Source organism: Cytobacillus sp. T106, assembly GCF_040492155.1.
Lineage (GTDB): Bacteria > Bacillota > Bacilli > Bacillales > Cytobacillaceae > Bacillus_AB > Bacillus_AB infantis.
The window spans coordinates 1-55,998 of sequence record NZ_JBEUMK010000005.1 but is presented as its reverse complement, the minus strand read 5'-3'; the positions used below and the strand labels follow the sequence as shown (position 1 = coordinate 55,998).

Genomic DNA, 55,998 nt, shown 5'->3' with positions numbered 1-55,998 from the left:
AGAACTGGAAGAGCAAAAAGCGGAAGGGTTTGTTTACTTTCATCCGCTTTATACAGAATTTAAGCATAAGCTCCATCCATCTCTTAAACCTGAGATGGTGATCCCGGCCTGCCTCAGGCAGAACCTGTTCATGGATCTTATGTCCGAACTCAAAAAGTATCTGTAGTCTAAACGATTTCTTTCTCTGCAGTCTCTTTTTTCTTCAGCTTGCCTTCTTCATCCACAAATTCGCCTTCTATATTGGCAAAGGACTTTTCAAATATCTCCATAAAGTCATCTCCATAAATATTGCGGACGATCGCCATGACTTCAACAAAATCCGGAAATTTCCCGTACAGATCCCTCAAAGGCATTGCACCTGAAAAGACGGCGTTGGTTTCAGGCTCATAACTCTCCATCAGTTCAAGTAAAACGCTTTCACCCTTTTCAGTCAGCTGAATATAGGTATTTCTTTTGTCAGTTTCTTTTTTTGAGAATTTAAGAAGGCCCCTTTCTTCGAGTTTTTTAGAGAAATTAAAGGCTGTTGACACATGCATAACACCGAACTTGGCCACATCAGAGATGGAGGCGCCGTTCAAATGGTACGCAATCCAGATGATATGGTGCTCGTTGATATTCAGGTCAAACGGCTTGATCCATTGCTGCCAGTCTTTCTCAATCGATTTCCATAAAGCCTTGCTGATTTGAGCTATCCGTTGGCTAAAAAGCATCGCTTCCTTCATTGAATAATGTTTTTCCGTCATCTATAAATCCACCTACTTTTTTATTCTCTATTATCATTATGCCAATAAAACAAAAATTAATAAAGGTATAAATATACAAAATTTTTAGAAAATCAGCCTAATAAATATTATATTAGGTGTTAAGGGGCATTACAGCAAGGGTTTATTATAAGAACTGCTAAAATAACAATTTTTATAATATATTACTTTTCTGCCTAAAATGAAAAAATCCTTCTTAAATTGAAGGATTTTTCTTCAAAAAAGAAGGATTTTTTATTATCTTTACTGAGACCCGGATTTTGAACTTCCGATTGAATTTTCCAGCTCTGTCAATGACTGCTCGATTGATTGAAGATCTCTTTGCAGTTCCAGCTTTTGCGGGCGGATTGCGTTCTGCCAGTCAGAAACTGAGTGCTTTATATCAGATACAAATTCACCCAGGTGTGATTTCCCCTGGATCGAAGCATAGGAAGCGGATCTTTTCAGTTCCATGAAATCTGTCTTGAGCTCCGCCAGCTGGCTGCCGACTGCTTCTTTATTGTCTTTGATCATCTTCCGGGTGTCCTTGCCTGAGGCTGGAGCAGACAGCAATGTGCTGATGCCGGCCGCCGTTCCTCCGATCAGGAATCCCAGCAATAAGGATTTGGCTTTCATCAATTATCACCTCTGAGTTTCTTTTTATATCAATTCTGCATTTTACAACATATTCCTCTATGGTCAGGCTATTATGTTACTTTTCCTTTATCACAACTTCTCATTGTTTAAACATGGCCGGGCATTTGTTCATAGGGATCTCTTATCCTGAATAAAGATAAAATAGCGGGTATTTCACCGGAAGGGGCGGTTGTATGAACGGAGCGGCATCACTGTTATTTGCCTTGTGCGGGGTTTTGTTCCTTGGGGCGGTGTATTATATGCTGGCTTCCAAAAAGCCTGGCGTATATCCTCCTAAATCGATTCAAAAGAAAAGGGCAGGGGCGCTTGCGGGGGCGGGAGCTGTTTTCTTTCTGCTGGCTTTTATTTTGACTGGATTTTCCTAATGAATAATGCTCGGAAAAGGTTTGAACACTTAACTGCATCCAATCTTAAGATTAAATTCTAAGGCTACTGGTTGGAACGTGCTGTTAATTTCCGTTCCAGGCACTTCGCTTTCCGCGGTCGGAGTTGAGCCTCCTCACCGCAAGCGGCTGCGGGGTCTCAACTCTTCCGCTATTTCCCGCAGGAGTCTACGTGCCCTGCACTCCAATTAACAGGGGTTTTAAAATTTTATTGTATCTGTAATATTCATGGTAGGTAATTAAATTGACTACGCGTGTGTAAACACATCAAAAAGAAAAAGGGAAACGGAAGATAAAACATCGTCCATAACCCTTTTTCTTTTCTCTATTTCAAGAGAGGTTTTATGTGTGGCTTGCTGTCAGTTTTGTTCTTTTGATGATGCTCATGGCAACCGGGTAAAGGATGATCATCGCAACTGTATTGACAGCCGCTGCAGGAAGGACCACAGCCACGAACAATGCGGCAAAGGTTCCCGGCAATCCTGCAATCAAAAGAGCGGAAGTCAGGAACACTGCTCCTGAAATAATGGTGCCGGCAGCAGTCAGGACCGCTGCTGAAACTACTGAACCATTAAACTTCTTGACTGCTAAAAACAAACCGAAAAATACAAAAGCAGTGATAGGCTTATCGATGATGTTTGGGATCTGTCCTGCAGGAAAAGTAGTCGTCAGGGCGGAAATCAGTCCTGTCGCAAGGCCCAGCAAAAGCACACTTTTCTTTTCAGGAAAAAGGATAATCCCGAGGAACATCATGGTGAGCATCATGTCAGGTTTCATTCCCAGGAAAAATCCCGGAACAACGGCATGAAGGACGGCACCCATTCCGATAAGCAATGATAAAGCAACTAAATTCTTTGTATTCAATTCTAACCTCTCCTCTTCTCAGCTATTCTCGCTCTTTCTCTTCCTGCAGTGCACTCTTGCCTGCAGCGAAAAGTTACTCGTATTATACCACACTATCAATTAAGATGAAACGGAATATGTTTCTGTTCAGTTATTATTTTTGAATTTTCTCATAAAATCAGCTAATTTCTCAGCATGCTCAAGCGGGACGGCGTTATAGATGGATGCCCGGCAGCCGCCGATTGATCTGTGGCCATTCAGTCCCACGAATCCCGCTTCTTTGGCTGCATGGAGAAATTGGCCTGCAGCTTCTTTAGTATGAAGGTTAAATGTGATATTCATTTGAGAGCGGCTGTCCTTTCTGCTGTGCCCCTGATAAAATCCTTCGCTGTCATCGATGCTGCTGTATATCAGCTCTGCTTTCTGTTTGTTCCTTTCAGCGATAGCGGCAAGCCCGCCTTCTTTTTCCACCCACTCGAGCACCAGCATCAGCATATAAATGGCAAGCGTCGGAGGTGTATTATAAAGAGATTGACTCTTGCTGTGGGTGAAATAGTCGAGCATGACGGGAAGGTCCCCGCGCGGTCCTGAAAGCAGGCTTTTTTTCAAAATCACTACAGTTACGCCTGATGGGCCTAAATTCTTTTGGGCCCCGGCATAGATGATATCGAATTTGCTTACATCTATTTCTCTGCTCATGATGTCGCTTGACATATCGGCAGCAAGAGGGACATTTGTTTCAGGAAAATCCTGCCACTGTGTACCGTAAATTGTGTTGTTGCTCGTAAGGTGGAGATATGCAGCGTCTTTCAGGTCAGCCTGGCCTGAAAGCTCTGGTATATAACGGTATGTATCTTCTTTGCTGGATGCAGCTGATGCTGTTTTGCCGATTTTGGCAGCTTCCTTCATGGCTTTTTCAGCCCATGAACCTGTCAGTGCGTAATAGCCTGTTTTGCCCTCTGCCAAAAGATTCATCGGCAGCATGGTAAATTGAAGGCTGGCCCCTCCCTGGAGAAAGAGGACCTCATAATCATCCGGCACACCAAGAAGCCGCCGAAGCAGAGTTTTCGCCCCTTCATGCACCTCCTCATATTCCCGGCTCCTGTGGCTGAGCTCCATCACACCCATTCCTGTTCCATTAAAATTAAGCCAGTTCCGCTGTGCCTCCTCCAGTACAGAAAGAGGGAGGGCGGCCGGACCGGCATTGAAATTCAATGCACGCTTCATCATCTTACCTCCCTATAGTGCTTTAAAGAATAAAAACTTTATTCCATCCTATCAGAAACAGAACGAAAGTAAACAAAAAAGTGGGAATGTTTTAAAAATGATAAAAAGGAATACTTTACAGTTGTTTTATCAGTCTGAATTTTGAGGCACATTTTGAATCAATAGGGTATCAGGTAAGGGGGCCCCCTTAAAAATGAGCAGCCTCGCCAGTGCCTCCTAAAACCGGCCCGGTCCAAAAAAAAATCCGCACTCAGCCAGTTTCAGCTTTAGTACGGATTTTTTTCCTGCTATTACAGATGGCTGCTGATGCCTCCAGCAATCTGCTTCAAATCCTCAGGAGAGTATTCATCCTGGTGGGTTTTCCAGACAGCGCCGAAACCGTCGCCTTTTCCATAGCGCGGGATGAGATGCAGATGAAAATGGAATACCGACTGTCCTGCTGCTTCGCCATTGTTATTCAATGTATTGAGCCCAATCGGGTCAAATTCTTCTTTGATGGCGCTGGCGATGGCAGGAACCGACTCATATAGCCGTGCCGCGATTTCGGGAGTCAGCTCGTAAAGATTTTCTTTATGTACTTTCGGGACGACAAGTGTATGGCCTTTTGTTACCTGACTGATGTCAAGGAAAGCATATACATGTTCATTTTCATAAACTTTCGCTGAGGGAATTTCCCCATTGATGATTTTGCAAAAAATACAATCCTGCATAATGGCACCTGCCCTTTCTTTTTCTCAATATTTTACCATACCAGGGGATGTGAGGAGAAATCATCCGCCAATTTTGCCGGCAAAGGAAAGATTAAAGGAGAATGAGGGAGGATGGCGAACTTACAAAGTACTGTATATATGGAAGGAGAATCAGGGTGGGTTCAAGAATCATGCATCTGCTGGCAGCTGATATGGCTGCTGAAAAATTAAAGATCAGGGATAAGGCTTCCTTTTTGCTCGGAGGGATTGCACCTGATGCTGTTTCGCCAAAGGAGCTTTCGCATTTTTACACAGGGGAGACTGAGGATTTTACTAGGTCGATTGATTATGAAGCTTTCCTTGAAAAGTACCGGCATACAAGCAATCATGCCTATATCCTTGGATATTATGCGCATCTGATTGCCGATGATTTGTGGCTTAAAGGCTTTTATCTGCCATGGCTGAGAAATAGAATGGATCAAGATGAACGGATCTTGAAGCTATACCATGCGGATTTCGGGCTCCTTAATGGGAAGCTGCTTGCTGCTTACGGGAGCAGCAGCCTTGCTGCGTTACTGAATGAGAATAGGGGAATGCCTGATTTGGAGGAAGTGCCGTCCCATGCCGTTAGTGATTTTGTCCCGCATTGCCTTGCTGATATGGAGTACGGTGAGGATGCACTGAATGCGCCGCTAAAGGTGTTCACTTTTGACCAGATTGCAGGTTATGTGGGAACAGCTGCTGAGCTTGCCTGCCTGAAAATCGAACAGGCTGCCGCCCGGCTTTGAGAAGCTGCTGATTTTTTTGCAGACCAGATGCAGGTTTGCGGGCCAAACATCACAAAGAAAGCAGGACCCGGTGCGGATCCTGCTCCTTCTGAAGGGGAAATCACTTCGCTGAAACGTTCTATTACAGGTTATTCTCTGCGACAAACACCTCATTTTTTAAAATGGTCAGTGCTTAGTGAGAGATCTGATCCTTGTTCAAGCGTACCATCCCCTTGTTTCTTTATAGGTTTCACAACTTATAAAGCCGGCTGATGGGTCTTTGATAAACACCTCATTCCAGAAGAATGTCATGTGTTCCAAGTATCTGGTTAATTGGCACTCCTGTGCAATGCAACCATCCCCTTATAGCAACGCTGGAAGCTTATATTGAATGAAATTGGTCTTTGACAGACACCTCATTTCAATTGATGAAAATCATCTTTCCCCTTCATAGATTAGAATGCCCATTGAAAGAGGGGATATGCATCCGGATTTAAATTTGTCTCTGCTTCAATCTTTTGCTGGCGCAGCCATTTTGTTAAACTAGAAGCATCACAATAGATGGAAGGGCGTTTTGGAATGTCTTTGTTGAATATTAGCAATATAACAGGAGGCTATACGAGGAATCCTGTTCTGAAGGATGTTTCCTTCACTGTGAATGCAAATGAAATCGTCGGCCTGATTGGATTGAATGGAGCAGGCAAAAGTACGACAATCAAGCATGTTATCGGGCTGATGGAGCCGCATTCCGGGGAAATCACAATCAATGGATCTCCTTTTCACAAGGATAAGGAGGCATACAGAAGAAAATTCGCGTTTGTCCCCGAAACCCCGATCCTTTATGATGAACTGACGCTTGAGGAGCATCTGAGAATGACAGCGATGGCTTATGGCCTCGAAGAGAAAGAATATCAGGAAAGAATGAAGGGCCTTCTGAAGGAATTCCGGATGGAGAAGCGGCTGAAATGGTTCCCGGCCCATTTTTCAAAGGGGATGAAGCAAAAGGTCATGATCATGTGTGCTTTCCTGGTGCAGCCATCACTTTACATAGTTGATGAACCATTTGTCGGGCTGGACCCGCTCGGCATCCAATCGCTTCTTGATCTTATGAAGAAGATGAAAGAGGAAGGGGCGGGCATATTGATGTCGACCCATATCCTGGCTACAGCGGAGCGGTATTGCGACCGTTTTGTCATTCTCCACGAGGGCAAGGTGAGGGCTGCAGGCACACTTTCTGAGCTGCAGCAGCAATTCTCCATGCCAGGCGCGACACTTGATGATCTATATATACAGCTGACAAAGGAAGAAGATTATGTTTGAAGAGGGAAAACTTTGGAAGAACAGATTCGGGGATGGGCTCAAAGAATTGAGCCGCTATCTCCGGTATATATTGAACGGGCATATTGTCATTGTGCTCGTATTTCTATTCGGGATGGCGGCCTTTTATTATCAGGAATGGCTTAAAGGCGTCCCGGAAGATTTTCCTGCGGCTGCGATCATGGCTGTCCTGCTGGGGGTATTGCTGACATACAGCCCTGTTTATACTTTCTTGACTGAAGCAGATAAAATCTTCCTGTTGCCTGTAGAAAACAGGCTGTCAGGCTATTTTCGCAGGTCGCTGGGTGTCAGCTGGGCCGTGCAGGCCTATCTTCTGCTGATGGGCCTCGGCATATTCATGCCAATGTACGCAGTCGTAAACGGGGGAAGCTTTGAGCCGTTTCTCTTCTTTCTGATAGGCTCACTCGCTGTTAAGCTGCTGAATCTTCTGATCCGCTGGCATGTCCAATATTATGTGGAAAAAAATACAAAGATGATCGATTCTGTTATCAGGTATTGCCTCAATGCAGCTTTTCTTTATCTTTTATTTTCAAATGCCGGCATCCTGTTCCTGCTCCCAGTACCGGCAGTCCTGCTGGTACTATGGCTGTATTTCAGGAAACAGACCGAACCAAAGGGCCTGAAATGGGAATATCTTATTGAACAGGAAGAAAGAAGGATGACATCCTTTTACCGCCTGGCCAATCTGTTTACAGATGTGCCGAAGCTTAAAGATAGAGTGAAGCGGCGCAAATGGCTGGACTGGCTGGCAAACAGGATCCCATATGGGCAGGATAAGCTGCATGCGCATTTATATATGAGGACCTTCATCCGCTCAGGTGATTATTTCGGCCTGTTCATCAGGCTGACAGTAATAGGGGGAGCGGCGCTTTATTTGATATCATTCGGGATGGGGCAGATCCTCCTTGTGCTGTTATTCCTTTATCTGACGGGGTTTCAGCTGCTGCCGCTCAGGAACCATCATGAGAACAAGCTCTGGATCCAGCTTTACCCTCTGAAGGAAGAGTGGCGGGAAAAAGCCTTTACTTCACTTCTCTCAGCTGTCCTTTATCTGCAGACCATCATTCTTTCCCTGGTTGTGCTGCTGAAGGGGGACGGGCTGGCCGCGCTTGCCAGTGCGGCAGCTGGTGCCGTGTTTTCGTGGGTATTTGCGAATATTTACAGCAGAAGGAAATTGAAGAACTGATTAGAAGCCTCCGTTATTTAAATGGAGGCTTTTTGCAGCGCCTGAAACCTTTCCGGAAGAAAAACGTAGTATTAAGCACAAACTAAAAGCTGAACGAGAGGAAAGGGTGCAGCCGAATGAATGAGTATGAACAGATGGTTTCACGGGAGCTGGAGGAGTGGAAGAGGAAGCTGCTGAAGCGTTCCGGAATGCTTAACCGTCTTTCAAAGAAGGCGCAGACAAAAATCAACAGCTATATCCCGGAGAAAGCACATGCCGTCATTACCGAGGGAATCAAGAATATGGTAAAAGCAACCTTGGCAGGCTCTAATCTGACTACCAGGAAAAGGCTCGATGCCGGGCTGCGCCTTGAGGAAATGGACGGAAAATTGGCTGAAAAGCTGGCTGCATACCGTAAGACTGCAACCATTGAAGGAGCCGGCACAGGCGCAGGCGGCATCCTATTAGGGCTTGCCGACTTCCCGCTGCTGCTTTCAATCAAAATGAAATTCCTTTTTGAAGCTTCAGCCATTTATGGCTATGATCCCGGAGAATATGAGGAGCGCCTTTTTATCCTGCATGTGTTTCAGCTTGCGTTTTCAAGTGATGAGAAAAGGCGGGAAACATTGGCTGTCATTGAGAATTGGGATGAGAAAGTGAAAGAGCTGAAGGATATGGAATGGCGCGGGTTCCAGCAGGAGTACCGTGATTATATAGACTTTGCCAAAATGCTGCAGCTGCTCCCGGGCATAGGGGCGGTTGCGGGGGCTTATGCGAATTATAATCTGCTTGACCAGCTGGGAGAGACAGCAAGGAATGCCTACAGGCTCCGGTTTCTAAAAAAATAAAGGAAAAAAAGCATCCTCCGAATCATCGGCGGATGCTTTTTGCTTATACGGTGACGTTTTCCTGAAACTCGACTTTGTGGTATTGCAGTGCCGCAGAACCTAGTGTCTTTGCAGCAATCAGCATTGCCTTTTCATCAATATCGAATCTTGGATGATGGTGCGGGTATGCAGCATCATCGCTGAGAGGCTTCGCTCCTGTGAAGAAGAATGTGCCTTTTACATGCTGAAGATAATAGGCAAAATCCTCGCCGCCCATTTCCGGTGCTGTTTCAACGACTTCCTTGACCTCAGGAATCGATCTCGCGCACTCGGCTAGGAAGTTGGTTTCTGCTTCATGGTTGATGACAGCCGGATAGCCGCGGTGATAAGTATAGCTGTATGTGCTGTCAGCAGTATAGCAGGTTCCTTTCACGACTCTTTCCAATTCTTCTTCAATATCGTTCCGCACCTGCTCGCTGAAGGTGCGCACTGTGCCTTCCAATTTAGCTTTATCGGCAATGACATTGAAGGCATTTTGGGCCGTGAATGATCCGACAGTAACAACGGCTGAGTCAATTGGATCGACCTTCCGGCTGACGATCTGCTGGAGGTTGACGACAAGCTGGGAGGCTGTCACAATGGCATCCTTCGTTTTATGAGGCTGCGCTCCGTGTCCGCCCTTTCCTTGTACAGTGATTTCAAAGCGGTCGGCTGCAGCCATGAAAGGACCGGTCCGGTACTGGATCTTTCCTGTCGGTTCGGAAGCCCATAAGTGGGTGCCGAAAATGGCGTCCACTCCTTCAAGGCAGCCATCCTTGATCATGGAAACAGCGCCGCCCGGTGCATATTCTTCCGCATGCTGGTGGATCAGGACATACGTCCCTTCCAATTCGGAGCGCAGCTCGTGAAGGACCTTTGCAAGCACAAGCAGTGTTGCAGTATGGCCATCATGGCCGCAGGCATGCATGACGCCCGGGACGAGCGATTTATAAGGAACATCTTTTTCATCCTGGATTGGAAGCGCGTCAAAATCGGCACGGAGGGCAATCGTCTTCCCTGGCTTCTCTCCGTAAACCTTGGCTACGACTCCATTCCCGCCGACATTTCCTTTTACTTCGATTCCCAGCTTTTCATAATATTCTTTTATGTATTTTGCTGTATTTTCTTCCTGAAAGGAAAGTTCAGGATGCTGATGGAGATAGCGGCGGATCGCTGCCATTTCTTCATAATAGTCTTCAAGTCTGCTGAATAATGAACTGATCATAATAACTCTCCTTTGTGTTTTAATTTTTACTGTTTCGAAAATTATAACATTATTTTTATAAATTGCAGGATAATAAGCCTTCAAATTTGAAAAACTTTAGAATAATATTCTAAGAGTGTATGAAAAAGAAGCTGGGGAGATGGTATGGGTTTGCAGTTAAAACAATCAAAAGCAGCGCTGGCAGCTGTTATAATGGCAGTGGCTGCAGCAGTGCTGATAGGCTATTCAGTATCAGGGGGAGAATCTTTATGGTTTGACAGAGCTGTCTCATCTGCTGTCACAGGGATTTTTTCGGCCTCTTCCTATCCGCTGTTTGAATTTTTCACCTGGTTTGGCGACAAGCAGGGCATCGGTTTGGCAGCGCTTATAGTTCTTGCTTGGCTGTGGTTCAAGAAGAGAGACTATCTGGGCATGGCAGTCCTTGTGTTTGCCGTTGCACTCGGGAACGAGGCCAGCAAGCGGCTGAAGGAGCTGTTCGGCAGAGAGAGGCCGGAGCTGGAGCATATCACTGAGGTGAATAGTCTCAGTTTCCCGAGCGGTCATGCGATGGTAGGGGGCATTTTATATATGCTGACAGCCTATTTTGTCATAAAGGAATTAAAGTCTGCGGGAGCCAGGATGATGGCGGCAGCTGCGTTTGCCCTATGGATCCTTTTGATCGGGATCAGCCGCATTGTCCTTCAGGTCCACTATCCGACCGATGTTGCGGGAGGGTATGCTTTTGCTTTTATTTGGGTTTACATATGGGTTATATTCTATGTATTTATGAACAGCATCTTTGGCAGGAAAGTGAATTAAGACAGGAGGAATAAGGATGATAGATTTAAGAAGCGATACAGTGACAAAGCCGACAGAAGAAATGAGGAAGGCTGCTTACGAAGCAGAAGTCGGGGATGATGTCTACGCGGAAGATCCCTCCATCATCAAGCTTGAAGAGTCCGCAGCAGACACACTCGGGAAGGAAGCAGCCCTGCTTGTGACAAGCGGTACGCAGGGAAACCAGGCGGCCATTCTGACGCATACAAGACCAGGGAACGAAATTCTCCTAGAGGCAGAGTCCCATATTTTCTATTACGAATCAGGAGCCGCTTCTGCTTTTGCCGGTGTCCAGACAAGAACGATTGCAGGAAAACGGGGGGAAATGGATCCCGGCGCAATAGAAGCTGCCATACGGGGGAAAGATCAGCATTTTCCCGAAACCGGCCTGATTTGTCTGGAAAATACACATAATCGTGCTGGAGGGGCTGTTGTGTCTGTGGAAAATATGGAGGCTATCCATGCAATTGCCCGCAGGCATAATATTCCTGTCCATATGGATGGAGCAAGGCTGTTCAATGCCGCAGCCGCACTTGAGAGGCCGGTCACTGATTTCACCCGGCATGCTGATACAGTCCAGGTATGCTTGTCCAAGGGGCTTGGAGCACCAGTCGGGTCAATCCTTGCCGGAAGCAGGGAATTTATCCAGTCTGCCCGCATCTGGAGGAAAAGACTTGGGGGAGGCATGAGGCAGGCAGGCATCATCGCGGCACCAGGGCTGATTGCACTGACGCAGATGAGGCACAGGCTTCACGAAGACCATGAGAACGCCCGGAAGCTTGCTGAGGGGATTCAAAATATAAAAGGCATTACTGTCGTCAACCAGGTAGATACAAATATCATAGTTGCAGACGTAAAGGAACTGGGCCTGAGCTCAGAGCAGTTTGTAGAAAGGCTGGAGAAGGAAGGAGTTCGCGCAGTTACTTTCGGGCCGTCTTCGGTGAGGTTCACCACTCATTTCGATGTGTCTGCCAGTGATATAGAAAAGGCGCTGGATGCTGTCAGCAGGACGGCAGCAGGGCATGTGTCTGCGCTGTAAAATTTGAATTAGCATCAGGACCGGTGTTCTCTGATTAGGGAGGGCACCGGTTTTCAGTGTTGATTTTGGAATTTATTGTAAGGAGGAAAATTATAAAGTTTTTAGGGAGAATCATTGAGATTTTAGGTAAAATCTTTCGAATTTTATGTAGAATAAAGCAGAATTCAGGCAGAATGACTATATTCGCCGGTTGATAAAACAGTAATTCATATAGAATCGCCTCTTCTTCACAAAATTCATGCTGAATTCCTCCTAATCTATCCCAGCAAAACCAAAACAGCTGAAATCTAATAAAATACAGGTTTGACATCATACATTTCACTGTATATAATACTGAAAAATAACTGAAACGATGAAGGGGATCAGTAAACAGTCTATGTCTATCCAAGAGAGGGAGCCGGCGGTGGGAGGCTTCTATAGACAGCTGCCGAACCTGCCCCGGAGTTCGCTGCCGGATACTTGAAGGCAGCAGCGGCACATGCCGTTATCATGAAGAGAGTATAAAGCCTTGCTTTATAAATTAGGGTGGTACCGCCATGATCTGGTCCCTATTTTATAAATCGGGGCTTTTTTATTTTTCCAGCAGAATGCCGGCGCTTCTGCACTCTTCAAGAAGCTTCTGCAGCTCTTTCCCTGGCCGGGATGAGAGCTGATGCGTTTATCGTTTCACACTTAATCAGAATATGGGGTGCAATCATGGCAAAGGAATTTGTAAAAGAAATTACGGCAATGGAAGAGGATTTTGCCCAATGGTATACAGATGTGGTGACCAAGGCGGATTTGATCGATTATTCAAGTGTCAGGGGATCAATGATCATCCGACCATACGGATATTCTTTGTGGGACAATATAAAAAACGAGCTGGACAGAAGGATCAAGGAAACAGGGCATGAAAATGTTTATATGCCATTGTTCATTCCTGAAAGCCTCCTCCAGAAAGAAAAGGACCATATCGAGGGATTTGCGCCAGAGGTGGCATGGGTGACCCATGGCGGATCAGAAGAGCTGGCAGAACGGCTAGTCGTCAGGCCGACCTCAGAGGTCCTTTTTTGCGAACATTATAAAAATATCATCCATTCTTACAGGGACCTGCCTAAGCTGTACAATCAATGGGCCAATGTGGTCAGATGGGAAAAAACGACCCGGCCTTTCCTTAGGACGCTTGAGTTCCTGTGGCAGGAAGGGCATACATGCCATGCAACAGACGAGGATGCGCACGAAGAAACGACAAAGATGCTCGATGTCTATGCAGATCTGTGTGAAAACGTCCTGGCCATACCGGTCCTTAAGGGCAGGAAAACAGAGAAAGAAAAATTCGCCGGCGCAAAATTCACCTACACAATTGAGAGCCTGATGCATGACGGAAAAGCACTCCAGACAGGAACCTCACACCATTTGGGGGACGGTTTTGCCAAGGCATTCGGCATCCAGTATTCGGACAGAGAAGGGGAACTTCAGCATGTGCATCAGACGTCGTGGGGGCTTACGACTAGAGTGATCGGCGCCATGATTATGGTCCACGGCGATAACAGGGGCCTGATCATCCCGCCGCGGATTGCGCCAACCCAGCTTATGATCGTCCCTGTGGCACAGCATAAAGAAGGGGTTCTTGATTTCTGCTATGAGCTGAAAGAGAAACTCGGCAAGAGTTTCAGGGTCGGAATTGACAGCAGCGACAAAAAGCCTGGCTGGAAGTTCAATGAGTACGAAATGAAAGGAATCCCGCTCAGGCTTGAGGCCGGCCCGAAGGATATCGAGAATAATCAGGTCGTGCTTGTCCGCAGGGATACAGGCGAAAAGCTGTTTGTCCAGGCTGAAGGGGCAGAGCAGGCAATCGCCGGGCTGCTGGAAGATATCCAGTCAGGCTTGCTGGAAAAAGCGCGGGACCTACGCGAACAAAAAACAGAGAATGCTGCAGGCATGGGTGAGTTCAAGCAGGCATTGAAGGATAATCAGGGGTTTATTAAAGCAATGTGGTGCGGCAGGAGGGAATGTGAAGACAGAATTAAGGAGGAGACCGGTGCAACCTCCCGCTGCATTCCTTTTGAACAGGAGCATATATCCGATGTTTGTGTCTGCTGCGGCAATAAGGCAGAAGAGCTCGTTTATTGGGCAAAAGCTTATTAACGGGGCTTTGCAGGAAAGTTATTTGAAAACCATTTAATATTTTTTCTGCCGGGAAGGAATTTTGGCCCGGAAAAAGAATGTATGGACTAAGGCAGTGAAAGCTTCGCCGACAACATTAAATCCACCAAAGAGGATTGTTATAAATGAAGAGAACGGGCCAATTCGCTTTAGTCAGTATTTCTATTTTATTCACTTTAACGCAAGCCTTCATTTTCGATGACCCCTGGCATAAGGAAATTGTTGATTTCACCATTGCCACTATTATTGCCTGGTTTGTAGGCTGGCAATATGACAAATTGAAATATCTTACAGGGAAAGCGAAAGAGAACGAAGCATTTTACAGGCAGCTGATCGAAACGATGCCGGAGCCTGTCATCATCCAGGATTATGACAAAATTGTCTATGCAAACAAAGCGGCTGAGAAGATGGTGGCTGCTGAAAGCAAAGAGGAATTGGTCGGCAGGTCAGTATTTGATTTTATGGAAGCGCCGGATGCCGCCAAATACAAGAAGATACTTGATGTAACATATAAAGAAAAACTTCCGGCAGGCCGGAGGGAACAGAAAATTACCAGGCTTGACGGCAAAAAGATTTATTTTGAAGTGTCCACCTTATTTACAAGCTTTCAGGGCAGGAAGGCAGTGCTTTCAATCGGCCAGGATGTTACGGTTAAAAAAGAGCAGGCAGACCTGCTTCTGCAAAAGTCAGAGAAGCTGGCGCTTGTCGGGCAGATGGCCGCTGGGATTGCCCATGAAATCCGCAATCCTCTGACAAGCATTAAAGGATTCATCCAGCTGCTGAAGGCGGAGGGAAATCGGGAGTATGCCGATATTGCCATCTCAGAGCTGGACCGGATCAATCTGATTGTTGGAGAGTTCCTTGTCCTCGCAAAACCTGCGGCTGCGGTATACAGGGTATGCGATCTTAAGAAGCTGATTCAGGAAGTGGTTGTACTGATTCAGCCGCAATGCCTGATCCATAATGTCCAGATAATCACCGGGCTTGATCTGGATGAATCGGAGATATGGTGTGAGGAGAATCAGCTGAAGCAGGTATTTATCAATATGATAAAAAATTCTGCTGAAGCCATGCCGGATGGCGGAACCATCACGATCAAGGCATCGGACAGGAAGGATGGGCATGTGGCTGTCATGATCAAAGACGAAGGGACAGGCATCCCTCCAGAGCGGATCAACACACTTGGCGAGCCTTTTTATACAACAAAAGAAAAGGGGACGGGCCTTGGCCTGATGACCAGCTTTAAAATCATCGAAAATCACAGCGGGCTCGTCAAAGTCAGCAGCGAGGTCAATAAAGGGACGGTTTTTGAAATTATACTCCCGAAAACCCAGACGGAAGCAAAGGGACATTCATTTAACTGATGCTGATCAAATAGGCGTTTCCCAAGCCTCTATTCGGGAATAAGGATAAAAACACCGTTAGGAGGGACAGCTCATGCCTGAAAATAACAAGGATGGCCAGAACCAGGAAAGCCTGCTTGAATATGAACGAAAGCAGCATTCCGGCGGGGAAGCGCCTGACAAGCTTAAAGAGGGAAGGAAGCCTGACCAGCAGAACAGGCTGAAAGACCAGGAGAATATGAGAAAATAGTTCGGGAGAATAAAGCAAGCGGGCATGCCACTGGGCACAGCCCGTTTTTTTATGTACCTGGTGCAGACCAAGCCAGGTTTCCCTCTCAAGGCACAAAGGGTATACAAAAGGAAACTTTCTATAGACATGGAGAATGATCGTATGAAAAAACAGAGAATAGAATTTGTCTTTTTGCTTATGTTGGCTGCTTCCCTGTATGTCCTGTTCTTTACCGGTGCAGGCTACTTCTGGAAGCTCGCCTGCGCAGGGCTGTATGCTTTTATTATACTGGTGAGCATCTACTCGCTGATTCTTGAAAACCGCACTTCCCACCATACGCTCCTCTGGATTTATGTTCTGATCTTCATTCCGGTGGCAGGCTATATGTTCTACTTATATTCAGGGCAGCTTTATCTGAAAGGTTATCTTTTCCGCACCAAAAGGAGCAATGACAGAGAGCAGTGGAAAAGGATGATGAAGCGGAAAGATTCACCGGACCTTACATTTCTGCAGGATAACCAGCAGAACTTTGCCAGGTTTGCTGCGAATGCCAGCATGACCCCCATCAGCACCTCATCCAGGGCTGAGATGCTGAAAAATGGCGAAGAAACGTTTGAAGAGCTGAAGGCAAGGCTGAAGAAAGCAAAAAAATTCATCCATATACAATACTATATCTTCCGCTCGGATAGGCTCGGCAAAGAGATCATTGATATCCTCATTGAGAAGGCTGAAGCAGGAGTCGAGGTCCTTTTCATGTATGACGCTGCCGGCAGCATGAAGATGGCTGTGAATGAAATTAAAAGGATGGAGGAAGCGGGCATCAAGGTTCATTGCTTCCTGCCTTTGAAATTCGGCTTCTTCAATCAGAAAATCAATTTCAGGAACCATCGAAAAATCGTCGTGATCGACGGGGAGACCGGCTTTGTCGGCGGGCTCAATGTCGGGATTGAATATCTCGGCGAGGATGAAGCGATGGGGTTCTGGCGCGACACCCATATGGTGCTGGAAGGTGAGGCCGTATACACACTGCATACAGTCTTCCTTCTGGACTGGGAGTATGTCAGCCGGGAACAGGTCCTTGACAAATATTCGGTCAGTGATAGGCCAGCCGATGAGGATGAAATCAATGGGGCGATACAGGTGGTTGCCAGCGGGCCTGATACACAGCAGGGAATCATGGGAGATTTCTTTTATTCGATGATCACCAGTGCAGAAAGGTCGATTTGGATTGCCACGCCTTATTTCGTCCCGAACGAAGCTATCAGGACTGCGCTGCGGGTGGCTGCAGCAAAAGGGGTGGAGGTAAGGATCATGGTTCCGGAAAAGAATGACAGCTTTCTCACCCAGTATGCAAGCAGGTCCTATTTTTCCGAGCTGCTTAAATATGGAGTTGAAGTCTACTCTTACCAAAAAGGCTTTCTCCATCAGAAAATCATCATCGCAGATGGAAATATGGCTTCTGTGGGAACAGCGAATATGGATATGAGAAGCTTTCACCTGAATTTCGAGGTCAATGTCTTCCTGCTTGGCTGCAGCTCAATCAGGGATCTGTCAGCGCATTTCGAAGAAGATATGAGGGATAGTGTACGGATAACACCTGTACAATATTATAAACGCGGACTCTGGGAGAGGACGAAAGAGTCCTTCTCCAGACTGTTTTCCGGAGTGCTCTAATCCATTTGCGCTGCTGACTGGCATTTGTTCAGTCAGCAGCTTTCTCATCTTCTTCGCTGAACTTTGCTGCGCCTGGGACGTTCCGCGGTTCATATTTGATGGCATCCGAAGAAAAGACCCTGATGGCGAGCGTTCCTCCATATACCTGCGCGCGGATCAGAATGGGCTGGTTATAAGTGTTTTTAAAGGTAAAATCCGGTCCGTACCAGCTTACGGTTGCATCTCTGCCTGAAGGGACATACGGCACGCGCTTGCTGTGGGAATATCTTTGGATGATGCTTGTTCCGGCATTATCGACAGCATTATAAAGGGTTGAAGATACCTGGCATATCCCGCCACCGATCCCCTCGGACAGTTCTCCCCTGACAATTACCGGAGCTGGGAGATATCCCTTGGCTGCCGTTCTCTTGCCGACTGTTTCATTAAATGAAAATACTTCTCCGGGAAATACAACAATGCTGTCTATCGATCCGGCCGCGAGCCTGATATTCTGTGTTCTGGCCTTATTATGGGAGTTGAAATAGGTCACATATTGGCCGATCTGGCGTGCTTTAACAGATAGAATAAGCTCACTGTCGACCCTTGGATAAATCGGGAGAAGAGGCAGTTCAATGCTCCCTGAACCTGACTGGTAGTAAGTAGTATAAAAACGCGCTGAAAATAAATCCTGATTCAATTTGCTTCCGGGTTTTTCAGGGATGATTCTTTCTCCCGGGCCTATCCTGGCATCCTGCGGCTCTTTATAAGCCAGGCTGTTCATTTTAGCCTGGAATGCTTTAAATTTATCTTCATCTGCCAGCGGCAGGCCGGGTATATTGGCAGAGAATTCTTCTTTCTGGACTTTTATTGCATCCTTGCCTTCCTGCAGCACAGATAACTGTTCCGTTCCAATTCCTCCAGCTGCTGCCATAAGGCCGAAAAATAATAACAGCTTCATCATGCACCTCCCTGAAATAGTATGGGCAAGCCTCCTGAATTTCATGTAATACAGAAGAATGGCTGTACACCTCAAAGAGTGAAGAAAATTCCGGTATATGCTAATATAAATCTGATTATAAAAAAGAATCTTACTATTCAGGGAGGCAGAAATATGTTCAAAAGGGTGGCTTCAGATGTGCTGGGGATCAGTGATATTGGCAGTGTCATCTCGCCGGCTGACTATGATAAGGTCGATGCTGATGATTATGTGATGCATGAAGATAATGAAAAAATCTATTTTTTGATTAAATCCAAATCTGATGAATATTGCTTTACAAACAAAGCAGTCATCCATTTAGATGGGACAAGCGCGATGAGCAAGAAGAGAGTCCTGAAGAGATACAGCTTCAGGGAGCATCAAATTTCAAATGTGTTCCTGGAAACAGCAGGGACAGTCGACATGGATGTAGAGATCAAATTTGTGATAGGCTCTGCCGCTTTCTCCATAGATGTACATAAACGCTTCATTGAAGAACTGAAAGACCTGTATAAAGCCTTGATAAAAATCTCCGAAATTTGTGCGGAAAATGAGCATTCGATGGAGTTTGCCAAAAAGAGCATTGAAGTAGCTTCTGCAACATTGGGCAGGGCTGCAGGGGCAAGGGAAGGAAGCCTGACGGATGATTTCAGGGTGCTGAACGAAACCGCTTTTAACTGGCTGATGAACAGCAGGAAAAAATACCATGTAAAAGATTTTGGATATGTTTTTGAAAAATTCATTAATAATTGAGGACCGGTTCGCTGCAGTATAAGAATTTATTCATAGCGGGGAGATGCGTAGCATGAGTATATCTTTGATGAAGAAAACAGCCGGGGTCGTGCTGGAAAAGAAAAAGCTGTCACATGTCAAGGCGAGGGTCGGCCTGGTTTTAGACATTTCAGGATCGATGCGCACCTTGTACCGTAACGGCACGGTACAAAAAGTAGTGGAGCGGATCTTAGCCGTTGCGAGCCAATTTGATGATGACGGCATGCTCGATATCTGGGTATATGACAATGAGTTCTCAAGGCTGAAGCCGGTGACAGAAAGGGACTTTGAAGGCTATGTTAATCAGTATATCCTGAATAACGATCTAATCCATAAATTCGGGCGCAATGACGAACCTCCTGTCATGGAGGATGTCATCAGCAAATACACACTGGAAGATCCGAGCAGCGATCCTGCGTTCATTGTCTTTATCAATGATGGCGGCTGCAAAAAGACGATCAAGAAACCGATTGTAAAATCGGCAGGCAAGCCTATTTTCTGGCAGTTTGTCGGTATTGGCGATGCAAATTTCGACGTGCTGGAAAAATTGGATACAATGGAAGGCCGCTATATTGATAACGCGAATTTTTATCATTTTAAAGATATCGGGCAGGTAAGCGATGAAGAATTGTATGACCATCTTCTTGATGAATTTCCATCATGGATTAAAGAAGCGCGGGAAAAAGGCGTTTTAAAATAAGAAAAGCCTGGCATCTGTCAGGCTTTTCTTATTTTTTCTGAATGTTGAAACGTTTATAAATTTAGATCGTATATACAATTAGTAACAACTCCTTGTCATGAGCTATGAATGAACACTCATCACGCAGGGGAATGTAAGAGGAACAACGATCAGCAGGAGGAAATATGAAAAAGATTGCCGTATTGCTTATCTTATGTTCTTTCTTTGCCTCATCTGCCAGTGCCGAAACCCAGCAGGAAGAAAGGAAAGCTGCTATCATCATAGATGATTTTGGAGGAGGCATCGGAGGCGTAAAAGATTTCCTTGAAGGCGATATCCCGATTACAGCAGCAGTGATGCCATTTACAGATCAGACAGCACAGCATGCTGAATGGGCGCATGAAAATGGATTTGAAGTCATGGTCCATCTGCCAATGGAGCCTAAAAGGGGAAAGAAATCATGGCTCGGGCCCAAACCGATCACAACAAATCTGTCTTCTGAAGAAGTCAGGAAAAGGGTCAATGAAGCCATTGACAGCGTTCCCTATGCAAAGGGCCTCAATAATCATATGGGATCGCGGGCAGTGGAAGATGAAGGGATAGTAAGGGAAATCGTAAAAATTGCGAAAGAACGGAAGCTTTATATTGTGGACAGCGGCACAAGCCCTGAATCAAAATTTCCCATCATTGCAAAAGAGCTTGGTGTGCCGCTCATTAAAAGGGATGTATTTCTTGATGACATTTCTTCTGTTTCCCATGTCAGGCGGCAGATGAAGAAGCTGGCGCTGATCACAGAGCAGCAGGGCAGAGGGATCGCAATCGGGCATGTCGGCGTGACTGGCAAGGTCTGTTCGGCAGGGATCCTTCAGGAAAAGGGGTATTTTGAAGAGAAAGGCATCAGAATCGCCCCTGTATCAGAGATCATTTCAAGTGAGATCCGAAAAGAGTATTATCCATTCTATTAAAAGCCAGTGGACAAAATGAGGCAGGTGGAAAGGGTGATAATCATGTTATGGCTCATCATTTTAGGCGGGCTACTTGGATTCGGGGTGCTGGTTGATGTTATCTATCGGAGGAAGGGAATCCAGCATACAGACCCCGAACATAATGAACAGCATGTTTCTTCTTCAGAAAGGGTCTATATTGAATCCCATCTCCATAACAGCCGCCCGGAAAATCAGAATGGCAATTTTTAAGAAAACAAAGAGGCAGCCCAATAAGGCTGCCTCTCAGTTTTAGCTCCGTTTAAATCCTTCTTCTTCAAGATATTCTTTTGCTTCCCGATAAGATAGAAAAGCGGCGTCCAGATTCAGGCCGGCATATACATTCCACATTTCATCTTCCTCTATGAGGACAAGGGTTTCGCCGCTCCGGCTGCTCCATGTTTCTTCCAGCCTTGCAGCAGGCTGGGCTTCTTCGGCATCATGGCCGGAGAGGGACTGGATCGATTTTGCAATGATATCCCGAAGCTCGGATTCAGAGAAATCCCTGATGTTCACCATGCCTTTGCTGTCAGGCGAATAACTCTGTACATATTCTGCAAAAACAAAGCCATTGCCGTTAGGATGCAGATGGTAAACCACATTTTTCTTGTCTATTGCGCTTTCTTCATAATGGAAGTTGACTCTTCCAAGAGAGACGTCTTTTCTCTCAAGCTCGGGAAATGACTCGATGATCGCTAATTTTTCTTCAAAAGTAAGCATGTTTCCTCCAATGGATAAGGTGTTAATTTTGTGTTCTGCCTATTATACCATTAGAATAGAAGAACAAAAAGCGCGCCTGATGGCGCCAAAGGAAAAGGAGCTGATTGCATGTCTGACACCGGCAAATATCGTGAGCATGTTAAGCCTGGAATGGAAGCGGATATCATCTTAAAGAAGGACCAGCGGTCAGGGGCAAGGACAAGGGGGATCATTAAGGATCTTCTGACCAATTCTTCTTTCCACCCGCATGGAATCAAGGTGAGGCTGACAGACGGCCAAGTGGGCAGAGTGGCAGAAATCATAAAAAAATAGAGGGGCAGCTGATGGCAGCTGCCTCTTTTTTTTGCTCTCCCGTTCACACTTATATTAGGAACATGGCGACAATTGTAGTGGCTGCAAGCCCAATGATGACAGGCAGGAGATTCCTCCTTGCAAGCTCAAAAGGATCCACATTGCAGATGGCTGCTGCAGGGATGAGCGCCCAGGGCACGAGCGTCCCGCCGCCAACCCAGATGGCAGCAACCTGTCCCAGAGCTGTCAAAGTTGCTGCACCGGCACCGATGGCTGAAGCAAAAAGGCTGGCGACAGAGCCTGCCAGGGAGATGCCGGAAAAGCCGGAACCATCCAGACCGGTGATTGCACCGGTAACAGTGAGCGTAACAGCTGCCACTTCCTTGCTCAGCGGGACTGCTCCTGCCAGAGCAACCCCGAGATCATTGACGATGCCCTGTGACCCCCCCGGCAAATAGTCGCCGATTATGCTTGTAAAGCCGGAATCTCCAAGGTAAAAGAAAGCTGCGATAGGGATGACAGGCCCGAAGACCTTGAAGCCAAATTGAAATCCCTCAATCATATAGGAGGTTGTTTTCTCCAGTCCTTTATTTTTGTGGCTTGCCAAGGTGATCACCAGCAGAATAAAAATCGATGTCCCGCCTACAAGTGCTGTCGCATCGCCGCCCTGCAGGTCAAGCAAGAACATAGCTGCTACATCTAAAGCGAATAAAACAGGGATAAGGACTGCAAAAAATCCCCTTTGGCTCCTTGAAAGAAGCCCGGGCTCTCCTGATTCAGCCTCATTCCTTTGATCAGGGGGAGAGGCCGGCAGCAGGAGGCCCTTTTTCATATCCCTTTTCAAAAAGAAAAAGGCAGCAGCAACTGTGACAATCCCCATTACGGCTACAAGGGGAATGCTGGCAGCTATTACTTCCCCTGCTGGAAGCCCGGCAGCGTCTGCCGTCAATTTAGGGGCTGCCTGGATGATGAAGTCGCCTGACAGGGCAATTCCGTGCCCGAAGAGGTTCATGGCCATAGCTGCTCCCAGGGCAGGAAGTCCTGCCTTCAGAGCTGCCGGCAGAAGGACTGCTCCAAGAAGGGCAACTGCTGGTGATGGCCAAAAGAACCAGGATATCACCATCATAACAATGCCGATCGTCCAATAAGCGCCTGCCGGACCTTTGATCATCCTGGAGAAGGGCGCTATCATCGCATCGCTTACCCCCGCAGCAGCAAGGACCCTGCTCATGGCGACGATGATGGAGATGACGAGAATGGTAGAAAGAAGCTCGGTTATCGCGTATATAAAGCTATTGAACACACTGCTGACTGAGGTGCTCAGGGAGCCGGTGCTTGTGATGGCAATCAGGAAGATCCCGGCTATGCACACAAGGGCAGTATCCCGTTTCGCTATCATAAAACCGATGATGAGTACAATGAAGAAAACATAGATAGCATGAAGGACAGTTAAATCAATCGCCATTTTATATCCCTCCTATAGTATGCTTGGGCCATGGCCTTCAAGCGTACTATAGATTATGTTCAGTTCTGGGCGATGTGCATGGCACACATCCGCCTCAAGGCGGAGGGAAAAGCATTCCAGAGGCAGTTAAAGATTGATGGAAGACTGATAAAATGGGATTGCAGGGAAAAGCATTTTCTGCAGCGAATATTTATAGAGAAAGAAAGAAGGGGAGCCAATTGCGTTATCGATCAGTCAATCAAATGATGTTTGCATTTTGCCTTCTGGCTGCAGGTGTCCTGCTGCTTCTTGTAAATATAGGTGTCATTTCCTTGGAAATAAAGAAGTTTTTTGTCACAGTATATCCTTTTGTGATGTTCGGCTATAGCCTAATTCTGCTGATCTCTACATTGGCCAGAAAAAAAGGGGGCAAAGTTTTTGCCGGATTTTTGCTTGTTTTCTCCGGGCTGCTGGCCTCTGACAGATTCGGACTGATCCAGTTTTCTTTTTGGGATGTGTGGAAGCTTTGGCCGCTCGCCATCGTATACCTTGGATTCTCGCTTCTCGTAAGGAAAGAGCATATTAAAGTGCATGTTGAAACAGAGTTTCCAGCTAAGAAATATGATGGGATAGAAGAAAGCGAAAAGGATCTGGGCGAGGAAAAAATCATCAGGATCAAAAAGGGATCGCGGCATGCCCCATTAGCAAATATCAGAGGATTCTCTATAGGCGACGTCAGCTTTAAAAACGCAAATTGGTCTGTAGAACCTTTGGATCTGTATAATACGGTCGGTGATTATTTTATAGACTTCAGCAAGGCGTATATCCCGGAGAAGGAAACGCCTATTTCAGTCAAGGGATGGGTCGGCGATGTTAAGATGATTATCCCTGAGGATGTCCCGATTATGGTTCACTCCGATATCAATATCGGGGATATCCGCATTTTCGATCTGAAATCAGAAGACCTTAACCGCAAACTTTATTATAAATCCCCGGGATACGATGATGCGGCAAGAAAGTTGAATATAACGATCCAGCTCAAAGTCGGCTCCATTCGAATTGATCATGTATAGGAGATACTGCTGATGAAAAAAATGTTCGGAATCAGGTATTGGTTTATCCAGAGCTTTATTATGATGGCGCTGATCAGCTCGCTCACCTTCTTTGTCGGGATCCAGATTTATTTATTCTTTGCCGATGAACCGGTCCTCACCATTTCAATCTCTTTCTGGCTCTTTATCTATTGCCTGCTGATCCTGCTGGCTGCCGGAGGCTATTTTGGCATTAAAGGCAGTTACTTAATCAAGGGAAGGCTTGGAGATATCCTGGTTGCAGTGTCCAATCTGCGGTCCGGCAAGCTGGCAGGAAGGATATCTTCTTATGAAAACGATGAAATCGGGCTTATTGCAGAGGAGCTTGATGGTTTGGCTGACTATATCCAGGAGCAGGTCCACTCGGTCCAACGGCTTGCTGAAGAACGTTCATCCCTGGCCCAGTCGGCCCATGCTGCAGCAGTTATGGAGGAAAGGCAGCGCCTGGCAAGGGATCTCCATGATGTTGTGAGCCAGCAGCTGTTTGCTCTTAGCATGATGTCATCTGCCGCGCTGAAGGTCTTTGACAGAGATTCTGAAAAAGCAAAGAAGCAGCTCAAGGAAATTTCCGGTATAGCCGCCAAAGCACAGGGGGAAATGAGGGCTCTCCTTCTCCATTTAAGGCCGATCCAGCTGAGCGATGATACCTTGTGTGACGGGATTATCAAGCTGATACACGAATTGCGCGGGAAGACTACCATCGATTTTCAGGCCAGCATAGATGAAATCGAGCTCTCCAAAGCAGCAGAAGAGCATTTGTTCAGAGTTGTCCAGGAGGCACTTTCTAATATTCTCAGGCATGCCGATGCATCAAAGATAAAGCTGACCCTTACAGAAAAGGAAGATTATACATATTTATTTATTGGAGATGACGGAAAGGGATTTGACCCTCATATTGAAAGGGTTGCCTCGTATGGATTGAAAACCATGCGGGAAAGATGCGAGGAAATCGGCGGGATTTTCAATATCCGGTCCAAACAGGGAGAAGGGACTTATATTGAAATACGGATACCGCTGAAAGGGAGGGAATAAAGTGATCAGGATCGCAGTTGTGGATGACCATGAAATGGTCAGGAAGGGAATCATCTCGTATCTTTTGACTGAACCGGAAATAGAAATAGTGGGGGAAGCTTCCAGCGGGCATGAGGGAGCTGCCCTAGTGCTGAAGGAAAGGCCCGATGTCGTCCTTATGGATCTTTTAATGGAAAACGGAAGCGGCATTGAAGCAACAAAAGAAATATTGAAAAGCTATCCCCAGTGCAAGATCATCATTATTACAAGTTTTTATGATGATGAGCAGGTCTTTCCTGCAATAGAGGCCGGTGCATTCAGCTATATGCTGAAAACAGCAACGGCGGATGAAGTGCTTGACTGCATCCTGAAGGCTGCAAGAGGGGAGCCGGTAATCGAGCCGAAGGTCGCCACCAAAATGATGGGCCGCCTTCGCGGCAGGGAGAAAAAGCCCCACGAGGAACTGACGGAAAGGGAGCTGGAGGTCCTTCTGTGCATCGGCGAAGGGATGACCAACCAGGAAATCAGCAATCAGCTCTTTATAGGGATAAAAACGGTGAAAACACATGTCAGCAACATACTCAGCAAGCTGTCCGTTTCCGACCGCACCCAGGCAGCTGTGTATGCCCATCAAAACGGCCTCATTAAACAAGGACCTAAAGCTTGAAGGGATTTTGCATAGGGCGAATGAAAGAATCTGGCGTTAATTTCTTCAGGTTCTTTTTTTTCAGCTGCAACCCGAAGAAAAGGCCGGAAAATGCGGGCTTCCGCATCTTCCGGCCACTTATGATAGTAATGATCAATCTGCTTCAGGGATATAATAAGTTGTTACAAAGGATGGGCGTGCAAAGATATTTGGACGCTGGACATCGATGCCTTGATCTGTTCCCCGTTTTTCGTGTGCCTTTTCATAGGCTTTGGAATCCTGCCAATTCTTGAAATCCTTTTCGCTCTCCCATTGGGTGAGAATGACATACGTATCACTGGAAAGCGGGCGAAGTACCCGGATGCTGATAAAGCCAGGCTCGTTTTCAACCGCCCCAGCCCTGTTTTTAAATCGGTATTCGAATAAGGGCCTTCCTTCTTCTGTTACGGGGATATTATTCATGACAATAAAACCGCGGCTTTCGAGTGAACCTGTTGAATCCAGCACTTCATAGCTCCGCGGTTCGTTAAATAAAGTTTTTCCCTCGGTTTCGTGGAGGAGCAGTGCATTGTCCGCATCCTGCATCAGCACCATTTTCTCTGCGCTGTTCTTATTTTGTACTATTTTTAAAAAATCAAAAGTGCCGTTCGTCATATAAATCCTCATCCATATCACCTCAAGATTCTCTTTGTATGTTAGCGCTCTCCCTCATTATAGCTTCTCCGCATGCCGATTCCCAATCAGAGCTCTTAGCTGCCGGATAGAAGTTTATTTCAAAATTTTGGTTTATCCAGGAACTATTGGTGGTATTTTCCTATTCGGAGGCTGCTGTATCTGTGTGCATCCTCCTGCCTCTGCCTGCTTATTGATGGTAGTATTTCCTTATTTTTTCCTTTTTATCTATTAAACAGGGAAATCTATCATTTCGTGATTTATAATGGCGAAGGGAAAATAATCCAAAAAAAGGTTGTGTAAAAACGTGAAGAAAAATGTTTTATGGACAGCACTCTTGGCTCTAATGCTTTTACTATCGGCATGCGGGAATGATGAAAAAGCTTCAAACGGTAAAGAGCCGGAAAAGAAGGTTGAAGCTGAAGAAACAGATCATGCTGCCGCAGAGGAAGAAACTGATGAGTCGGAAGAAGCTGAAGAAACGGCTGATGGAACAAGTGCAGAAGGAGAGCTGCTCAACCCCAATATTGCAGATGAATCAGAGGGCGAGGTTGAAGTCATCTATACGAACACAGAGCCTGGCTTTGTCCATGATATGAAAGGCTTCAAAGTCTCTGTGGATGAATATCAGATCGTCAAAGTGACAGGTATGCACGAGGATGTCACCATCCCGTTCAATGATGAGATCGACGGGTATGTGATTACGGCAAAAGTTACAGTGGATAATGGCACTGATAAAGCAATGTATTACAACAATATGCACCGTATCCAGACATCACATGAGCTGGACTGGTACCCATCAGACCCAACCTTTATCCTTGATGCAGACAAGGTCAAATCGAAAAAAGAGTCAGAAACAGGGAAATTCGCAGCCGGGGAAAAGATAACAGGGCTGATTTCATTCACCCTGACAAATGCCGAATTTGATAAGCTTTCGACTGTAAAGCCGAAGTACATCATCGAAGGCGGAGCTGCAGACAACGACCAGTTCAAAGGTTCCATCCAGGGGAATGCAGTCTTTGATTTTGCTTACAGTGTTGAACAGAAGGAGGCCATGGCAAGCGAGCCATCCTTCTACCAGGATCAGCTGACAACCGATAATATGGCAGATAAGAAAATGATTTTCGAAAAAGAAGGAATTGGCGAAGCACAAAAAATCGGTGATGTGAATGTAACACTTGAAGGGGTTCAGTATACAGAAATCACCCCGACAGAGGCCAATAAGCCGCGCTTTACAAATTTTGGCGACAGCGGCATTGTGGCCCTGACAGTCAAATTAAAAATTGACAATCAGTCTTCAGAGCCGGTCAGCATCTGGAATATAGGTTCCATCCTTTCAGTGGATGACAACCGCGCCAGAATTCTGTCACAGGGCATGGTTGAACCCCGTGAACCAAAGGCCATCGAGGCAGGTGCACAGGGAGAAAAGCTTCATGTCTTTCTATTCAGGAAAGATGAATTCGAAATATACAAAAAGTTTGATCTGGAATTCGGCCCTTTCTATAACGAAGACGGCACAAAAGCATTCAAAGGAAGAACAGCTGAATTTACACTGCCGAGATAAATTACATGAAGGCAGTATTTTTCAGACCAGAGGGGGTACGGAATGTTAGGGTTCCGTGCCTTTTTTGGTTTGTTTTTTCCTTTGCAAAATCAATGAATTAAAGGAAATAACCCTAATAATAGAATTGAATAAAGCAATGTCATGAAAAGCCAACTTTAACTTAACGTTTTTTACGAAATATAAAACTATAAGGTATTAATTGACCTGCTCCGATGGAGTTCTAAAATGGTAATTGAATGTTAAAGTTTTCAGGGTTGTACTGCCATTCGAATTTAAAAACCTGTTGATTGGAGTGCAAGGCACGAAGACTCCTGCGGGATTGCAGCGGAAGAGTTGAGACCCCACAGCCGCTTGCGGCGAGGAGGCTCAACTCCGCCCCGCGGAAAGCGAAGTGCCTGGAACGGAGATCAACACCTCATTTAAAAATAGAAATGACTTTTGTAATGCAATTTGTTTTTGCTTTTTCTCTTTTAAGGCAAATTTTCGACATTTCCCCAGGCAATCTATACAACCTATCCTGAAACCGCTATAGTGGAAGGGGCAATATGCCCTATACATACCGAAATTTCTAATTTCCAGAAAGATATATTACAATAAACAAACAGAAGAGTACTGAAAGGTGGATACAGTTTTATGGCAAAACAGATAGACGATACATTTTTAAAAGCGGCGCGCGGGGAAAAAACAGACCGCGTCCCTGTATGGTATATGCGGCAGGCTGGCAGATCCCAGCCCGAATACCGTGCCATCAAAGAGAAATACTCCTTATTCGAAATAACGCATCAGCCTGAATTATGTGCCTATGTTACAAGGCTGCCGGTTGAAAACTACGGAGTGGATGCTGCGATTCTCTATAAAGACATCATGACGCCGCTTCCCGCCATCGGAGTGGACGTAGATATTAAAACAGGCATCGGTCCGGTCATTTCCAATCCGGTCCGCTCGCTTTCAGATGTTGAGAAACTGGGGGAACTTCATCCTGAACAGGATATTCCCTATGTCCTTGACACAATCAAGCTCTTAACAGAAGAACAGCTGACAGTTCCTTTGATTGGCTTCTCCGGCGCGCCATTCACAATCGCCAGCTATATGATCGAAGGCGGGCCGTCAAAGAATTACAATAAAACAAAAGCTTTCATGTATTCTGAGCCGCAGGCATGGTTCGCGCTGATGGACAAGCTTGCTGACACCATCATCGTTTATGTAAAAGCACAAATCAAGGCTGGTGCAAAGGCTATCCAGCTTTTCGATTCATGGGTAGGCGCACTGAATGTGGCCGACTACCGCTGCTTCATCAAGCCGGTTATGGAACGGATCTTCACAGCTCTTAAAGAAGAAAATGTGCCTTTGATCATGTTTGGTGTGGGCGCAAGCCACCTGGCCATGGAATGGCATGACCTTCCATTGGACGTAGTCGGACTGGATTGGAGGCTTCCAATCAGCGAGGCAAGGGAGATGGGCATCAGGAAAACAGTCATGGGCAATCTTGATCCTGCCATATTGCTTGCTCCATGGGAAGTAATTGAAGAGAGAGCCAGGGAAATCCTTGACCAGGGAATGCAGCAGCCAGGCTATATTTTCAATCTTGGCCACGGCGTCTTCCCGTCTGTCAACCCGGATACATTGAAAAAACTGACTGGCTTTATCCACGATTACTCGGCTTTCAAGCTTGCTGAGTAATTCCTGAGCATTAGATTTTGTATTCAGCCGGGTTTTTGGCACAATAAGTGACTAGATACATGATTAAAAAGAGGTGTAAATATAATGCCGAAAAAGAAAATGGGCCTGCTTGTCATGGCCTACGGAACGCCATATAAAGAAGAAGATATTGAGCGCTATTATACTCATATACGCCATGGAAGAAAGCCCTCAGATGAGATGCTTGAAGATCTGCGGAGCCGCTATGAAGCAATCGGCGGGATTTCCCCGCTTGCCAGGATTACACAGGAGCAGGGTGAAAAGCTTGAGCAGCATCTGAACAGCATCCAGGATGAAATTGAATTCAAGATGTATCTGGGCTTGAAGCATATTGAACCTTTTGTCGAAGATGCAGTGAAGAGCATGAAAGAAGATGGAATCACGGAAGCTGCAAGCATCGTGCTGGCTCCCCATTTTTCAACCTTCAGCGTGAAGTCATATAATGGCCGTGCAAAAGAAGAAGCAGAAAGGCTTGGCGGCCTGACCATCACTTCTGTAGAAAGCTGGTATCAAGAACCGAAATTCATCGGCTATTGGGCAGAAAAAGTGAAGGAAGCCTTCGCATCCATGCCTGCAGATGAAAAAGACAATGCAGTGCTGATCGTATCAGCCCACAGCCTGCCAGAGAAAATTCTCCAGTCGGGAGATCCTTACCCTAACCAGCTGCAGGAGACTGCGGATCTGATCGCTGAACAGGCGGGGGTAGAAAATTATAAGGTTGGCTGGCAGAGTGCCGGGAATACTCCTGAGCCATGGCTTGGGCCGGATGTCCAGGACCTGACGCGCGACTTGTATAATGAAAAAGGCTATAAAGCATTCGTCTATACACCAGTCGGGTTTGTAGCAGACCACCTTGAAGTTTTATATGACAATGACTATGAATGCAAAGTTGTAACAGAGGAAATCGGGGCAAGCTATTATCGTCCGGAAATGCCGAATTCACAGCCCGAATTCATTGATGCTATGGCATCTGCCGTACTCAGGAAGCTTTCAGAATAGCAGAGAGAAGGAGACCTGCCTTTTGGGGCAGGGCTCCTTCTTTGGTTTCTGATTATGTCCCTCAGTTAGGGATAGTAATTAATAATAAAATATTAACCGGGAAGCATTGCAAGAGCTGCTGACATATGCTATTATTATTTTTGTTCAAATTGACCAAAATGTTCATTCAGTCATTTTGTGAATCGAGGTGTATAGATGGCTGTAGACCGCAAGCAATTAATTATTGAAGCTGCCAATAAATCATTTTCTCTGTTTGGCTATAAAGCAACCACAATGGATCAGGTGGCCAAAATTGCGAATGTCGGCAAAGGGACGATCTACACGTTTTTTAAGAATAAAGAGGAATTATTCGATGAAATCATCACAACGCTCATCAAGGAAATGAAAATTGCAGCTGACGAATCTCTGGATTCTTCATTATCTTTCCACGAAAATGTCCATCGCGCCTTATATGGGATCCTTGAGTTCAGGCTGAAGCACCAGCTGACCATCAAGCTTTTCCAGGAAGAAAAGGAAATGGGCACTCCTGCAGTAATGGAGGTAATGGAGAGGCTGGAAAAATCAATTCTTTCTTATATTAAAGAAAAAGTTGCCGAAGCTGTGAAAAAAGGCGAGATAGCAGACTGCGATCCTGAGCTGACTGCCTTCATCATGTTCAAGCTCTATATCGCCCTGATTTTTGATTGGGAAAAGCAGCATAAACCTCTTGAAAAAGAGGAAATTGCAAAGCTGTTTGAGCAATACCTGTTTAAAGGATTATCTAACTGACTTAAGGGATAGTCCTTGTTTTATGAATAAAATTGACCATTTGAACAAAATAGTCAATCGTACAGGGGGAAAAATAAATGAGAAATAGATTATTCAGGAATGAGTTTTCAGCTATTTTTAAAAACAGAAAACTGCTGATCCCGATTATTGCTGTCCTGTTCATTCCTGTGCTTTACAGCGGAATGTTCCTTTGGGCATTCTGGGATCCTTATGATCATCTTGCCGATCTGCCTGTCGCAGTAGTCAATGAAGACAAAGGGGCAGAATTTGAAGGAAAAGAGCTGCAGCTCGGGGACGAACTGATATCCAATTTAAAAGATAGTGCTGATTTTAATTTTAAGTTTGTTACTAAAGAGGAAGGCTATAAAGATCTGGAGAAGGAGAAGTATTATATTCTTGTAGAGGTTCCTGAGGACTTTTCAGAGAATGCGACAACTCTTTTGGATGAAGATCCGAAAAAGCTGAATTTAATTTATGTTCCAAACGAAAGCTATAACTTCCTTTCTTCACAGATTGGCGGTACAGCAATTGAAAAAATCAAAGCTTCTCTTTCCGAGAAAATTACCGAAACCTATGCTGAGACGATGTTTGATAAAATCGGCGACATGACAGACGGTTTGGTACAGGCGAGCGACGGGGCCGGTAAGCTTGACGAAGGAGCCCTGGAGCTTAAATCAGGTTCACAGGAACTGAAGAATAAGCTTGGAGAATTGGCCGGGAAGTCTGTTGAATTTGATAATGGCGTCAGCCAGGTGAACAAAGGATCTGCAGAGCTGGCTGCAGGAGCGAAGGACCTGGACTCTGGTCTTGGAAAGCTTCAAGCCGGCCATCAGAAATTGGAAGCTGCGGCCAGTGAGCTTCAGGCGGGTAATCAGGAAGCAGCTGCTGGAGCTGCAAAGCTGAATGAAGGAATCCAGCAGGTCCAGGGAAAGGTTCCTGCCCTTGTCCAGGGAGGAGAACAGCTTCAGGGCGGTGCTGCCTCAATTTCAGGCTCACTTGATCAATGGCAGTCAGAAGCTGCCAAGGTCAGCGGCGGAATGTCCCAGCTTCAGCAAAAGCTGGGGGCAGTCCTGCAGCAGATGCCGGAGGACTCCCCTGAAAGAAAAGAGCTGGAAGCAGCCTTAGGCCAGCTGGCAGCCGGTACATCACAGCTTGCCGAATCTGCCGGCCAAATATCCGGCGGAGCACAGCAGCTGTCAGACAAAATAGGCAGCCTTTCAGAAGGGCAAAAGCAATTGCAGCAGGGAATTGATTCTCTTGCAGCAGGAAGCTCTTCACTCGCACAAGGTACAGCCAAGATACAGGATGGCCAGCAGCAGTTTATCGCAGGCATGAATGAATATGGACAGCAATTTGCTTCAGCAAAAGCCGGATCAGCACAGCTGGCAGCAGGGAGCACAGAGCTTTCCGGCGGTCTCGGCAAGCTGGCTGATGGCTCTGGCGCCCTGAAGGAAGGCGCAGGAAAGCTGTCTGAAGGTGCCGGCAAAGTGGCAGAAGGGAATTCAGCATTGTCCGAAGGCTCAGCAGAGCTTGCAGGCAAACTGAAGGACGGAGCTGAGGAAGCTTCATCTGTAAGTGCGGATGACAAAACCTACAATATGATTGCCGAACCTGTCCAGGTGAAAAATGAAAAAATCAATGAAGTGCCTAACTACGGAACCGGCTTTACGCCGTACTTCCTTTCATTGGGCTTGTTTGTCGGAGCTCTGCTTCTGTCCATCGTGTTCCCGCTCAGGGAGCCGGCATCGGTCCCTGGAAACGGCCTAAGCTGGTTTGCAGCCAAGTTTGGTGTTCTTGCAGCGGCAGGCATCATCCAGGCGCTTATTGCTTCATGGATCCTGATTTCGGGACTGGGGCTTGAAGTGCAGAGCATCCCATTATTCCTTCTGTTCAATATTATTACAAGCCTGACCTTCATGGCGCTGATCCAATTCTTTGTTACAGCGCTTGGAGATCCGGGAAGATTTGTTGCTATTCTTATACTCATCCTGCAGCTGACAACAAGTGCAGGCACCTTCCCGCTTGAACTGATTCCGGGCTTCCTGCAGCATTTCAATGCCCTGCTGCCGATGACCTATTCAGTGGCAGGCCTGAAGGCCGTGGCATCGAGCGGAGACTTTGCCTTCATGTGGCATAATGCAGCCATCCTCCTTGGCTTTATGCTCGCATTCATTGCTGGCACGATGACTTATTTCACTATCATGCATAAAAGAAAGTACGCAGCAATCGCAGAATAATAGAGACAGAGAAAGACCCGGCCGCCGGCCGGGTCTTTTTGGTAAAATAAGAAAGTATATTTTTTTAACTTCGATTACTGTCTAGCTCCAGCGCCTACCCCCTCGAGGTCACAAGCCAATCATCCCAAAAAGGCAAAGAACGCCTTTCCGGGATGATCGTCTTGAGGCCCCCAGGATGGGGGTTATGCAGACGTTGCCACAGGACGTGGCGTTCTTAGTCTGCGTTCCTTAAGGGTGAGCAAGGCGCTTGCGCTTTTCTTATAATTTTATAGAATTCCAGTCAGTTCAAGTCAAGACACTTATCACATTTAGTCCCATAGCATTCGTGCTGCTCATCAATGGAGCTGCCGCACTCCGAACATTGTTTTGCTGGCAAATTCCTGAAAAATTCCACGATATTTTCTAGCATTCTGTCAGCCTCCCGGGTTATGTGTTTGTGTTTCTGTATTTACATTGTATTATAACAGTATTTTTAAGTCAACAACTGTATCAATACAATTTTAAAAAAATGAAAAAATAGGCATAATCGATTATAGTGTTATTAGGGATTCGGAAAAAAGGAGGACTGTTAGATGAAATTAACTGTTATAGGGCCCTGGGGAGGTTATCCGAAGGGGAATGAGGCCAGTGCCGGCTATCTTCTCGAGCACAATGGCTTCCGCCTGCTTGTGGACTGCGGCAGCGGAGTACTGTCGAAAATGCAGCAGATCATCCAGCCGGAGGAGCTAGATGCGGTCATTATTTCTCATTATCATCCTGACCATATCGCAGATATCGGCGTATTGCAGCATGCCCGCCTCATCCAGGGCTTCCTCGGAAAAAAGATGGATACCCTGCCTATTTATGCTCACAGGGAAAACCCTCAGGAGTTCTCGAAGCTCAGCTATAAGGATATTACAGAAGGAAAAGAGTATAAGCCGGACGAGGAATTAAACCTCGGGCCCTTTACAATCACATTCTTAAAAACAGATCATCCGGCACCATGCTATGCGATGCGGTTTGAAGCAGAAGGAAATGCGATTGTCTATACAGCCGATACATCCTATAAAGAAGAGCTGGCTGCTTTTGCATCCGGAGCTTCCCTGCTTGTCAGCGAGTGCAATTTCTACGGAAATCAGAATGGAAAGAACGCAGGGCATATGAACAGCTATGATGCCGGGAGGCTTGCTGAAAAAGCTGGCGCGGAACAGCTTGTCCTGACCCATCTTCCGCATTATGGGGAGCTTTCAAAGCTTGCTGAGGAGTCGGCAAGGGAATACAGCGGCCCAGTCCGCCTGGCTGCATTCAATGATACCTACACTATCTAAAACAAAGGAGAATCATCATGCTATTTATCGACAACAAAGGGATTACAGACCCCCGCATAAATCTTGCCATTGAAGAGTATGCATTGAAGAACCTGGACATTGACCAGGAAAGCTATCTGCTTTTTTACATAAATGAGCCTTCCATCATCATCGGCAAAAACCAGAACACCATCGAGGAGATCAATACAGAATATGTTGAGAAAAACGGCATTCATGTGGTCCGCCGTTTATCCGGAGGGGGAGCTGTCTACCACGATTTGGGCAATCTTAATTTTTCATTCATTACAAAGGACGATGGGGACAGCTTCCATAACTTCAGGAAGTTCACAGAGCCTGTTGTCGAGGCCTTGAAGAAAATGGGGGTGGCAGCTGAGCTGAGCGGACGGAACGACCTTACTGCGGAAGGAAGAAAAATTTCCGGTAATGCCCAGTTCGCCACAAGGGGCAGGATGTTCAGCCACGGGACATTGCTGTTTGATTCTGAGATCGACAGTGTTGTATCGGCCCTTAAGGTGAGGAAGGATAAAATTGAGTCAAAGGGCATCAAGTCCATCCGCAGCCGTGTGGCGAATATTTCTGAATTCCTGGAAGAAAAGGTTTCGACTGAGCAGTTCAGGAGCACACTCCTGAAGAACATTTTTGGGGATCTTGACGAAATTCCAGAGTATGTACTGACAGAAGAGGATTGGGAAAAAATACACCAGCTATCAAAAGAGCGCTACCAGAATTGGGACTGGAATTACGGGAAATCGCCGAAATTCAATCTCCAGCATTCACACCGATTCCCGGTTGGCCAAATCGATGTACGGCTGGATGTTAATAAAGGGATTATCGGGAATTGCAAGATATTCGGCGACTTTTTCGGTGTCGGAGATGTAGCAGTAATTGAAGAAAAGCTGTCAGGTCTGCGCTATGAAAAAGCGGCAATCGAAGAAGCCCTTGCAGATATCAACATCAAACATTATTTCGGCAATGTTACCAAAGAGGATTTTATTAATCTTGTCTACTGAGTTTTCCCCCGCCCAGGCGGGGTTTTTTCATAGGGAAGCAATAAGCGGCGCCCAAATATCTACAAAATTTTGGCACTGTGCACTTGAATACATAAATTTCTTTCAATATAATATATTTAGAAAATTTTTTATTATCTAATGAATGATTATTCATTCATTTAGGAGGAGGGAAAATGATGAACTTATCTTCACAGCTGCATGAAACCGCACAGAAGCTGGGTGAAAAACCCGCCTATTATTTCATGGACAAGGAAAGCACTTATGCTGAGCTTGATGCGGCAGTTACAAAGTTTGCTTCAGGCCTTGAAAAGCTGGGTATCCAAAAGGGAGACCATGTTGCACTGCTTCTCGGCAATTCTCCATTCTTCATTATCAGCTTGTATGGTGCGATGCGCCTGGGGGCGACCGTGATTCCGATTAATCCGATCTATACGCCGGATGAAATTGGCTATATTGTCAAAAACGGTGATGTGAAAGCCATCATCAGCCTGGACTTGCTGGTTCCAATGGCAGAGAAAATGCATGGGGCGCTTCCATCGGTTGAAAACTATATTATTTGTGAAACTCCGCAAGGCAAGCAGGCGGATGCTGATGTCTCGGCCCTGAGTGTCTATCCTAAACTGAAATCGTTTACATCAGTTCTGGCATCAGGCGATGCAGGGTACCAGGGACCGGAGCTTGAGGAAGAGGATACAGCTATCATCCTTTATACATCAGGCACCACAGGAAAGCCAAAAGGCGCAATGCTCACGCATAAAAACCTTTACAGCAATGCAAAGGATGTAAGCGATTACTTAAAAATGAATGAATCGGACAGGGTCATTACGTCGCTTCCGATGTTCCATGTCTTCTGCCTGACTGTTGTACTTAACGCACCTCTGATGAATGGAGCGACCATCCTGATCGATCCGAAATTCAGCCCGAAAGAAGTATTCAGGCTGGTAAAAGAGTATGAGGCAACTGTTTTTGCCGGTGTGCCGACCATGTACAATTTCCTGCTGCAATACAGCGATGGAAAGGCGGAAGATTTAAAGTCCCTCCGCCTCTGCATTTCCGGCGGTGCATCACTGCCGGTAGCATTGCTTGAAAACTTTGAAAAAAAATTTAATGTCCTTATTTCTGAAGGCTATGGCCTGTCCGAGGCATCGCCGGTAACATGCTTCAATCCGCTTGACCGGCCGCGCAAGCCTGGTTCAATCGGGACATCCATCCTGAACGTTGAAAACAGAGTTGTCAATGAACTGGGTGATGAGGTGCCGCCTGGTGAAGTCGGCGAACTTGCAGTAAGGGGCCCGAATGTTATGAAAGGCTATTATAAGATGCCTGAGGAAACTGCTGCTTCCATCAGGGATGGCTGGCTTTTTACAGGAGATCTTGCGCGGATGGACGAAGAAGGCTATTTCTATATTGTAGACAGGAAAAAGGAAATCATCATTGTCGGCGGCTACAATGTCTATCCAAGGGAAGTGGAGGAAGTGCTGTACAGCCATCCGGGCGTGGTTGAGGCGGCTGTCATCGGCGTGCCGGATCCGAATCAGGGAGAAGCGGTCAGAAGCTATGTTGTGCTGTCCGACCCTTTTCTCACCGAGGAAGAGCTTATAGGCTATTGCAAACAGCATCTTGCTAAATACAAGCTGCCTTCCTCAATTGAATTCCTGGACGAGCTGCCTAAGAATACGACAGGAAAAATATTGAGAAGAGCATTGAAGAAACAGGTTCTCCAGACCAAATAAAGCTAAGATGGCAGTTTGTCCATGGCCATTCTGCCGATATGTGAAATATCATTTACACCTTGTTTTTCAAAACCAGGCCGGACTTCGCCTCCAGCCTGGTTTTTTGATTTGAGCAGGAAGCTGCCTGCTTCCATCCTGTCATCTTCCGCCGGGGATAATATAGAAACGCTTCACACAATGAGCGAAAAGAAAGGGTTTTCATACCTGGAAAGCGAATTATGCAGATAGATATTAAAAAGGAGTTGAAAACGAAATATGAGCAGCATTGATCTGAAAGTGGAGAACCACGCGGCCATTATTACCCTGAACAGGCCAGAAGCCCTGAATGCTTTTAATTATGAGACTCTTGAAGAGCTGCAGCGGACAGTGGAGGATATCAGGATCAATCCGGATGTCCGGGTTGTCATTTTTACGGGAGCAGGCGATAAAGCATTCAGTGTCGGGGCTGACCTGAAGGAAAGAAAGACACTTTCTCAGACGGACGTTAAAAGGAATGTATATAAAATCGGCGAGGTATTCTCATTGATTGAGAGTCTCCCGCAGCCTACGATTGCAGCCATCAATGGATTTGCTTTTGGCGGGGGGATGGAACTGGCCCTGTCCTGTGACTTCAGGCTGGCTGCCCAGGGAACGAAGATGGGGTTGACTGAAACCAGCCTTGCCATCATCCCCGGAGCAGGCGGGACGCAGCGGCTTCCCAGGCTGATCGGGCAGGCAAAGGCACTTGAGCTCATCCTCACTGCAAGGAGACTCACATCAGAAGAAGCTTTGCATTACGGATTATTGACAAAAGCAGTCCCTCTGGATCAGCTTCTTGAAGAATGCCTGAAGCTGGCAGAAGAAATGCTGGCTAACGGGCCTGTCGCCCTTCAGCAGGCTAAATTTGCTGTAAAACAAGGGATGAATGCGGATCTGCAGACAGGTTTGCAGATTGAGAGAAAAGCCTATGAGGTGACCATTCCTACAGAAGACAGGCTGGAAGCCCTTCAGGCGTTCTCAGAAAAAAGGAAGCCTGAGTTCAAAGGAAGATAATAAAACACCCTGTGAATGGAATGCCGTTCACAGGGTGTTTTTGAGTTTTCATATTATTAATTTTTAAAATTGTCAAAATACATCTTGAATGCAGCACGGTTCGCCTATATAATTTAGTGAATAAAAGCATAAAAGCATAAAAGTACAAAAGCGGAATAGCGATTGATAGGACAAGAATGGGGGATATTTCATGAAACAGAAAAAGTTTGGATTGGCTGCGGCAGGACTGCTGGCAGCAGGATTGCTGTCAGGGTGCGGTTCAGATGAAGCTGGAGGAAAAACGGCGGCAGAGGGGGAAAAAACGTATCAAATCGGCGTAACGCAGATTGTGGAGCATCCTTCTCTTGATGCTGCGCTTGAGGGGTTCAAAAAGGCCCTTGAAGATAAAGGGCTCGAGGTTGACTATGATGTCCAGATCGCCCAGGGCGACCAGAACAACAACCAGGCAATCGCCAACAACTTTGCCGGAGACGGTGTGGATCTTATCTTCGCCAATTCGACGCCGAGCGCGTACGGGGCACTGAATGCGACAAAGGATATCCCAATCGTTTTCACCTCTGTAACAGATCCTGTTGGTGCTGAGCTTGTTGCCTCGATGGAGGAGCCTGGAGAAAATATCACTGGCACAACAGATACCCATCCGGATGCCATCCCGAATACGGTGAAATTCATGGCTGAGCAGATGGAAGGAAAAACGGTAGGAGTCATCTACAATTCGGGGGAGCAGAATTCCAATGCCCAGATTGATCTTGTGAAAAAGGCGATGGAAGGAACAGACTTAAAGCTGGAAGAGGCCACAGTATCAGCTTCCTCAGAGGTGAAGCAGGCAGCTGAATCCCTTGTAGGCAAAGCAGACATGATTTATATCATTACGGATAATACAGTTGTTTCCGCGCTGGAGTCGGTCATTCAGACAGCCAATGACAATGATATCCCGCTGTTTGTCGGTGAATTGGACTCAGTCGAGCGCGGAGGGTTTGCTGCTTACGGTTTTGACTATGAAGATATCGGTTATGAGGCAGGGGAAATGGCGGCCGAAATCCTTGAAGGAGAGAAGAAGCCATCAGAGCTCCCTGTGCAATATCCGCAAAACTTAAAGCTCCTGATCAACAAGAAGGCTGCAGAGGAAATGAATATCGGGCTTAAAGAGGAATGGAACAGCCTGGCTGAATTTACTGAATAGAATGATAGAATTACCTCCCGGAGAAAGGAAGATTATATGTTCACAGCGATATTTGGCTCAGTGGAGGCTGGTGCGATTTATGCTTTGATGGCCCTTGGTGTGTACCTGTCATTCCGGGTACTTGATTTCCCGGACCTGACGGTGGATGGGAGCTTTGTTACAGGTGCGGCTGTCGCTGCTTCAATGATCGTGGCAGGCGTGAATCCGTTACTTGCTACCATAATGGCCATGATATGCGGCTTTGCTGCCGGGTGCCTGACAGGCCTGCTCCACACAAAAGGAAAAATAAACCCCCTTTTGTCCGGCATATTAATGATGATTGCCCTTTATTCTATTAACCTGAGGATAATGGGAAAATCGAATGTCCCCCTCCTTTCAGAGGAGACTGTCATCACAAAGCTGTCCGGCTTTTGGGAGTCACTGCCGTTCGACAGCGGGATGGCATCCCTTTTGACGGGCATGGGGCTCGAGGGGATGGTTCCCAAAACATGGGGGATCCTGCTGGTAATGCTTGCTGTATCAATGGTCATTAAGCTGCTGCTCGATGCTTTCCTGAAAACGGATATCGGGCTTGCCATCAGGGCAGTGGGCGATAATGAGACAATGGTGCGGAGCTTTTCAGCAGATACCGATACACTCAAAATCCTGGGACTGGGGTTGTCCAACGGACTTGTTGCTTTTTCAGGAGCCCTTATTGCCCAGTACAATGGCTTCAGCGATGTCGGCATGGGGATCGGCATGATCATTATCGGCCTTGCCTCCGTCATCATCGGCGAGGCGGTCTTTGGGGCAAAAACGATCTTCAGGGCGACTTTAGCCGTTATTGGGGGAGCCATCCTTTATAGAATCATCGTGACCCTTGCGCTGAGGGCCGATTTTCTTGAAACGGGAGACATGAAGCTCATTACGGCTGCGATCGTTGTCTGTGCGCTCATCATCCCAAGGATGATTGAGCGGCAGCGGGATAACAGGCGCAGAAAAAAAAGGCGTTTTGATAAAGATGAGCTGAAAAAAATGGCAGAGGAAGGCGGTGGGCAGGTTGCTGCAGCTAAAACAGATTTATAAAGTATTCAATGAAGCTACCCCAGATGAGAAAAAAGCTCTTCAGCATCTTAACCTATCCATGCAGCCAGGAGATTTTGTCACTGTCATCGGCAGCAATGGGGCAGGCAAGTCCACCTTGATGAACATCATATCAGGCCGCCTCTATCCGGATGAAGGGGAAGTGCTGATTGACGGCAAAAATGTTACGCAAATGAAAGAGCACAAAAGGTCGCGCCTGATCGGCAGGGTCTTCCAGGACCCGATGGCAGGGACTTCTCCTAATCTAACCATTGAGGAGAATCTGGCGATCGCCTCTTCGCGGACTGGGGGGCGGGGCCTGAGGATGGGAATGACGAAGAAACGGAAGGCATTTTTCAGGGAGCAGCTCGAAATGCTCCACCTCGGGCTTGAGGACCGCCTTGAAGCAAAGGCTGGCCTTTTATCAGGAGGGGAAAGGCAGGCATTGTCATTATTGATGGCAACCTTCACAGAGCCGAAAATCCTGCTGCTTGATGAGCATACAGCTGCGCTTGACCCGGCCCGGGCTGCCCTTATCACTGAACTGACCAGAAAGATCGTTGAGTCTTTCGGACTGACAGCCCTGATGGTCACCCATAATATGCAGCAGGCGATCGATCTCGGAAACAAGCTGATCATGATGGACGGTGGGCAGATCATTTTCGAAGCAGGAGAAAAGGAGAAGCGGGAACTGACAGTTGAAAAGCTGCTTGGGGAATTCCAGCGCATCCGCGGTGAAAAATTGAACAGCGACCGCGCTGTTCTTGCCTGAATAAAAGGTGCCGATGGTCTGCCATGCGGCACTTTTTATTTTGTTATTCGTAATACATGACTACCTGGCATTTTGCTGGTGCTTCCCCCGTATTCCTGTAGCTGTGGGTCTGGTCAGCGGCAAACCGGAGGGCAGAGCCTTCCTGGATCCTGTATGGCCGGCCACCGATGATTACCTCAATTTCCCCGCTTATGACTGTGATATATTCTTCTACCCCTTCGTTATGCTGATCTGATGTCTGCTTCCAGTCAGGGGCGATTTCCACAATAAATATCTCGAATTTCTTTCGGGGATCAAAGGGGAACAGCGGGAACACTTTATACTTCCCTTTATTCTCAATGATCGGGTTAATCCGACTGATGCTGGCAAAAGAAACTTCAGATGATTTTTCTGCCATCAAAGAAGAAAAAGAAATCTGGAGGCCGCTGGCAATTTTCCATAATGTTGTGACGGTGGGGTTGGATTCTCCCCGTTCTATCTGCCCAAGCATTGCCTTGCTTACACCGGTTGCCTCTGCGGCCATGTCCAGGCTGAGACCTCTGCTCCTTCGTATATTCCGTAAATTTTCCCCGATATTTTTGTGAATATTCTCCATTTTTTCCTCCAAAGGAATTGTGTAATATAACGCACATATGTATAATATAACTCAAAAGTATAGAAGAAACACAGTACATTCCAATAATATTTTCCAAGATACATAACGGCAGGTGAGGATATGGCAGAATTAGCAGCAGAAAGGCCAGCGGGGGAGTTCCGCAAAGGGATACAGGCAGGGATAAGCATTGCGATCGGATATTTTCCGATTGCCATAACATTCGGGCTCTTGGCAAAGACTACAGGGCTTTCAGTAGGAGAAACAGTGCTGATGAGCCTGCTCGTCTTTGCGGGTGCGGCCCAGTATATCTCCCTGAGCCTCTTGACGCTGGGGACAGGGATATTTGAAATCATCCTTACTACCTTTATTGTTAACATCAGGCATTTCCTGATGTCAGCATCTCTTAATGAAAAGTGTGAAGACGAGCATACGGCAAATAAAATCATATTTGCTTTTGGCATTACAGATGAGACCTTTTCAGTTGCTTCCATGAAAAGAGAGAAAGTTTCTTCAGGCTATATGTTCGGCCTCATCTTTGTATCCTACTCAAGCTGGGTGGTCAGCTCCGGCATCGGCCATCTGATCGGCGCCAGTCTTCCGCAGACTCTCCAGGAAAGCATGTCAGTCGCATTATATGCCATGTTTGTGGGACTGCTCGTACCTTCCATGAAGGGCAGTGCAAAGGTTGTGTTCCTTGCTGTGCTTGCAGCAGGGTTCAATACGATATTCACAATGGCAGAACTGCTGTCGACAGGATGGGCCATTGTCACAGCTACACTTTTGTCAGCACTGATTACTGAAGCTGTTGAAACTATCAAAAAGAGAAGGGGAGTTAATCGGCATGAATAGCCAAATCATTATGATGATCATCGGGATGGCGGCCGTTACCTATATTCCGAGGATGCTTCCCTTCGTCCTGTTCAGAGGGAAGGAGCTGCCTGCATTCTGGCAGGGGGTCTTGAGAAATGTCCCTTATGCGACACTGGGAGCGCTTATTTTCCCAGGAATCCTATTTATCCAGGAAGACATCTGGTACGGCCTGCTCGGGGCAGCTGCAGCTTTCCTGGCAGCTTACCTTGGAGCAAATGTCATCGTGGTTGTCCTCGGGTCGATCGCTGTATTGTCGGTATACTCCTATTTTTTCTAGCATGACTGCCAGGCTCAAGCTGCTGAGCCTGGTTTTTCTATTGAGGGCAGCGGTTTGAAAGCGGTTTGGGAGAATATATAATTGAGGCTCATCCATTTTGCTGTTCTAAAATAAACAATCGGTACTACACTGTAGGGAGAGAGGTTGTACAAAGAAAGCCCGTCCAGGCTGCCCGCTTTTTGCGAAAAAGCAGCCAAGAAGAAAGGGGGAATTGAAATGGCTCGGAAAATCGGCTTTTACACAGTCATAGGATATGTAGTCTACGGGCTGTTTTTTTACTGGTATCTGTTTTATTTTGCGAATACAAGCCTGCCTTTTGAGTATCAGGGAACACAGGCAGACCCGGAAGCTTTTCTGAACGGGCGGGAGCTTATGCTGAGCGAAGAGTATTCCAAGATAAGGAACCTGCTGTTCTTTTTGTCCACACCCCTTGAATGGGTGTTTTATGTTCTCGTCCTTGTGACCGGCCTGTCTTCAGCCATGAAGAAGTGGGCGGGGAAGTCGGCGCGGGCAAAGGCTCTGCAGACGGCCATCTATCTGCTGTGGCTCTCAGTCTTTGCTTTCGCCGCCACATTCCCCTTAAGCTTTATCAGCTATTCGCTGTCCAAGAGCTATAATATCTCAACACAGACCTTCAGCTCCTGGATGAAGGATGAACTGATCGACTTCTGGATCAATTACGGAACGATGTTCATTTTGGTTTCAGTGCTGTATTGGCTGATGAAAAAAAGCACAAAAAGATGGTGGCTGTATGCATGGCTGTTATCGGTGCCGTTCACACTTTTCATGATGTTCCTGCAGCCTGTTGTGATCGATCCGCTTTACAACGATTTTTATCCGCTTAAAAATAAAGAGCTGGAAGGAAAAATCCTTCAATTAGCGGGTGAGGCACATATTCCTGCTGAGCATGTGTTTGAAGTAAACATGGCGGAGAAGACCAACTCGCTTAATGCGTATGTAACAGGCATCGGTTCAAACTCACGGATCGTTTTGTGGGATACAACACTCAACCGGCTGAGTGATGACCAGATCCTGTTCATCATGGCGCATGAAATGGCCCACTATGTAGAGAAGCATATATACATAGGGATTGCGGGTTATTTAGTGCTTTCCTTGATCGGCCTGTATCTGATATCGAAGCTGATGAAGCTGGTGATTGCAAGATGGGGGAGAGCCTTTAAGCTGCAGGAGGTTTCCGACATCCGCTCACTCCCTCTGTTCCTTGCGCTCCTTTCGATACTGCTTTTTGCTGCCAGTCCGGTTACCAACCTTGTCTCAAGATATCAGGAAATGAGAGCTGACCGGTATGCCATTGAAATGACGGATGATCCGGAAGCGGCAATAGGGACATTCCAGGAATTGACGAAGGCAGGCTTGAGCCAGGTAAAGCCGCCGCTGCTTGTGAAGATTTTCCGGTACGGCCATCCGACCATGCTGGAGCGTATTTCCATGCTGGAAGAGTATGAAATGAAAAAAAGAACTGGATCCGGCAGCGAATAACAGCTGTTAAGCAGAGGGGCACCCGGCCGAGCCGGGGCCTCTTTGTTTGTTGAATCTTTTTCACAGTCGAATCCGTATGATTATTATACGAACCAAAAAAGGGGACCTGGTAATGAATCTGGATCAAAGAATTGCTGAAGCAAGACAGCGGGAACAGCAGTATGAAAAATATAAAAGGCGCCTTGAGGCGCTGATGGCTGAAAATGATCAGGAAAAGGCTTCATCAGAAAGGCTGAAGAAAACTTGGGAGAAGGAACTGAAGGAAGCGGATAAGCTAGAAGGCCCATCATTGTCAGGATTCTTTCTGATGCTCAGCGGCAAGAAGGAAGAAAGGCTGCAAAAAGAAAAAGAGGAAGCGTATAAAGCAAGGATTCTGTATGATGAGTCCCTGAAGAAAATAAAGGATTACGAAGCTGACATCAGCGCGCTCAGTGAAAAAGCTGCCGGATTGGAAACGGCTGGGGCGGTGTACAAAGAGCTGCTATTGGAAAAAGAACGTCTGATCCTGCAGGAAGGCGGAGCTGTCAGCGATATGCTTTTTCATTTATCAGACCGGCTGGAGGAAAGGAAAGCGATAATTCAGGAAATACGGGAAGCTGAGAGTGCTTTGGTGGAGGCAAGGGAAGCCTTGCGCAAAGCTGATGGCGAGCTTTCGAGCGCGAAAAATTGGGGTTTCCTCGACCTTGCGGGAGGCGACTTCCTCTCGACCATGGCGAAAAGGTCATATATGGACAAGGCAAAAGAGTCCTTGCATGACGCACAGCACAACTTGAAAAAGCTGCAGAAGGAGCTTGATGACCTTGGCCGCTCCATTTCCGCCGAGCTTGAGGTGGGAAGCTTTTTGGGCATTGCCGATCTTTTCTTTGATAATATTTTTTCCGATTGGATGGTCCAGGAGAAAATCAATGCCTCTGCTGATAAAGTGAAGGAATGCCTGAATGTGCTTGAGGACCTCGAAATCGAACTCAGAACGGAGAAAGATGCTGCAGAACGGGAGATTGAGATCTTAAAAGAGAAAAGGGTAGAGTATTTGGGCCACTGAACGGTCCGTGGATAATAAAGAAGACCCTCCGGCCGGACCGGAGGGTTTCCAGTTTTCTAGTTTCCAAATCGTTCGTTCAATTCTTTGTACTCTTTTGATAGCTGGGTGAATAGGGCCTTGTTGCGATCATCGAGGGCTTGATCGATTTTTTGGGCCAATTTTTCTTTTTCGGATATCAGCTGGACTTCCGACAAGAGCATTTCAATGTAGAGGTGTAAGACGTACGTGTCCTTAAGCTGGTTGCGGTTCATCGTGTTCTTTTTCATCGACTCTGCATATGACTTCTCTTTCATGAAAATCACCCCTGCTGCTTTTTAATATTATATGGAGGAGCAGGGGAAAATTCAACTAAATTATTTAAATTTTTAGAAAATTAATTCCGTGACAGTGGCATTTGACAATAATTGACTAAAAATTTGCAATTATCTGGAATAAAGATGGTATAATGAAATGAAACGAAGAGCAAAGGAGATGAATCACTTGGATATGCATAAAAAAAGATTGGTGGAGGAGTACGAAATAAATCCTTCTACGATGATCATCCTGCCGCACATATACGGCAAAAAAATTTATTCGCGGATCTTTGAGGTGGAAGATGAATTCCTGTCCCCGTTCAAACCGTTTGATATCGTCAAAAAAAGCTGCGGCTACTTTGGCTCCTCTTATGAGGGACGGAAGGATGCGACCAAGGATATCATTGGCGTGACGCATAAAGTCCCAATTGTCATCGACCCGACAAACCTGCTGTATTTTTTTCCGACAACTTCCCCGAACAACCCCGACTGCATCTGGATCTCTTATGAGCATATTGCAGCCCACCATCGTACAGATCCCTCACATACCAAGGTCGTATTCGGAAACAAGCATACACTGATCCTCCCTGTATCATCCAGCTCATTTGAAAATCAGCTCCTCCGGACAGCTCATCTAAGGACAAAGCTTCATCAGCGGATCGAAGGGCATGGCAGGAAGATGTTCTATTTCACAGATAATCAGAGGCTCAACAGGGCTTCAGAACCCGTCGGGAGCTACCGGAACAGGAAGCTCGAGTGACCTCCGGCATGCGCCTATGCGGTAAATTAGAGATGCTGGCCTGGCCTCTTCAGACGTAGGCGGCTCTCTTCCTGCATCGTCCAGCGTTTGAACAAGTAATATTCCATCAGCTCCTGCACCCTGTTGCGGATCCTCGGATTAAAATAATTATGGTGCTCTTCATACCCTTTATAAAGGAACATGAACATCGTAAATGCTTCATCACGCTTGATCTCCTGGACCTGGAGGCGGTTATCCTTCATATAGCGCTTTACGCCTGCCAGCTCTGTCTGGATGAATTTCATCGTATCCTCAATTAAATTCAGGTAAGGCTTTTTGAGTTTAAAGGGACTATTATTAATCACACCTATGTCCCTGTTCAGCACAACCAATACCATAGGAAGATAGATTGCCTGCTCCATAATATTTCGGTCATCCTCTGGAATTCTTGTCATATCAGCTTGCTCCTCCGAACAGAAATAGAACGTTTGTTCGTTATTATTTTACTGAATCCCTGCCTTCTATGCAAGTCGAATTTAGCATCACTCTATAACAGTCTTCCTCATATTGGGGCATAGAGCTCATTTGGAGCCGAAAAAATATTTTTCCTGAAAAAATGCCAGTCAGGCAGGAAAAGTATTTCTGTTGTCGAAATAAGTAGAATGGTTTTACATATAAAGGGGAGATGATTATCATGGCAAAAAACACCATTGCATCAAAAGATCTGCATCATTTAAAATCAGCGGCCGACCCCCAGCTGGCGCCGAACGGCAAGGATTGTGTCTATACGGAAACCGTTATCCTGGAGGAAAAGGATGCATACAGCTCCAATCTTTATTACATAAACACGGAAGATCAAAGCGCTCCTGTCCAATGGACATTCGGCACATGGCGCAATCATTCGCCGCGCTGGTCGCATGATGGACGCCAGGTGGCCTTTGTGTCTAACCGAAGCGGGAAAAATCAAATCCACATTCTTTCCGCAGCGGGCGGAGAGGCCCGCCAGCTTACATACTGCAAGAACGGGGCTGGCAATCCGGTATGGTCGCCAGACGGCTCCAGAATCGCCTTTACTGTTTCCCTCGGAGAGGGAGAATCGGTTAATGACCGCGAAGGCGGGGAGGAAAAAGATGAAAAGCCTGCTCCGCTCGAAGTGAATAAAATGAGGTATAAATCCGATGCCCAGGGCTTCTGGAACGGAAAATTCACCCATATTGCCATTGCTGACACAGATACCGGTAATATCGAGCAGGTGACAGAGGGGGAAAATGATTACAGCCTTCAAAGCTGGTCGCCGGACGGAAAGCATTTGGCTGTGACAGCAGACCTGAGCGGGGACAAGGATTTTTCATATGGCAGCGATGCCTACCTGATTAATCTTGAAACGAAAGAGCAGGAGAAAATCACCCAGGGTACAGGCTATTTCGGCAATATCACCTGGTCGCCTGACAGCCGCTATCTTGGTTTGATCGGACATGAAAGGGAGTTTGAAAATGCTACACTTTCAAAAGCATGGGTGTATGACCGTGAGCAGAGAGAACTCCGCTGCCTGACTGCAGATACAGACCTGCTGATCGGGGATTATGCGATCGGCGACTTCCAGCAGGGAGCCGTTTCCCCAGGCCTTCTTTGGTCAAATGATAATCGGAGCTTCTATTTCATTGCCACTGATAATGGCAGCACTGCAGTCTATTACGGGACGGTTGAAGGAGAGCTGTTCCCTGCGCTGCTGGACAGGCAGCATGTCTATGGGCTGTCAACCGGAGGGAATAATGACAGAGCAGTAGTGGCTATAAGCAAGCCAGACCATCCGGGTGACCTGTTCCTGCTGGAAATCACTACAGGAAAACTGGAGCAGCTGACCGCTGTCAACTCTGAGTTTCTGGAGAAAACCGGCCTTTCCGCAGCAGAGCCGATTGAATTTACTTCTGCTGACGGATGGGATCTCCATGGCTGGCTGATGAAGCCTGCCGGTTTTGAGGAAGGAAAGAAATATCCGCTGGTCCTTGAAATCCATGGCGGACCGCATGCGATGTATGCCAATTCCTATTTCCATGAGTTCCAGGTCCTTGCAGCTAAAGGCTATGCTGTACTCTATATCAATCCGAGGGGCAGCCATGGGTACGGGCAGAAATTTGTGGATGCCGTCCGAGGTGACTACGGGGGCAGGGATTACGAGGATTTGATGGATGCAGTCGATTATGTGCTGAAAGAATATTCGTTCATCGACCAGGACAGGCTCGGGGTGACGGGAGGAAGCTATGGCGGCTTCATGACCAATTGGATCATCGGCCACACAGACAGGTTCAAGGCAGCTGTCACCCAGCGCTCGATCTCAAACTGGATCAGCTTCTATGGAGTAAGCGACATCGGCTATTATTTCACAGATTGGCAGATCCAAGCGGGGCTGGATGATATTGAAAAGCTATGGAAGCACTCGCCGCTTGCTTATGTCGATCAAATGAATACGCCATTGCTGATCCTTCACGGCGAAAAGGATTTCCGCTGTCCGATTGAACAGGCGGAGCAGCTGTTCATCAGCCTGAAGCACCGCAAAAAAGAAACAAGCTTTGTCCGGTTCCCTGAATCCAACCATGAGCTCTCCAGGAGCGGGAAACCTTCGCTCCGAATCAGCCGCCTTGATTATATCTCAGGCTGGTTTGACAAGTATTTGTAATTTTTTATCAGTAAATAGCAGGATAATCCAGAAAAACAACCGCAAAGCTGTGAGTCTTTGCGGTTTTTTGTGTACAATAAAATAAAGGCCAGTCCTTCAGGATGCCAAGCGGCCAAGGAAAAATAGAAAATGTCAGAAGGACAAACGAAACCTTTTGCACGCAGACAGAGTCATATAAAGTGGTTATTCTTTTTATAAACCGGAGCTTTGAAAATGCGGTTCTGCAGGCTTGCTGGAAATAACAGCTGCTGCGGACCTGACTATATGATGGAAGGATAATTGTGATGAGATCGGATCGATACGAAAAAAAGCAGAAAAAGAAGAAGCGCAAATGGAAGCTGGCTGTGTTGTTCCTGCTTTTGATTATTGCCGGCACTCTTGCTTATGCATACTACCAGTTTAATCAGGGTGTGGCCCAGTCTGAAGATAAAGTGAAAAATACTAATGAAGTAAAATATGAATTCAATGGCGAAACAGACAAATACGGGGGCACGAACGTACTGCTGCTTGGAAGTGATGCACGCGGGGAAGAAACGCCGCGGACCGATACAATCATGGTAGGTCAATATCATCCTGATAAGGGGACCTATAAGATCATTTCCATCATGAGGGATTCTTATGTAGACATCCCGGGCCATGGGAAAAACAGGATTAATGCTGCGTTTGCGTATGGCGGCCCAGAGTTATTGAGGCAGACAATCAAAGAGAACTTTGATATTGATATACAGTATTATTCAATTGTCGATTTTCAGGGATTTGTTCAGCTTATCGATGAAGCATTTCCGAATGGTGTCGAAGTGGACGTTGAAAAGGAGATGTCGGATAATATAGGTGTAACGCTGAATCCAGGGCTTCAAAGGCTGGACGGAGAGCACTTGCTCGGATATGTGCGCTTCCGGCATGATGCTGTAGGCGATTTCGGCAGGGTGGAGAGGCAGCAGAAGGTGATGACAGAAATTGCCGATCAGTTCACCAGCATCCAGACATTGCCGAAGCTTCCTAAACTGGTAGGTGTCGTCACCCCGTATATCAATACAAATATGGATACCGGAGACATTTTATATATGGGCAAAAGCCTGCTGTCTAAAGAAGGCAGGCAGATTGAGACATTAAGGGTTCCTGTTGAAGGTTCCTATTGGGATGAAACAACTCCAGGAGGTGCGGATGTCCTTGGGGTCAATCTGGAACAAAACCGGCAGGCGGTCAGCGAATTTTTGTCGAAATAATAGGCACAGGGAGGAATTTGTGGTGTAAAGACGCCTTGCCAGAGGTAAGAATAAATAAATTTGTGGTGTAAAGACGCCTTGCCAGAGGTAAGAATAAATACCGAATTGTTTTTACTAAGGAGATTTTTCAATGGATTTTGACTTGCTCAAGGATTGGCTGACACTGGAAAATATAATGGATCTTATTGAACGCTACCGTTCTTTTGGGCCGCTGCCTGGAATATTGCTGCCAATGCTTGAAGCTTTCCTGCCTTTTCTGCCGCTGTTTCTGTTCGTCATGGCAAATGCCAATGCATTTGGATTGTGGCTCGGCTTTCTGATATCCTGGGCAGGTGCATGCGCTGGGGCCATGCTTGTTTTTTATCTTGTCCGTACATACGGGCAGAAGAGGCTATTAACCTTTTTGAGAAAACATGCAAAGGTGCAGCAGCTGATGAGCTGGATTGAGCGCCATGGCTTTGGCCCTTTGTTCATCCTGCTTTGTTTTCCCTTTACCCCGTCGGCTATTGTGAATATAGTGGCCGGGCTTTCCAAAATAAGCTTTGCTCAGTATATGCTTGCCGTGCTGACAGGCAAAATGGTCATGATTTTTACCATGAGCTTTATTGGCTACGATATAAGGTCATTGATTACCCAGCCCATCAGGACAGTGATTGTCCTTGCTGTTATTTTTATTCTTTGGTATGTCGGGAAAAGGATTGAAGTAAAGATAAATATGGGAGCAGATAAAGACAGCAGCAAATAAACCAGGGAGGTGGGGGACCGCGTGAAAGAAGAGGTTAAGCGGGAGGGTCTTGAGTGGATAAAGGCCTTCGCGATCGGAATTATCATTTTTGTATTTATCCGTATGTTTTTCTTCTCAAATTATGTGGTTGAAGGCGGGTCCATGATGCCGACGCTGCAGGATGGAAACAAACTGGTAGTCAATAAAATCGGCTATCAGATCGGAGAGCTGCAAAGATTCGATGTCATAGTCTTCCATGCAAATGAAAAAGAGGATTTTGTTAAAAGGATCATCGGACTGCCGGGTGACAGGGTCGATTATAAAGATGACCATCTGTATATCAACGGCAAGCTTGTGGAGGAGCCTTTCCTTGAAAAATACAGAAAAGAGACCCTCGGCGACCGCCTGACCGGTGATTTTACCCTGGAGGAAGTGGCACACACCGAAACAGTGCCTGAAGGACAGCTGTTCGTCCTCGGGGACAATAGACTGGAAAGCTGGGATGGCCGGCATTTCGGATGCATTGATGCTGACCAGGTGGTAGGAAAGGTAAATCTTCGCTACTGGCCGATCGATGAAATGGATATTAAATTCTAAGGACTTGGAGAATTCAAGTCCTTTTTGTGTGCAAATATGCTAAAATAATCTAAAAATTATAAAAATGGAAAGGGGGGATAAAAATGCCTGTCATCAAAACCAAGCTGATGGTGCCGCCAGTCAAGGAAGGATATATAAGGAGAGCAAGGCTTTCGGCAAAAATGAAAGCGGTTGCTGAATATCCGCTGTGCATTATCGAATCAGGTGCCGGGTATGGAAAAAGTACGGCCCTGGCCCTGTTCGTCCACGATGAAAAGCTTCCTTGCAGCTGGTATTCCATATCATCCGAGGATGATGATATCATTCCTTTTCTATCCTGCCTTGTGGCATCGGTCCGGTTGGTGCATCCTGATTTCGGGACTGAGATCTTAAGCATCCTGGAGCAGCTGGACCGGTATGTAAAAGAAGAAGAGATTCGTTCACTCGCCTCTTTATTTTTAAATGAAGCAGCCCTTCATGGGGAAAATATACTGCTGATCCTTGATGACTTTCATCAGGTTGAGCACTCCTATACGATCAACTGCTGGATGGAAACCCTCCTTGAACATATTCCGCCGAATCTTCATCTTATTATCTCAAGCAGGAGCAGGCCGGGATGGAAGCTGCTGAAAAAGATGAGGGTCACAGACAAGCTCCTTGAAATAAAGAAAGAGGACCTGGTCCTTTCCCGGGATGAAGTGGAGCTGCTCTTGAATGAATTATACGGAATTTCCATTAAGCAGGGGGATTTGGACAGAATTTGCCTTGCTACAGAAGGATGGGTCATTGCTGTGGGGATGATTGGACAGCAGCTGACAGACAAAAAAAGCATCTCTAATTTATTCGGAGCATCGTCCGGCTCCCTGGCGGACCTTTTTCAATATCTGGTCACAGAGGTATTTGCCAAGCAGCCGCCGCTTATCCAGCAATTCCTTGAACAAACAAGCATTTTTGATGATATGACAGAAGAGCTTTGCAATGAGGTCCTGGGGATCGCCGGGGCAGGGGCAATGCTTCAGCAGCTGACAGAGAAGAACCTGTTTATCCATAAGGTAGGGGAAAAGGTATACAGATACCATGCTCTATTTAAGGAATTCCTGGAAAAGCAGCTGAAAGCCGGCCAGCCGCATAGCTACCGCCTTTTAAATGAGAGATGTGCACGCCATTTCGTACGGAGCCTTCAGTGGGATGATGCTCTTAAGCATTTTGAGAAGATTGGTTCAACAGAGGAAATGGCGTCTATATTAAGCGACCAGGGGCTAAGGATGCTTGAAACCGGTAAGCTGGGAAGCCTGTCAGACAGGATTGCGGGCATCCCCGGGCAGACAAAGGACAGGTTTTATCCCGTCTGGTTCCTTGAAGGGGAAGTATTGCGCTACAGATCTTCTTACCAGGAAGCAGAGCTTGCCTATGACAGGGCGGCAACAGGCGCTGACGGTAAGAAGGACCTGATTTGGAAGGCGCGTGCACTTGAAGGGAAGGCAAGGATCTATCTGGACACGATTCAGCCGCATAAAGCAGAGCGCATTTTATCCCAGGCGATACAGCTGAAGGAAGGGGATATCCGCGGGGGAAGGGATGAACCGGCGAGACTTTATCATTTGCTTGCGGAAAACCTTATAAATGCCGGGCAGGCCGCCAAAGCAGAAAAATGGATGGAGAGGGCAGAATCCATGGGTCATCAGATGCTGGACAAAAGCCTGCTGGCCCGGCTTTATTTAAGGACGGGTAAATTGGCAGAAAGCAGGAAAATTTTGATGGCCGGCCGCAAAACAAAGAGTGAGGGCAAACCGCTCCCGAAATCCCACAGGGAGACAGATCTGCTGCTGGCCCTTATCGAGGCATTTACAGGCAATGGGGCAGAAGCGAAAAAGTTGTCCCAGGAAGGCATCCAGCAGGGAATCAGTACAAAGGCGCCGTTTGTAGAAGCCTGCGGGTGGATCAGGCTTGGGCATGCGGCACAGCTGCTGGGGGAATATGATTCTGCTCTTGCGGAAAAATGCTACAGGACTTCCCTGGACATAATGGACCGGCTTGAAATTGAAAGAGGAAAAGCAGAGCCGTTAATGGGATTATGCATTTTATACGGAGAACGGAATGACTACAGCAAATCGATGGATGCCGGGAAGGCAGGGTTGCAGGAAACCGAGAGAGTGAAGGATATGTGGCTGTCTTCCCTGATCCTCATCAGTATGGGCATCAGCTCTGCTTATGGGAGGCGCTTCGGTGAAGCAGATAAGCATTTTGATCTTGCATCAAGCATGCTTCAGCAGTGCGGGGATGATTACGGCTGTATGCTGGCTTTATTCTGGAAAGCCTATTCTGCTCATCAGCAGGGGCTTCAGGAAGATTTTGAACACTCATTCAAGTCTTTCCTCAGCCAGATGCAATGGGGGGACTATGAGTTTTTCCTGTTCAGAAGGACATTGTTCGGCCCAAGGGACCTGCAGATGTTTGCACCCATTCTGATTGAAGCAGAAAAAAGCGGCATTATGCCTGATTATACTGCAAGGCTGCTAAAAGAAATGAATCTTGGCAACCTTCATTCCCACCCGGGATTCACCCTCAAAGTGAAAACGCTCGGGCAGTTCCGTGTATGGCTGGGCGATAAGGAGATTGACGAAGGAGGATGGCAGCGGGGCAAAGCTAAAGAGCTCCTCCAGCTTTTTCTCACACACCTCCACCAGCTTATCCGGAAAGAGGATATATTTGATATGCTTTGGCCGGAGCAGGATGCCGCGAGTGCGGATAGAGACTTTAAGGTTGCCCTGAACGCACTCAATAACGTACTTGAACCAAACCGCAAGCCAAGGAAGAACCCATTCTTCATCAGCAGGGAAGGCACCTCTTATGGGATAAATCCAAAGGCTGTCATTGATTTGGACTCCATCCTATTTGAGGAGTGGATCAAAGATGGGCTGGAAGAGAAAGACCATGGAAAAAGCATCCACAGACTTGAAAGAGCCCTGAAACTGTATGCCGGGGACTATCTGCCTGAGCGGCGCTATGAGGATTGGTGCATCAGTGAAAAAGAAAGACTGCAGGTATACTTTCTGAGAGGTGCTGAAAAGCTCGCGCAGCTTTGTGTCCGGAAAGAAGACTATGACATGGCGATTGAATGGTGCGAAAGAATAATAGAAAAGGACCGGACGTGGGAGGAGGCTTACAGGCTCCTGATGTACTGTTATTACAGCAAGAATAATCGCCCCCGGGCAATCAGATGGTTCCAGAAATGCTGTGAGGTTCTTGAGGAAGAGCTGGGCGTGGCGCCTCTGGAGCCTACGCTCCATATGCATGAAATGATCATGGAATCGGGCAATATTGCGGGCCATGCATAGCGGGATTTTGTGTAAAAAATGTAAACAGGAATGAATATCGCCAATTCTAGGGCGAATAAATGAAAAACTGGGGTGAATCATTCTAATTCTTGGGCGAATAACAGCCAATTAGGGTAGAAAAGATTTAATTTAGAATGAATAATGCCAGCGGCCCGCTTTGGGGCGCTGTTCTAACCTGCATCTGCCTGCGCCGGAGCCTTTGCTCCGGCGCATTTTAGCATTAGAGAATTTAATCGGTGTGTTTTCCGCTTTTTATTTGTCCAGCTCCGGCTCCTAGGTGCTCGAGTCATAAGCCACTTTGGAACCGAAGGCAAAGAACGCCTTCAATTCCAAAGCGTCTTATGCTTGTCGCACCTTAACAGTCGCC

The 55,998-nt window shown here is 46.6% G+C and carries 57 protein-coding genes and 1 other annotated feature (1 of these 58 only partly in view); of the genes, 42 read left to right on the top strand and 15 right to left on the bottom strand.

Features of this window, described 5'->3' with window-relative positions; translation table 11 throughout:
- Positions 1 to 166 carry the end of a YhaI family protein gene (locus ABU165_RS11805; protein ID WP_022543568.1) on the top strand. 170 nt of this gene lie to the left of the window's left edge, so 166 of the gene's 336 nt are visible here — the last part of the coding sequence; its start codon lies off the left edge, out of view; it ends in the stop codon at positions 164 to 166.
- Between the two features lies 1 nt (position 167).
- On the opposite strand, the gene ABU165_RS11800 is transcribed toward ABU165_RS11805, so the two are convergent.
- On the bottom strand, positions 168 to 743 hold the full coding sequence (locus tag ABU165_RS11800) for an HTH-type transcriptional regulator Hpr (RefSeq protein ID WP_009793979.1): 576 nt from the start codon (positions 741 to 743) through the stop codon (positions 168 to 170).
- 261 nt (positions 744 to 1,004) lie between these two features.
- The gene (locus ABU165_RS11795; protein ID WP_101550979.1) at positions 1,005 to 1,376 is read right to left on the bottom strand and encodes a YtxH domain-containing protein; all 372 of its coding nucleotides are present in this window, start codon (positions 1,374 to 1,376) and stop codon (positions 1,005 to 1,007) included.
- A 194-nt stretch (positions 1,377 to 1,570) separates the two neighbouring features.
- Here ABU165_RS11795 and yhzF point away from each other — a divergent pair, with 194 nt between their 5' ends.
- Positions 1,571 to 1,762, top strand: a complete 192-nt coding sequence (gene yhzF, locus ABU165_RS11790) for a membrane protein YhzF (RefSeq protein ID WP_009793977.1) — start codon at positions 1,571 to 1,573, stop codon at positions 1,760 to 1,762.
- 360 nt (positions 1,763 to 2,122) lie between these two features.
- Here yhzF and ABU165_RS11785 read toward each other — a convergent pair whose 3' ends face one another.
- The 3 genes from ABU165_RS11785 to ABU165_RS11775 form a co-directional block, all read right to left on the bottom strand.
- Positions 2,123 to 2,644, bottom strand: coding sequence for a tryptophan transporter (locus ABU165_RS11785; protein WP_009793976.1), 522 nt, complete (start codon positions 2,642 to 2,644; stop codon positions 2,123 to 2,125).
- A gap of 126 nt (positions 2,645 to 2,770) precedes the next feature.
- The gene (serC, locus tag ABU165_RS11780) at positions 2,771 to 3,850 is read right to left on the bottom strand and encodes a 3-phosphoserine/phosphohydroxythreonine transaminase (protein WP_318060263.1); all 1,080 of its coding nucleotides are present in this window, start codon (positions 3,848 to 3,850) and stop codon (positions 2,771 to 2,773) included.
- 290 nt (positions 3,851 to 4,140) lie between these two features.
- On the bottom strand, positions 4,141 to 4,560 hold the full coding sequence (locus ABU165_RS11775; RefSeq protein ID WP_009793974.1) for an HIT family protein: 420 nt from the start codon (positions 4,558 to 4,560) through the stop codon (positions 4,141 to 4,143).
- A 155-nt stretch (positions 4,561 to 4,715) separates the two neighbouring features.
- Between ABU165_RS11775 and ABU165_RS11770 the strand changes: the two genes are divergently transcribed.
- From ABU165_RS11770 to ABU165_RS11755, 4 genes are all read left to right on the top strand, one after another.
- The gene (locus ABU165_RS11770; protein WP_318060207.1) at positions 4,716 to 5,327 is read left to right on the top strand and encodes a zinc dependent phospholipase C family protein; all 612 of its coding nucleotides are present in this window, start codon (positions 4,716 to 4,718) and stop codon (positions 5,325 to 5,327) included.
- A 558-nt stretch (positions 5,328 to 5,885) separates the two neighbouring features.
- Positions 5,886 to 6,626, top strand: a complete 741-nt coding sequence (locus ABU165_RS11765; protein WP_094769683.1) for an ABC transporter ATP-binding protein — start codon at positions 5,886 to 5,888, stop codon at positions 6,624 to 6,626.
- Positions 6,619 to 7,830: an ABC transporter permease gene (locus ABU165_RS11760; protein WP_009793971.1), complete on the top strand. Its 1,212-nt coding sequence runs from the start codon at positions 6,619 to 6,621 to the stop codon at positions 7,828 to 7,830. The genes ABU165_RS11765 and ABU165_RS11760 overlap by 8 nt, the downstream gene beginning before the upstream one ends.
- Before the next feature lie 116 nt (positions 7,831 to 7,946).
- Positions 7,947 to 8,657 carry an EcsC family protein gene (locus ABU165_RS11755; protein WP_009793970.1) on the top strand — a complete coding sequence of 237 codons (711 nt, stop codon included), beginning with the start codon at positions 7,947 to 7,949 and terminating at the stop codon, positions 8,655 to 8,657.
- Positions 8,658 to 8,700: 43 nt separating this feature from the next.
- On the opposite strand, the gene ABU165_RS11750 is transcribed toward ABU165_RS11755, so the two are convergent.
- Positions 8,701 to 9,900: a M20 family metallopeptidase gene (locus ABU165_RS11750; protein ID WP_318060208.1), complete on the bottom strand. Its 1,200-nt coding sequence runs from the start codon at positions 9,898 to 9,900 to the stop codon at positions 8,701 to 8,703.
- Between the two features lie 144 nt (positions 9,901 to 10,044).
- On the opposite strand from ABU165_RS11750, the gene ABU165_RS11745 reads away from it, so the two are divergent.
- The 6 genes from ABU165_RS11745 to cls all read left to right on the top strand — a co-directional run bounded on the left by ABU165_RS11745 (position 10,045) and on the right by cls (position 17,146).
- A complete protein-coding gene (locus ABU165_RS11745) occupies positions 10,045 to 10,698 on the top strand; it encodes a phosphatase PAP2 family protein (RefSeq protein WP_318060209.1) in 654 nt (217 codons plus the stop codon).
- A 16-nt stretch (positions 10,699 to 10,714) separates the two neighbouring features.
- On the top strand, positions 10,715 to 11,755 hold the full coding sequence (locus ABU165_RS11740) for a threonine aldolase family protein (protein WP_148950107.1): 1,041 nt from the start codon (positions 10,715 to 10,717) through the stop codon (positions 11,753 to 11,755).
- A gap of 343 nt (positions 11,756 to 12,098) precedes the next feature.
- Positions 12,099 to 12,308: a binding site (T-box leader), on the top strand.
- Positions 12,309 to 12,451: 143 nt separating this feature from the next.
- On the top strand, positions 12,452 to 13,882 hold the full coding sequence (gene proS, locus ABU165_RS11735; RefSeq protein ID WP_318060210.1) for a proline--tRNA ligase: 1,431 nt from the start codon (positions 12,452 to 12,454) through the stop codon (positions 13,880 to 13,882).
- A 143-nt stretch (positions 13,883 to 14,025) separates the two neighbouring features.
- Positions 14,026 to 15,264, top strand: coding sequence for an ATP-binding protein (locus ABU165_RS11730; protein WP_318060211.1), 1,239 nt, complete (start codon positions 14,026 to 14,028; stop codon positions 15,262 to 15,264).
- A 73-nt stretch (positions 15,265 to 15,337) separates the two neighbouring features.
- On the top strand, positions 15,338 to 15,493 hold the full coding sequence (locus tag ABU165_RS11725) for a hypothetical protein (protein WP_009793963.1): 156 nt from the start codon (positions 15,338 to 15,340) through the stop codon (positions 15,491 to 15,493).
- 141 nt (positions 15,494 to 15,634) lie between these two features.
- Positions 15,635 to 17,146: a cardiolipin synthase gene (gene cls, locus ABU165_RS11720; RefSeq protein WP_318060212.1), complete on the top strand. Its 1,512-nt coding sequence runs from the start codon at positions 15,635 to 15,637 to the stop codon at positions 17,144 to 17,146.
- A gap of 28 nt (positions 17,147 to 17,174) precedes the next feature.
- Here the strand turns inward: cls and ABU165_RS11715 are convergent, their stop codons facing one another.
- Positions 17,175 to 18,086, bottom strand: coding sequence for a VanW family protein (locus ABU165_RS11715; protein WP_009793961.1), 912 nt, complete (start codon positions 18,084 to 18,086; stop codon positions 17,175 to 17,177).
- A gap of 150 nt (positions 18,087 to 18,236) precedes the next feature.
- On the opposite strand from ABU165_RS11715, the gene ABU165_RS11710 reads away from it, so the two are divergent.
- The 4 genes from ABU165_RS11710 to ABU165_RS11695 all read left to right on the top strand — a co-directional run bounded on the left by ABU165_RS11710 (position 18,237) and on the right by ABU165_RS11695 (position 20,747).
- Positions 18,237 to 18,854, top strand: coding sequence for a PH domain-containing protein (locus ABU165_RS11710; RefSeq protein ID WP_009793960.1), 618 nt, complete (start codon positions 18,237 to 18,239; stop codon positions 18,852 to 18,854).
- Positions 18,855 to 18,906: 52 nt separating this feature from the next.
- The gene (locus ABU165_RS11705) at positions 18,907 to 19,572 is read left to right on the top strand and encodes a vWA domain-containing protein (RefSeq protein WP_094769665.1); all 666 of its coding nucleotides are present in this window, start codon (positions 18,907 to 18,909) and stop codon (positions 19,570 to 19,572) included.
- A gap of 164 nt (positions 19,573 to 19,736) precedes the next feature.
- Complete coding sequence (locus ABU165_RS11700) at positions 19,737 to 20,516, top strand: divergent polysaccharide deacetylase family protein (protein ID WP_009793958.1); 780 nt, start codon at positions 19,737 to 19,739, stop codon at positions 20,514 to 20,516.
- Between the two features lie 42 nt (positions 20,517 to 20,558).
- Positions 20,559 to 20,747, top strand: coding sequence for a hypothetical protein (locus ABU165_RS11695; protein WP_022543577.1), 189 nt, complete (start codon positions 20,559 to 20,561; stop codon positions 20,745 to 20,747).
- Positions 20,748 to 20,786: 39 nt separating this feature from the next.
- Here ABU165_RS11695 and ABU165_RS11690 read toward each other — a convergent pair whose 3' ends face one another.
- A complete protein-coding gene (locus ABU165_RS11690) occupies positions 20,787 to 21,254 on the bottom strand; it encodes a hypothetical protein (RefSeq protein WP_101550961.1) in 468 nt (155 codons plus the stop codon).
- Positions 21,255 to 21,362: 108 nt separating this feature from the next.
- Here ABU165_RS11690 and ABU165_RS11685 point away from each other — a divergent pair, with 108 nt between their 5' ends.
- Positions 21,363 to 21,566, top strand: coding sequence for a YwbE family protein (locus ABU165_RS11685; RefSeq protein ID WP_009793955.1), 204 nt, complete (start codon positions 21,363 to 21,365; stop codon positions 21,564 to 21,566).
- A gap of 49 nt (positions 21,567 to 21,615) precedes the next feature.
- On the opposite strand, the gene ABU165_RS11680 is transcribed toward ABU165_RS11685, so the two are convergent.
- Positions 21,616 to 23,010, bottom strand: a complete 1,395-nt coding sequence (locus ABU165_RS11680; protein ID WP_009793954.1) for a hypothetical protein — start codon at positions 23,008 to 23,010, stop codon at positions 21,616 to 21,618.
- Between the two features lie 218 nt (positions 23,011 to 23,228).
- On the opposite strand from ABU165_RS11680, the gene liaF reads away from it, so the two are divergent.
- Genes liaF through ABU165_RS11665 form a run of 3 tightly spaced genes read left to right on the top strand, consistent with a single transcriptional unit; the run spans position 23,229 to position 25,758 of the window.
- Positions 23,229 to 24,062, top strand: coding sequence for a cell wall-active antibiotics response protein LiaF (gene liaF / locus ABU165_RS11675; RefSeq protein WP_318060213.1), 834 nt, complete (start codon positions 23,229 to 23,231; stop codon positions 24,060 to 24,062).
- Between the two features lie 12 nt (positions 24,063 to 24,074).
- Entirely contained in the window at positions 24,075 to 25,112 is a 1,038-nt protein-coding gene (locus ABU165_RS11670) for a sensor histidine kinase (RefSeq protein WP_009793951.1), read from the top strand.
- 1 nt (position 25,113) lies between these two features.
- The gene (locus ABU165_RS11665) at positions 25,114 to 25,758 is read left to right on the top strand and encodes a response regulator transcription factor (RefSeq protein ID WP_009793950.1); all 645 of its coding nucleotides are present in this window, start codon (positions 25,114 to 25,116) and stop codon (positions 25,756 to 25,758) included.
- 132 nt (positions 25,759 to 25,890) lie between these two features.
- On the opposite strand, the gene ABU165_RS11660 is transcribed toward ABU165_RS11665, so the two are convergent.
- Entirely contained in the window at positions 25,891 to 26,403 is a 513-nt protein-coding gene (locus ABU165_RS11660; RefSeq protein WP_009793948.1) for an antibiotic biosynthesis monooxygenase family protein, read from the bottom strand.
- A 313-nt stretch (positions 26,404 to 26,716) separates the two neighbouring features.
- Between ABU165_RS11660 and ABU165_RS11655 the strand changes: the two genes are divergently transcribed.
- From ABU165_RS11655 to ABU165_RS11635, 5 genes are all read left to right on the top strand, one after another.
- Positions 26,717 to 27,973 carry a DUF5068 domain-containing protein gene (locus ABU165_RS11655; RefSeq protein WP_318060214.1) on the top strand — a complete coding sequence of 419 codons (1,257 nt, stop codon included), beginning with the start codon at positions 26,717 to 26,719 and terminating at the stop codon, positions 27,971 to 27,973.
- A 633-nt stretch (positions 27,974 to 28,606) separates the two neighbouring features.
- Positions 28,607 to 29,653: a uroporphyrinogen decarboxylase gene (gene hemE / locus ABU165_RS11650; RefSeq protein WP_009793945.1), complete on the top strand. Its 1,047-nt coding sequence runs from the start codon at positions 28,607 to 28,609 to the stop codon at positions 29,651 to 29,653.
- Between the two features lie 84 nt (positions 29,654 to 29,737).
- Entirely contained in the window at positions 29,738 to 30,670 is a 933-nt protein-coding gene (gene hemH / locus ABU165_RS11645) for a ferrochelatase (protein ID WP_101550955.1), read from the top strand.
- Between the two features lie 195 nt (positions 30,671 to 30,865).
- Positions 30,866 to 31,438 (top strand): TetR/AcrR family transcriptional regulator, encoded by a 573-nt coding sequence (locus ABU165_RS11640; RefSeq protein ID WP_009793943.1) that lies wholly within the window; start codon positions 30,866 to 30,868, stop codon positions 31,436 to 31,438.
- 77 nt (positions 31,439 to 31,515) lie between these two features.
- Positions 31,516 to 33,675: a YhgE/Pip domain-containing protein gene (locus ABU165_RS11635; RefSeq protein ID WP_101550953.1), complete on the top strand. Its 2,160-nt coding sequence runs from the start codon at positions 31,516 to 31,518 to the stop codon at positions 33,673 to 33,675.
- 280 nt (positions 33,676 to 33,955) lie between these two features.
- Here the strand turns inward: ABU165_RS11635 and yhfH are convergent, their stop codons facing one another.
- Positions 33,956 to 34,084 (bottom strand): protein YhfH, encoded by a 129-nt coding sequence (yhfH, locus tag ABU165_RS11630; protein WP_009793941.1) that lies wholly within the window; start codon positions 34,082 to 34,084, stop codon positions 33,956 to 33,958.
- Positions 34,085 to 34,247: 163 nt separating this feature from the next.
- Between yhfH and ABU165_RS11625 the strand changes: the two genes are divergently transcribed.
- The 3 genes from ABU165_RS11625 to ABU165_RS11615 all read left to right on the top strand — a co-directional run bounded on the left by ABU165_RS11625 (position 34,248) and on the right by ABU165_RS11615 (position 37,725).
- Positions 34,248 to 34,982, top strand: coding sequence for an MBL fold metallo-hydrolase (locus ABU165_RS11625; RefSeq protein WP_101550951.1), 735 nt, complete (start codon positions 34,248 to 34,250; stop codon positions 34,980 to 34,982).
- A gap of 17 nt (positions 34,983 to 34,999) precedes the next feature.
- Positions 35,000 to 35,992, top strand: a complete 993-nt coding sequence (gene lplA, locus ABU165_RS11620; RefSeq protein ID WP_009793939.1) for a lipoate--protein ligase — start codon at positions 35,000 to 35,002, stop codon at positions 35,990 to 35,992.
- Positions 35,993 to 36,168: 176 nt separating this feature from the next.
- Positions 36,169 to 37,725: a fatty acid--CoA ligase family protein gene (locus tag ABU165_RS11615; RefSeq protein WP_318060264.1), complete on the top strand. Its 1,557-nt coding sequence runs from the start codon at positions 36,169 to 36,171 to the stop codon at positions 37,723 to 37,725.
- Between the two features lie 2 nt (positions 37,726 to 37,727).
- Here the strand turns inward: ABU165_RS11615 and ABU165_RS11610 are convergent, their stop codons facing one another.
- The gene (locus tag ABU165_RS11610) at positions 37,728 to 37,859 is read right to left on the bottom strand and encodes a hypothetical protein (protein WP_263625378.1); all 132 of its coding nucleotides are present in this window, start codon (positions 37,857 to 37,859) and stop codon (positions 37,728 to 37,730) included.
- A 121-nt stretch (positions 37,860 to 37,980) separates the two neighbouring features.
- Here ABU165_RS11610 and ABU165_RS11605 point away from each other — a divergent pair, with 121 nt between their 5' ends.
- The 4 genes from ABU165_RS11605 (at position 37,981) to ABU165_RS11590 (ending at position 41,774) form a co-directional block, all read left to right on the top strand.
- Positions 37,981 to 38,757, top strand: a complete 777-nt coding sequence (locus ABU165_RS11605; RefSeq protein ID WP_022543583.1) for an enoyl-CoA hydratase-related protein — start codon at positions 37,981 to 37,983, stop codon at positions 38,755 to 38,757.
- 190 nt (positions 38,758 to 38,947) lie between these two features.
- Complete coding sequence (locus tag ABU165_RS11600) at positions 38,948 to 39,940, top strand: ABC transporter substrate-binding protein (RefSeq protein ID WP_009793981.1); 993 nt, start codon at positions 38,948 to 38,950, stop codon at positions 39,938 to 39,940.
- Positions 39,941 to 39,976: 36 nt separating this feature from the next.
- On the top strand, positions 39,977 to 41,005 hold the full coding sequence (locus tag ABU165_RS11595; RefSeq protein ID WP_094768295.1) for an ABC transporter permease: 1,029 nt from the start codon (positions 39,977 to 39,979) through the stop codon (positions 41,003 to 41,005).
- Positions 40,980 to 41,774 carry an ABC transporter ATP-binding protein gene (locus ABU165_RS11590; RefSeq protein WP_009793983.1) on the top strand — a complete coding sequence of 265 codons (795 nt, stop codon included), beginning with the start codon at positions 40,980 to 40,982 and terminating at the stop codon, positions 41,772 to 41,774. Before ABU165_RS11595 ends, ABU165_RS11590 begins: the two co-directional genes overlap by 26 nt.
- A 43-nt stretch (positions 41,775 to 41,817) precedes the next feature.
- Here ABU165_RS11590 and ABU165_RS11585 read toward each other — a convergent pair whose 3' ends face one another.
- Positions 41,818 to 42,369 (bottom strand): helix-turn-helix domain-containing protein, encoded by a 552-nt coding sequence (locus ABU165_RS11585; RefSeq protein WP_318060215.1) that lies wholly within the window; start codon positions 42,367 to 42,369, stop codon positions 41,818 to 41,820.
- A gap of 120 nt (positions 42,370 to 42,489) precedes the next feature.
- On the opposite strand from ABU165_RS11585, the gene ABU165_RS11580 reads away from it, so the two are divergent.
- The 4 genes from ABU165_RS11580 (at position 42,490) to ABU165_RS11565 (ending at position 46,058) form a co-directional block, all read left to right on the top strand.
- On the top strand, positions 42,490 to 43,218 hold the full coding sequence (locus tag ABU165_RS11580) for an AzlC family ABC transporter permease (RefSeq protein ID WP_318060216.1): 729 nt from the start codon (positions 42,490 to 42,492) through the stop codon (positions 43,216 to 43,218).
- Positions 43,211 to 43,516 (top strand): AzlD domain-containing protein, encoded by a 306-nt coding sequence (locus ABU165_RS11575; protein ID WP_009793986.1) that lies wholly within the window; start codon positions 43,211 to 43,213, stop codon positions 43,514 to 43,516. Before ABU165_RS11580 ends, ABU165_RS11575 begins: the two co-directional genes overlap by 8 nt.
- Positions 43,517 to 43,732: 216 nt before the next feature.
- A complete protein-coding gene (locus tag ABU165_RS11570) occupies positions 43,733 to 45,016 on the top strand; it encodes a M48 family metallopeptidase (protein ID WP_318060217.1) in 1,284 nt (427 codons plus the stop codon).
- 112 nt (positions 45,017 to 45,128) lie between these two features.
- A complete protein-coding gene (locus ABU165_RS11565) occupies positions 45,129 to 46,058 on the top strand; it encodes a coiled-coil domain-containing protein (RefSeq protein ID WP_094768291.1) in 930 nt (309 codons plus the stop codon).
- Between the two features lie 56 nt (positions 46,059 to 46,114).
- Here ABU165_RS11565 and ABU165_RS11560 read toward each other — a convergent pair whose 3' ends face one another.
- On the bottom strand, positions 46,115 to 46,351 hold the full coding sequence (locus ABU165_RS11560; RefSeq protein ID WP_009793989.1) for an IDEAL domain-containing protein: 237 nt from the start codon (positions 46,349 to 46,351) through the stop codon (positions 46,115 to 46,117).
- A gap of 193 nt (positions 46,352 to 46,544) precedes the next feature.
- Here ABU165_RS11560 and ABU165_RS11555 point away from each other — a divergent pair, with 193 nt between their 5' ends.
- On the top strand, positions 46,545 to 47,111 hold the full coding sequence (locus ABU165_RS11555; protein WP_249276807.1) for a competence protein ComK: 567 nt from the start codon (positions 46,545 to 46,547) through the stop codon (positions 47,109 to 47,111).
- A 26-nt stretch (positions 47,112 to 47,137) separates the two neighbouring features.
- On the opposite strand, the gene ABU165_RS11550 is transcribed toward ABU165_RS11555, so the two are convergent.
- Positions 47,138 to 47,545: a YhjD family protein gene (locus ABU165_RS11550; RefSeq protein WP_009793991.1), complete on the bottom strand. Its 408-nt coding sequence runs from the start codon at positions 47,543 to 47,545 to the stop codon at positions 47,138 to 47,140.
- A gap of 230 nt (positions 47,546 to 47,775) precedes the next feature.
- On the opposite strand from ABU165_RS11550, the gene ABU165_RS11545 reads away from it, so the two are divergent.
- The 5 genes from ABU165_RS11545 to ABU165_RS11525 all read left to right on the top strand — a co-directional run bounded on the left by ABU165_RS11545 (position 47,776) and on the right by ABU165_RS11525 (position 55,631).
- A complete protein-coding gene (locus tag ABU165_RS11545; RefSeq protein WP_248137349.1) occupies positions 47,776 to 49,767 on the top strand; it encodes a S9 family peptidase in 1,992 nt (663 codons plus the stop codon).
- 284 nt (positions 49,768 to 50,051) lie between these two features.
- Positions 50,052 to 50,993, top strand: coding sequence for an LCP family protein (locus ABU165_RS11540; protein WP_170939487.1), 942 nt, complete (start codon positions 50,052 to 50,054; stop codon positions 50,991 to 50,993).
- A gap of 130 nt (positions 50,994 to 51,123) precedes the next feature.
- The gene (locus ABU165_RS11535) at positions 51,124 to 51,738 is read left to right on the top strand and encodes a TVP38/TMEM64 family protein (protein WP_009793995.1); all 615 of its coding nucleotides are present in this window, start codon (positions 51,124 to 51,126) and stop codon (positions 51,736 to 51,738) included.
- A gap of 21 nt (positions 51,739 to 51,759) precedes the next feature.
- Complete coding sequence (gene lepB, locus ABU165_RS11530) at positions 51,760 to 52,314, top strand: signal peptidase I (protein ID WP_022543588.1); 555 nt, start codon at positions 51,760 to 51,762, stop codon at positions 52,312 to 52,314.
- An 83-nt stretch (positions 52,315 to 52,397) separates the two neighbouring features.
- On the top strand, positions 52,398 to 55,631 hold the full coding sequence (locus ABU165_RS11525) for an AfsR/SARP family transcriptional regulator (RefSeq protein WP_253616530.1): 3,234 nt from the start codon (positions 52,398 to 52,400) through the stop codon (positions 55,629 to 55,631).
- The last annotated feature ends 367 nt before the right edge of the window (positions 55,632 to 55,998 follow it).

Coding starts and splice junctions, on each gene's coding strand:
- ABU165_RS11740 (WP_148950107.1), top strand. CDS start 10,715: ATGATAGATTTAAGAAGCGATACAGTGACAAAGCCGACAGAAGAAATG.
- ABU165_RS11595 (WP_094768295.1), top strand. CDS start 39,977: ATGTTCACAGCGATATTTGGCTCAGTGGAGGCTGGTGCGATTTATGCT.
- ABU165_RS11750 (WP_318060208.1), bottom strand. CDS start 9,900: ATGATCAGTTCATTATTCAGCAGACTTGAAGACTATTATGAAGAAATG.
- ABU165_RS11725 (WP_009793963.1), top strand. CDS start 15,338: ATGCCTGAAAATAACAAGGATGGCCAGAACCAGGAAAGCCTGCTTGAA.
- ABU165_RS11730 (WP_318060211.1), top strand. CDS start 14,026: ATGAAGAGAACGGGCCAATTCGCTTTAGTCAGTATTTCTATTTTATTC.
- ABU165_RS11765 (WP_094769683.1), top strand. CDS start 5,886: ATGTCTTTGTTGAATATTAGCAATATAACAGGAGGCTATACGAGGAAT.
- ABU165_RS11580 (WP_318060216.1), top strand. CDS start 42,490: ATGGCAGAATTAGCAGCAGAAAGGCCAGCGGGGGAGTTCCGCAAAGGG.
- ABU165_RS11795 (WP_101550979.1), bottom strand. CDS start 1,376: ATGAAAGCCAAATCCTTATTGCTGGGATTCCTGATCGGAGGAACGGCG.
- ABU165_RS11700 (WP_009793958.1), top strand. CDS start 19,737: ATGAAAAAGATTGCCGTATTGCTTATCTTATGTTCTTTCTTTGCCTCA.
- ABU165_RS11545 (WP_248137349.1), top strand. CDS start 47,776: ATGATTATCATGGCAAAAAACACCATTGCATCAAAAGATCTGCATCAT.
- yhzF (WP_009793977.1), top strand. CDS start 1,571: ATGAACGGAGCGGCATCACTGTTATTTGCCTTGTGCGGGGTTTTGTTC.
- ABU165_RS11600 (WP_009793981.1), top strand. CDS start 38,948: ATGAAACAGAAAAAGTTTGGATTGGCTGCGGCAGGACTGCTGGCAGCA.
- ABU165_RS11610 (WP_263625378.1), bottom strand. CDS start 37,859: ATGGAAGCAGGCAGCTTCCTGCTCAAATCAAAAAACCAGGCTGGAGGC.
- ABU165_RS11525 (WP_253616530.1), top strand. CDS start 52,398: ATGCCTGTCATCAAAACCAAGCTGATGGTGCCGCCAGTCAAGGAAGGA.
- ABU165_RS11685 (WP_009793955.1), top strand. CDS start 21,363: ATGTCTGACACCGGCAAATATCGTGAGCATGTTAAGCCTGGAATGGAA.
- ABU165_RS11565 (WP_094768291.1), top strand. CDS start 45,129: ATGAATCTGGATCAAAGAATTGCTGAAGCAAGACAGCGGGAACAGCAG.
- hemH (WP_101550955.1), top strand. CDS start 29,738: ATGCCGAAAAAGAAAATGGGCCTGCTTGTCATGGCCTACGGAACGCCA.
- ABU165_RS11605 (WP_022543583.1), top strand. CDS start 37,981: ATGAGCAGCATTGATCTGAAAGTGGAGAACCACGCGGCCATTATTACC.
- yhfH (WP_009793941.1), bottom strand. CDS start 34,084: ATGCTAGAAAATATCGTGGAATTTTTCAGGAATTTGCCAGCAAAACAA.
- hemE (WP_009793945.1), top strand. CDS start 28,607: ATGGCAAAACAGATAGACGATACATTTTTAAAAGCGGCGCGCGGGGAA.
- ABU165_RS11745 (WP_318060209.1), top strand. CDS start 10,045: ATGGGTTTGCAGTTAAAACAATCAAAAGCAGCGCTGGCAGCTGTTATA.
- ABU165_RS11760 (WP_009793971.1), top strand. CDS start 6,619: ATGTTTGAAGAGGGAAAACTTTGGAAGAACAGATTCGGGGATGGGCTC.
- serC (WP_318060263.1), bottom strand. CDS start 3,850: ATGAAGCGTGCATTGAATTTCAATGCCGGTCCGGCCGCCCTCCCTCTT.
- ABU165_RS11625 (WP_101550951.1), top strand. CDS start 34,248: ATGAAATTAACTGTTATAGGGCCCTGGGGAGGTTATCCGAAGGGGAAT.
- ABU165_RS11550 (WP_009793991.1), bottom strand. CDS start 47,545: ATGACAAGAATTCCAGAGGATGACCGAAATATTATGGAGCAGGCAATC.
- cls (WP_318060212.1), top strand. CDS start 15,635: ATGAAAAAACAGAGAATAGAATTTGTCTTTTTGCTTATGTTGGCTGCT.
- ABU165_RS11755 (WP_009793970.1), top strand. CDS start 7,947: ATGAATGAGTATGAACAGATGGTTTCACGGGAGCTGGAGGAGTGGAAG.
- ABU165_RS11695 (WP_022543577.1), top strand. CDS start 20,559: ATGTTATGGCTCATCATTTTAGGCGGGCTACTTGGATTCGGGGTGCTG.
- proS (WP_318060210.1), top strand. CDS start 12,452: ATGGCAAAGGAATTTGTAAAAGAAATTACGGCAATGGAAGAGGATTTT.
- ABU165_RS11540 (WP_170939487.1), top strand. CDS start 50,052: ATGAGATCGGATCGATACGAAAAAAAGCAGAAAAAGAAGAAGCGCAAA.
- ABU165_RS11715 (WP_009793961.1), bottom strand. CDS start 18,086: ATGATGAAGCTGTTATTATTTTTCGGCCTTATGGCAGCAGCTGGAGGA.
- ABU165_RS11710 (WP_009793960.1), top strand. CDS start 18,237: ATGTTCAAAAGGGTGGCTTCAGATGTGCTGGGGATCAGTGATATTGGC.
- ABU165_RS11705 (WP_094769665.1), top strand. CDS start 18,907: ATGAGTATATCTTTGATGAAGAAAACAGCCGGGGTCGTGCTGGAAAAG.
- ABU165_RS11635 (WP_101550953.1), top strand. CDS start 31,516: ATGAGAAATAGATTATTCAGGAATGAGTTTTCAGCTATTTTTAAAAAC.
- lplA (WP_009793939.1), top strand. CDS start 35,000: ATGCTATTTATCGACAACAAAGGGATTACAGACCCCCGCATAAATCTT.
- ABU165_RS11570 (WP_318060217.1), top strand. CDS start 43,733: ATGGCTCGGAAAATCGGCTTTTACACAGTCATAGGATATGTAGTCTAC.
- ABU165_RS11670 (WP_009793951.1), top strand. CDS start 24,075: ATGAAAAAAATGTTCGGAATCAGGTATTGGTTTATCCAGAGCTTTATT.
- ABU165_RS11775 (WP_009793974.1), bottom strand. CDS start 4,560: ATGCAGGATTGTATTTTTTGCAAAATCATCAATGGGGAAATTCCCTCA.
- ABU165_RS11680 (WP_009793954.1), bottom strand. CDS start 23,010: ATGGCGATTGATTTAACTGTCCTTCATGCTATCTATGTTTTCTTCATT.
- ABU165_RS11640 (WP_009793943.1), top strand. CDS start 30,866: ATGGCTGTAGACCGCAAGCAATTAATTATTGAAGCTGCCAATAAATCA.
- ABU165_RS11535 (WP_009793995.1), top strand. CDS start 51,124: ATGGATTTTGACTTGCTCAAGGATTGGCTGACACTGGAAAATATAATG.
- ABU165_RS11555 (WP_249276807.1), top strand. CDS start 46,545: ATGCATAAAAAAAGATTGGTGGAGGAGTACGAAATAAATCCTTCTACG.
- ABU165_RS11560 (WP_009793989.1), bottom strand. CDS start 46,351: ATGAAAGAGAAGTCATATGCAGAGTCGATGAAAAAGAACACGATGAAC.
- ABU165_RS11585 (WP_318060215.1), bottom strand. CDS start 42,369: ATGGAGAATATTCACAAAAATATCGGGGAAAATTTACGGAATATACGA.
- ABU165_RS11575 (WP_009793986.1), top strand. CDS start 43,211: ATGAATAGCCAAATCATTATGATGATCATCGGGATGGCGGCCGTTACC.
- ABU165_RS11615 (WP_318060264.1), top strand. CDS start 36,169: ATGAACTTATCTTCACAGCTGCATGAAACCGCACAGAAGCTGGGTGAA.
- ABU165_RS11690 (WP_101550961.1), bottom strand. CDS start 21,254: ATGCTTACTTTTGAAGAAAAATTAGCGATCATCGAGTCATTTCCCGAG.
- ABU165_RS11800 (WP_009793979.1), bottom strand. CDS start 743: ATGACGGAAAAACATTATTCAATGAAGGAAGCGATGCTTTTTAGCCAA.
- ABU165_RS11660 (WP_009793948.1), bottom strand. CDS start 26,403: ATGAGGATTTATATGACGAACGGCACTTTTGATTTTTTAAAAATAGTA.